Source organism: Mesorhizobium sp. IMUNJ 23033 (assembly GCF_044778005.1).
GTDB lineage: Bacteria > Pseudomonadota > Alphaproteobacteria > Rhizobiales > Rhizobiaceae > Mesorhizobium > Mesorhizobium amorphae_A.
The window spans coordinates 1-57,150 of the sequence record NZ_JBJACT010000033.1 but is presented as its reverse complement, the minus strand read 5'-3'; the positions used below and the strand labels follow the sequence as shown (position 1 = coordinate 57,150).

48 protein-coding genes and 16 pseudogenes (1 of these 64 only partly in view) are annotated in these 57,150 nt (G+C 59.1%); 15 read left to right on the top strand and 49 right to left on the bottom strand.

The features are described 5' to 3' along the window. The 14 genes and pseudogenes from ACFX5Q_RS28660 to ACFX5Q_RS28595 all read right to left on the bottom strand — a co-directional run. Window positions 1-509: the 5' portion of a CoA transferase gene (locus ACFX5Q_RS28660; protein ID WP_404283325.1), read on the bottom strand. It extends 460 nt beyond the left edge of the window; 509 of the gene's 969 nt are visible here — the first part of the coding sequence; it begins with the start codon at window positions 507-509; the stop codon falls past the left edge of the window. 15 nt (window positions 510-524) lie between these two features. After that, window positions 525-1,582, bottom strand: a pseudogene (locus ACFX5Q_RS28655) (methylaspartate ammonia-lyase). Window positions 1,583-1,659: 77 nt separating this feature from the next. After that, window positions 1,660-2,655 carry a succinylglutamate desuccinylase/aspartoacylase family protein gene (locus ACFX5Q_RS28650; protein WP_404283323.1) on the bottom strand — a complete coding sequence of 332 codons (996 nt, stop codon included), beginning with the start codon at window positions 2,653-2,655 and terminating at the stop codon, window positions 1,660-1,662. Window positions 2,656-2,873: 218 nt separating this feature from the next. Continuing rightward, a pseudogene (locus tag ACFX5Q_RS28645) lies at window positions 2,874-3,516 on the bottom strand (transposase). Window positions 3,517-3,642: 126 nt separating this feature from the next. Further along, the gene (locus ACFX5Q_RS28640) at window positions 3,643-5,421 is read right to left on the bottom strand and encodes an ABC transporter permease subunit (protein ID WP_404283321.1); all 1,779 of its coding nucleotides are present in this window, start codon (window positions 5,419-5,421) and stop codon (window positions 3,643-3,645) included. 20 nt (window positions 5,422-5,441) lie between these two features. Then, a pseudogene (locus tag ACFX5Q_RS28635) lies at window positions 5,442-6,439 on the bottom strand (ABC transporter ATP-binding protein). 258 nt (window positions 6,440-6,697) lie between these two features. After that, the gene (locus ACFX5Q_RS28630) at window positions 6,698-7,786 is read right to left on the bottom strand and encodes an ABC transporter substrate-binding protein (RefSeq protein ID WP_404283319.1); all 1,089 of its coding nucleotides are present in this window, start codon (window positions 7,784-7,786) and stop codon (window positions 6,698-6,700) included. A 90-nt stretch (window positions 7,787-7,876) separates the two neighbouring features. Next, entirely contained in the window at window positions 7,877-8,137 is a 261-nt protein-coding gene (locus ACFX5Q_RS28625) for a 3-hydroxyacyl-CoA dehydrogenase NAD-binding domain-containing protein (protein ID WP_404283342.1), read from the bottom strand. After that, a complete protein-coding gene (locus ACFX5Q_RS28620) occupies window positions 8,121-8,285 on the bottom strand; it encodes a 3-hydroxyacyl-CoA dehydrogenase NAD-binding domain-containing protein (protein WP_404283317.1) in 165 nt (54 codons plus the stop codon). The genes ACFX5Q_RS28625 and ACFX5Q_RS28620 overlap by 17 nt, the downstream gene beginning before the upstream one ends. A gap of 3 nt (window positions 8,286-8,288) precedes the next feature. Next, window positions 8,289-8,549, bottom strand: coding sequence for a hypothetical protein (locus ACFX5Q_RS28615; protein WP_404283316.1), 261 nt, complete (start codon window positions 8,547-8,549; stop codon window positions 8,289-8,291). Between the two features lie 210 nt (window positions 8,550-8,759). Next, window positions 8,760-8,984: pseudogene (locus ACFX5Q_RS28610) on the bottom strand (acetate--CoA ligase family protein); the annotation flags it as partial. Window positions 8,985-9,316: 332 nt separating this feature from the next. Beyond that, window positions 9,317-10,222, bottom strand: a complete 906-nt coding sequence (locus ACFX5Q_RS28605; RefSeq protein WP_404283314.1) for a 3-hydroxyacyl-CoA dehydrogenase NAD-binding domain-containing protein — start codon at window positions 10,220-10,222, stop codon at window positions 9,317-9,319. Between the two features lie 84 nt (window positions 10,223-10,306). Then, window positions 10,307-11,017, bottom strand: a complete 711-nt coding sequence (locus ACFX5Q_RS28600; RefSeq protein ID WP_404283312.1) for a hypothetical protein — start codon at window positions 11,015-11,017, stop codon at window positions 10,307-10,309. 55 nt (window positions 11,018-11,072) lie between these two features. Then, complete coding sequence (locus ACFX5Q_RS28595; RefSeq protein WP_404283310.1) at window positions 11,073-11,957, bottom strand: 3-keto-5-aminohexanoate cleavage protein; 885 nt, start codon at window positions 11,955-11,957, stop codon at window positions 11,073-11,075. 580 nt (window positions 11,958-12,537) lie between these two features. Here ACFX5Q_RS28595 and ACFX5Q_RS28590 point away from each other — a divergent pair. From ACFX5Q_RS28590 to ACFX5Q_RS28580, 3 genes are all read left to right on the top strand, one after another. After that, window positions 12,538-12,753, top strand: a complete 216-nt coding sequence (locus ACFX5Q_RS28590; protein WP_404283309.1) for an SDR family NAD(P)-dependent oxidoreductase — start codon at window positions 12,538-12,540, stop codon at window positions 12,751-12,753. After that, a complete protein-coding gene (locus ACFX5Q_RS28585; RefSeq protein WP_404283307.1) occupies window positions 12,710-12,844 on the top strand; it encodes an SDR family oxidoreductase in 135 nt (44 codons plus the stop codon). Before ACFX5Q_RS28590 ends, ACFX5Q_RS28585 begins: the two co-directional genes overlap by 44 nt. Window positions 12,845-13,050: 206 nt before the next feature. Continuing rightward, window positions 13,051-13,521, top strand: a complete 471-nt coding sequence (locus tag ACFX5Q_RS28580; RefSeq protein ID WP_404283306.1) for a thioesterase family protein — start codon at window positions 13,051-13,053, stop codon at window positions 13,519-13,521. 711 nt (window positions 13,522-14,232) lie between these two features. Here ACFX5Q_RS28580 and ACFX5Q_RS28575 read toward each other — a convergent pair. The 3 genes and pseudogenes from ACFX5Q_RS28575 to ACFX5Q_RS28565 all read right to left on the bottom strand — a co-directional run bounded on the left by ACFX5Q_RS28575 (window position 14,233) and on the right by ACFX5Q_RS28565 (window position 17,034). Further along, on the bottom strand, window positions 14,233-14,550 hold the full coding sequence (locus ACFX5Q_RS28575; protein WP_404283305.1) for an ABC transporter permease: 318 nt from the start codon (window positions 14,548-14,550) through the stop codon (window positions 14,233-14,235). Between the two features lie 144 nt (window positions 14,551-14,694). Further along, window positions 14,695-15,768: an ABC transporter substrate-binding protein gene (locus ACFX5Q_RS28570; RefSeq protein ID WP_404283303.1), complete on the bottom strand. Its 1,074-nt coding sequence runs from the start codon at window positions 15,766-15,768 to the stop codon at window positions 14,695-14,697. A 103-nt stretch (window positions 15,769-15,871) separates the two neighbouring features. After that, a pseudogene (locus ACFX5Q_RS28565) lies at window positions 15,872-17,034 on the bottom strand (M20 aminoacylase family protein). An 85-nt stretch (window positions 17,035-17,119) separates the two neighbouring features. Between ACFX5Q_RS28565 and ACFX5Q_RS28560 the strand changes: the two are divergent. Further along, window positions 17,120-17,602: a hypothetical protein gene (locus ACFX5Q_RS28560; RefSeq protein WP_404283302.1), complete on the top strand. Its 483-nt coding sequence runs from the start codon at window positions 17,120-17,122 to the stop codon at window positions 17,600-17,602. A 645-nt stretch (window positions 17,603-18,247) separates the two neighbouring features. Here the strand turns inward: ACFX5Q_RS28560 and ACFX5Q_RS28555 are convergent. The 8 genes from ACFX5Q_RS28555 to ACFX5Q_RS28520 all read right to left on the bottom strand — a co-directional run bounded on the left by ACFX5Q_RS28555 (window position 18,248) and on the right by ACFX5Q_RS28520 (window position 26,920). Then, complete coding sequence (locus tag ACFX5Q_RS28555) at window positions 18,248-19,630, bottom strand: PLP-dependent aminotransferase family protein (protein WP_404283300.1); 1,383 nt, start codon at window positions 19,628-19,630, stop codon at window positions 18,248-18,250. 36 nt (window positions 19,631-19,666) lie between these two features. Continuing rightward, window positions 19,667-21,100, bottom strand: coding sequence for an NAD-dependent succinate-semialdehyde dehydrogenase (locus ACFX5Q_RS28550; protein ID WP_404283299.1), 1,434 nt, complete (start codon window positions 21,098-21,100; stop codon window positions 19,667-19,669). Between the two features lie 254 nt (window positions 21,101-21,354). Continuing rightward, complete coding sequence (locus ACFX5Q_RS28545; RefSeq protein WP_404283297.1) at window positions 21,355-22,254, bottom strand: dihydrodipicolinate synthase family protein; 900 nt, start codon at window positions 22,252-22,254, stop codon at window positions 21,355-21,357. A 6-nt stretch (window positions 22,255-22,260) separates the two neighbouring features. After that, entirely contained in the window at window positions 22,261-23,106 is an 846-nt protein-coding gene (locus ACFX5Q_RS28540; RefSeq protein WP_404283296.1) for an amino acid ABC transporter ATP-binding protein, read from the bottom strand. Continuing rightward, window positions 23,106-23,759: an amino acid ABC transporter permease gene (locus ACFX5Q_RS28535; protein ID WP_404283294.1), complete on the bottom strand. Its 654-nt coding sequence runs from the start codon at window positions 23,757-23,759 to the stop codon at window positions 23,106-23,108. The genes ACFX5Q_RS28540 and ACFX5Q_RS28535 overlap by 1 nt, the downstream gene beginning before the upstream one ends. An 11-nt stretch (window positions 23,760-23,770) precedes the next feature. Then, a complete protein-coding gene (locus tag ACFX5Q_RS28530) occupies window positions 23,771-24,742 on the bottom strand; it encodes a proline racemase family protein (protein ID WP_404283292.1) in 972 nt (323 codons plus the stop codon). A 2-nt stretch (window positions 24,743-24,744) separates the two neighbouring features. Beyond that, window positions 24,745-25,587: a transporter substrate-binding domain-containing protein gene (locus ACFX5Q_RS28525; RefSeq protein WP_404283291.1), complete on the bottom strand. Its 843-nt coding sequence runs from the start codon at window positions 25,585-25,587 to the stop codon at window positions 24,745-24,747. 97 nt (window positions 25,588-25,684) lie between these two features. Then, complete coding sequence (locus ACFX5Q_RS28520) at window positions 25,685-26,920, bottom strand: NAD(P)/FAD-dependent oxidoreductase (RefSeq protein WP_404283290.1); 1,236 nt, start codon at window positions 26,918-26,920, stop codon at window positions 25,685-25,687. A gap of 241 nt (window positions 26,921-27,161) precedes the next feature. Between ACFX5Q_RS28520 and ACFX5Q_RS28515 the strand changes: the two are divergent. The 7 genes and pseudogenes from ACFX5Q_RS28515 to ACFX5Q_RS28485 form a co-directional block, all read left to right on the top strand. After that, window positions 27,162-27,290: pseudogene (locus ACFX5Q_RS28515) on the top strand (transposase); the annotation flags it as partial. 516 nt (window positions 27,291-27,806) lie between these two features. Next, window positions 27,807-29,462, top strand: a complete 1,656-nt coding sequence (locus ACFX5Q_RS28510) for an MFS transporter (protein ID WP_404283288.1) — start codon at window positions 27,807-27,809, stop codon at window positions 29,460-29,462. 148 nt (window positions 29,463-29,610) lie between these two features. Further along, window positions 29,611-29,907, top strand: a complete 297-nt coding sequence (locus tag ACFX5Q_RS28505) for a hypothetical protein (protein WP_404283286.1) — start codon at window positions 29,611-29,613, stop codon at window positions 29,905-29,907. Window positions 29,908-29,940: 33 nt separating this feature from the next. Continuing rightward, window positions 29,941-30,731, top strand: a pseudogene (locus ACFX5Q_RS28500) (IS110 family transposase); the annotation flags it as partial. Between the two features lie 453 nt (window positions 30,732-31,184). Then, a pseudogene (locus ACFX5Q_RS28495) lies at window positions 31,185-31,356 on the top strand (IS30 family transposase); the annotation flags it as partial. A 555-nt stretch (window positions 31,357-31,911) separates the two neighbouring features. Next, window positions 31,912-32,871, top strand: a complete 960-nt coding sequence (locus ACFX5Q_RS28490; RefSeq protein WP_404283284.1) for a hypothetical protein — start codon at window positions 31,912-31,914, stop codon at window positions 32,869-32,871. Window positions 32,872-33,002: 131 nt separating this feature from the next. Further along, window positions 33,003-33,968: an ornithine cyclodeaminase family protein gene (locus tag ACFX5Q_RS28485; RefSeq protein WP_404283282.1), complete on the top strand. Its 966-nt coding sequence runs from the start codon at window positions 33,003-33,005 to the stop codon at window positions 33,966-33,968. Window positions 33,969-34,155: 187 nt separating this feature from the next. Here ACFX5Q_RS28485 and tnpB read toward each other — a convergent pair. The 4 genes and pseudogenes from tnpB to ACFX5Q_RS28465 all read right to left on the bottom strand — a co-directional run. Next, window positions 34,156-34,347: pseudogene (tnpB, locus tag ACFX5Q_RS28480) on the bottom strand (IS66 family insertion sequence element accessory protein TnpB); the annotation flags it as partial. Between the two features lie 245 nt (window positions 34,348-34,592). Then, entirely contained in the window at window positions 34,593-34,688 is a 96-nt protein-coding gene (locus ACFX5Q_RS28475; protein ID WP_404283341.1) for a transposase, read from the bottom strand. Window positions 34,689-35,028: 340 nt separating this feature from the next. Beyond that, window positions 35,029-35,609: pseudogene (locus ACFX5Q_RS28470) on the bottom strand (transposase); the annotation flags it as partial. 197 nt (window positions 35,610-35,806) lie between these two features. Next, window positions 35,807-37,030 carry an ATP-grasp domain-containing protein gene (locus ACFX5Q_RS28465; RefSeq protein ID WP_404283339.1) on the bottom strand — a complete coding sequence of 408 codons (1,224 nt, stop codon included), beginning with the start codon at window positions 37,028-37,030 and terminating at the stop codon, window positions 35,807-35,809. Between the two features lie 368 nt (window positions 37,031-37,398). Here ACFX5Q_RS28465 and ACFX5Q_RS28460 point away from each other — a divergent pair. After that, a pseudogene (locus ACFX5Q_RS28460) lies at window positions 37,399-37,909 on the top strand (transposase); the annotation flags it as partial. Here ACFX5Q_RS28460 and ACFX5Q_RS28455 read toward each other — a convergent pair. After that, a complete protein-coding gene (locus ACFX5Q_RS28455; RefSeq protein WP_404283280.1) occupies window positions 37,870-38,376 on the bottom strand; it encodes an Lrp/AsnC family transcriptional regulator in 507 nt (168 codons plus the stop codon). The pseudogene ACFX5Q_RS28460 and the gene ACFX5Q_RS28455 overlap by 40 nt on opposite strands. Before the next feature lie 637 nt (window positions 38,377-39,013). Between ACFX5Q_RS28455 and ACFX5Q_RS28450 the strand changes: the two are divergent. Continuing rightward, window positions 39,014-39,148, top strand: a pseudogene (locus ACFX5Q_RS28450) (IS256 family transposase); the annotation flags it as partial. 248 nt (window positions 39,149-39,396) lie between these two features. Here the strand turns inward: ACFX5Q_RS28450 and ACFX5Q_RS28445 are convergent. Next, window positions 39,397-40,290, bottom strand: coding sequence for a class I SAM-dependent methyltransferase (locus tag ACFX5Q_RS28445; RefSeq protein ID WP_404283278.1), 894 nt, complete (start codon window positions 40,288-40,290; stop codon window positions 39,397-39,399). A 52-nt stretch (window positions 40,291-40,342) separates the two neighbouring features. On the opposite strand from ACFX5Q_RS28445, the pseudogene ACFX5Q_RS28440 reads away from it, so the two are divergent. Further along, window positions 40,343-40,807, top strand: a pseudogene (locus ACFX5Q_RS28440) (ATP-binding protein); the annotation flags it as partial. 71 nt (window positions 40,808-40,878) lie between these two features. Here ACFX5Q_RS28440 and ACFX5Q_RS28435 read toward each other — a convergent pair. The 17 genes and pseudogenes from ACFX5Q_RS28435 to ACFX5Q_RS28355 form a co-directional block, all read right to left on the bottom strand. Next, the gene (locus ACFX5Q_RS28435; protein ID WP_404283276.1) at window positions 40,879-41,235 is read right to left on the bottom strand and encodes a hypothetical protein; all 357 of its coding nucleotides are present in this window, start codon (window positions 41,233-41,235) and stop codon (window positions 40,879-40,881) included. Window positions 41,236-41,238: 3 nt separating this feature from the next. Continuing rightward, window positions 41,239-41,502 carry a tyrosine-type recombinase/integrase gene (locus tag ACFX5Q_RS28430; RefSeq protein WP_404283274.1) on the bottom strand — a complete coding sequence of 88 codons (264 nt, stop codon included), beginning with the start codon at window positions 41,500-41,502 and terminating at the stop codon, window positions 41,239-41,241. Continuing rightward, window positions 41,499-41,810, bottom strand: a complete 312-nt coding sequence (locus ACFX5Q_RS28425) for a hypothetical protein (RefSeq protein ID WP_404283272.1) — start codon at window positions 41,808-41,810, stop codon at window positions 41,499-41,501. The genes ACFX5Q_RS28430 and ACFX5Q_RS28425 overlap by 4 nt, the downstream gene beginning before the upstream one ends. After that, a complete protein-coding gene (locus tag ACFX5Q_RS28420) occupies window positions 41,807-42,469 on the bottom strand; it encodes a site-specific integrase (protein WP_404283270.1) in 663 nt (220 codons plus the stop codon). The genes ACFX5Q_RS28425 and ACFX5Q_RS28420 overlap by 4 nt, the downstream gene beginning before the upstream one ends. Next, entirely contained in the window at window positions 42,397-43,008 is a 612-nt protein-coding gene (locus ACFX5Q_RS28415; protein WP_404283268.1) for a site-specific integrase, read from the bottom strand. Before ACFX5Q_RS28415 ends, ACFX5Q_RS28420 begins: the two co-directional genes overlap by 73 nt. Window positions 43,009-43,335: 327 nt before the next feature. After that, window positions 43,336-44,121: an SDR family oxidoreductase gene (locus tag ACFX5Q_RS28410; protein WP_404283266.1), complete on the bottom strand. Its 786-nt coding sequence runs from the start codon at window positions 44,119-44,121 to the stop codon at window positions 43,336-43,338. Between the two features lie 13 nt (window positions 44,122-44,134). Continuing rightward, window positions 44,135-44,911, bottom strand: coding sequence for a cyclase family protein (locus ACFX5Q_RS28405; RefSeq protein WP_404283264.1), 777 nt, complete (start codon window positions 44,909-44,911; stop codon window positions 44,135-44,137). Between the two features lie 183 nt (window positions 44,912-45,094). Further along, on the bottom strand, window positions 45,095-46,801 hold the full coding sequence (locus ACFX5Q_RS28400; protein ID WP_404283262.1) for an acetolactate synthase catalytic subunit: 1,707 nt from the start codon (window positions 46,799-46,801) through the stop codon (window positions 45,095-45,097). A gap of 105 nt (window positions 46,802-46,906) precedes the next feature. After that, on the bottom strand, window positions 46,907-47,602 hold the full coding sequence (locus ACFX5Q_RS28395; protein ID WP_404283261.1) for an ABC transporter permease: 696 nt from the start codon (window positions 47,600-47,602) through the stop codon (window positions 46,907-46,909). Continuing rightward, the gene (locus ACFX5Q_RS28390) at window positions 47,599-48,642 is read right to left on the bottom strand and encodes an ABC transporter permease (RefSeq protein ID WP_404283259.1); all 1,044 of its coding nucleotides are present in this window, start codon (window positions 48,640-48,642) and stop codon (window positions 47,599-47,601) included. The genes ACFX5Q_RS28395 and ACFX5Q_RS28390 overlap by 4 nt, the downstream gene beginning before the upstream one ends. Window positions 48,643-49,121: 479 nt before the next feature. Beyond that, window positions 49,122-50,285 carry a M20 aminoacylase family protein gene (locus tag ACFX5Q_RS28385; RefSeq protein WP_404283257.1) on the bottom strand — a complete coding sequence of 388 codons (1,164 nt, stop codon included), beginning with the start codon at window positions 50,283-50,285 and terminating at the stop codon, window positions 49,122-49,124. A gap of 297 nt (window positions 50,286-50,582) precedes the next feature. Continuing rightward, window positions 50,583-51,103 (bottom strand): annotated as a pseudogene (locus tag ACFX5Q_RS28380) (aminotransferase class III-fold pyridoxal phosphate-dependent enzyme); the annotation flags it as partial. Window positions 51,104-51,407: 304 nt separating this feature from the next. Beyond that, window positions 51,408-51,755, bottom strand: a complete 348-nt coding sequence (locus ACFX5Q_RS28375) for a hypothetical protein (protein ID WP_404283255.1) — start codon at window positions 51,753-51,755, stop codon at window positions 51,408-51,410. Then, complete coding sequence (locus tag ACFX5Q_RS28370; RefSeq protein ID WP_404283253.1) at window positions 51,752-52,441, bottom strand: IS5 family transposase; 690 nt, start codon at window positions 52,439-52,441, stop codon at window positions 51,752-51,754. Before ACFX5Q_RS28370 ends, ACFX5Q_RS28375 begins: the two co-directional genes overlap by 4 nt. Window positions 52,442-52,464: 23 nt before the next feature. Next, window positions 52,465-52,707, bottom strand: a complete 243-nt coding sequence (locus tag ACFX5Q_RS28365; RefSeq protein WP_404283252.1) for a transposase — start codon at window positions 52,705-52,707, stop codon at window positions 52,465-52,467. 909 nt (window positions 52,708-53,616) lie between these two features. Continuing rightward, entirely contained in the window at window positions 53,617-54,786 is a 1,170-nt protein-coding gene (locus ACFX5Q_RS28360; RefSeq protein ID WP_404283250.1) for a M24 family metallopeptidase, read from the bottom strand. A 360-nt stretch (window positions 54,787-55,146) separates the two neighbouring features. Next, window positions 55,147-55,494: a hypothetical protein gene (locus tag ACFX5Q_RS28355; RefSeq protein WP_404283338.1), complete on the bottom strand. Its 348-nt coding sequence runs from the start codon at window positions 55,492-55,494 to the stop codon at window positions 55,147-55,149. Window positions 55,495-55,539: 45 nt separating this feature from the next. Here ACFX5Q_RS28355 and ACFX5Q_RS28350 point away from each other — a divergent pair. Next, window positions 55,540-56,109, top strand: a pseudogene (locus tag ACFX5Q_RS28350) (hypothetical protein); the annotation flags it as partial. Between the two features lie 220 nt (window positions 56,110-56,329). On the opposite strand, the pseudogene ACFX5Q_RS28345 reads toward ACFX5Q_RS28350, so the two are convergent. Further along, window positions 56,330-57,150, bottom strand: a pseudogene (locus tag ACFX5Q_RS28345) (hypothetical protein); the annotation flags it as partial.

Below are 57,150 nucleotides of genomic sequence, written 5' to 3'. Positions count from 1 at the left end.
CCTGCGGAGATATCGCAAACCGACACCCCTACACGCGCGGGCCCTTGTTGGTTGCCGGTGATGGCGCACAGGCCTGTTTCGGCCTGGACGATGAGATCATAAGCCTTCAAATGGGAATACGGCCCTTTCTCCCCGAAACCAGAAATGTCGCAGGTGATCAGCCGCGGAATACGTCGACGGAGATCCGCAGACCCGAAACCCAGTTTTTCGATACTGCCCGGCTTCAGATTCTGGATAAAGACGTCAGCACGGGCAATGAGCGTGTCCAGGACGGCGCGGTCTGCCTCCGATCTCAGGTCCAGACAGACCGACTCCTTACCCCGGTTGAGCCAGACGAAGTAAGCGCTCTGTCCCCGCACCAACTTGTCGTAATTGCGGGCAAAGTCCCCTTCGGGCCTTTCGACCTTGATGACACGTGCGCCGGCGTCAGCAAGACGAGACGACGCGTATGGCGCGGCCACGGCCTGCTCCACGGCTACGACAGTGATCCCCTCAAGAGAGTTCTGCATGCGACACCGTGCTTTTCATCCAACGTTTTCGTTTTGAGTCCGACGACGGTTCAGCATCGCCAGCAACCGGTTTTGTTCGTTCCCAACAATTGAGAATGCCTCGTCAACACCCATTCCGGGCTTTGCAAGCATCATGTCGGCCTGGGTTGCTACCGATATGTGGACAGAAGCCTGGGCTGAGAGATCCGTCTCGGTACAGCTCCCTCCGACGTACGCTCCAACTTGGTTCTGCTTACAAATGAGAACGGCACGCGCCGTGTTAGCCATTGAGCCGACATCGGGGGTCTTGATCTGGACGAGATGCGTGGCCTTGGCTTCGGCAAAGAGCCGGATATCCTCGAGCGTGTTGCACCTCTCGTCCACGACAATGCGAGCACTGGAACCCCGGTCATCCAAAATCGATACAATCCGGACGTAGTTATCAATTTGAGCTTGCGTCGAACCAAAATCTGCCGGGGACTCGATGTTGAGCGCGAAATCGGGGACGGTATCTGCAACCTTGCAGATAAAGTCGGCGATGCGTTGCGGGTCCATGCCGATTTCCTGGCCGATCCAGCCATACACATCGAAATGCAGCACCGGATGATACCCTGGGCGGCCGATTTGGCGCGTACGCGTTGCAACCCACTTCACGAACTCCATGAAGGTCTGGCCGTAGACGCCGAATTTCTGCCGGGAGATTGATCAGGCCGTGAGGAAGCACCTCCACGGCTTTCAGGATCATCTTGTCAACATTGATTTCCCGAGCATCACCGCTTTGACAGTAAAGCGGGACCCTGCGCGTCGGCAGCGGCAGGTCAAATTCCGTGCAGATGACCTCGGCCATCGTCTTGCGTTGAAGATGGGCGGCTGCGCGAAGCATCGCCTGACTGACGCCGTACTCAAGCGCGAGAGGTAGTCGCGTATTTTCGAACGGCTCGAAGACCTTCGCACAGGCATCAAAGTAACGAGACGCATCGACGTCGAGAAGCCGCGGTGAAGCCGTCCTGGGTCGCGCCCGACCTAAGCGCAGCTTGATCGTCATAGAAGAATGCGCCGTTACCAGGCGCAAGGAGGACGTCTTTGATCTGCAATTCGGTCACTCGATTCATCGTGACGGGATTAAATTCGTTCCGCTACTGGCACGCGAGGCGCCAGCTGCACCTGATTCTTAGATATTCAGCGGCCGCGCAACGAGCGCTACCACTTTGTTGGCGTCGATATGCGCCCCCGATGCTATGGCCAAGACGATGGACGATCCAGGCGCGCGAATATCAATGGACTCAGCGGACAGCGAATCTATCGAATGCAGGATGCCTATGAGATCTCCCTGCTTCACTTCATCCAGTACCGAGCAGCGAGGTTCGAAGATGCCCGGCATAGGCGATTTCAGCTCATCAGATGGACGCGTTTCGAGCGTTTGGCCGAACTTCTGTTGACGGAAAGTTGAATACTCGGCTTTTCCCTCGACCAGCCCGAGCGCCATGAGCGCGTTGCGCACTCCAGCCTCGTAGATCGCGAGATTGTCAGCGCCGACCGTGCCCCCACCGAATTCAGTGCAAACAAATACCTTACCCTGGTTTTGGGCCGTGATATCAAACATTCCAGCCGTGTCGTTGTGTTGCCAGACCAATGTCAAGGGCAATTTGAACGCTTCCGCCATCCTCACGGTCCTGGCCATGAGATCGGGATCGGCGATGGGGTGCGTCGTGGCCGCCGGTGGAAAATCCCACGTTGGTCCGAAGCTGTGCAGATCAAACACGGTGTCGGCCATTGGCAACAATACGCGCGAAACCGCATCCGCGATTCGTTCGGTCACTGACCCGTCGGCGCGGCCCGGAAAGACGCGATTGAGATTCAACCCGTCGAGCGGAGTATTGCGGCTCCAGGCTTGCACGGCCAATGGATTGAGCACCGGTAGGACGATGATCCTTCCACAGGTTTGCGCGTCCGGCAGCCACTTAATAAGCCGTCGTGCAACAATTGGCCCCTCCAGTTCATTGCCATGATTTCCGCCGGTGACAAGAAGGCGCGGTCCCTCTCCTTTATTGAGACTGAAGACCGGGAGCGAAAGCTCTCCGCTATCGGCACCTCCTGGGACAACAAGATGCCCCCTGCTCACGCCGGGCGTATCAAGATCAAACGTAAGATGTGGTGCTTCGCTCATTGTTCAACCTATTGCGAGTATTCAGGCGACCTGGCGCCGGGTTTACGATAGCTGTTGCGCGGTTGCGTTCCCCGCTCTGGAAGTATGCGCCACGCGGTGTTCAATTCGCCAATATAATGTTCCGGACGGTGCCATCGCGTTTTCAGATAGCGGCGGATGGCGGTATCACCTTAACTTGCGTCCGGGACGCTGGAGGCGTTCTGCCTTGCGGATTGATTTCAGGCCATGGCTCCCGCCACAGCTTTCCACTCCGCGATCGCTTGGATGCGGTGAACGCGGCTTTGGAATGCGGAGCGTTGTGAACGGGGTGGAACGAAGAGATTTCGGATGGCGGAGACAAGCGCTGAAGGCTTCCCGGTGATCGAAAGCCATGCATCGTTCGCTCCCGCTTTCGCAGCGGCACATGTGAATTCTCGGCGCGGTTGTTTGGGCCCTTATGCGATCGACGTTCGGCATGACCTGGCGGCGCGCCGCACCATAGGAGCGCAGCTTATCGGTGATCATCCGCTTCGGAGCGGTGCCCTGCTTCTTCAGAAACCGGGGCAGCAATTGCCTGGCTGCCTTGGTGTTGCGGCGGTTTTGACAACCAGTGTTTTCTGCCGTCGATGGTGATGACCACCTCGTCCAGATGCCACACGTCGCCCGGCTGGGCTTCTTGCGGTGAAGGTGACGCGCATAGTCCGGGCCGAACTTCTTTGCCCAACGGCGGATCGTTTCATAGGAGACGACAATGCCGCGCTTCAGCAGCATTTCCTAGAGAAGACGCAGCCTCAGCGGAAACCGAAAATTGAGCCACACCGCCTGGGCGATGATCTGAGGTGGGAAGCGATGGCGCTTGTAGCTCTGACTGGCGCGGTTCAGGCACGTGCGTCTATCGCGGTAGCCCCTCACAAGCCGTTACCGTGATAGCACCCCTGCTCGACATAAGCCAGGAACACGTTGCCGTTCATGGCGCCGTCGTAGACTCCCACACTGAAGGCTGCGGTCTCAAGCCGCGGGTGCTGGGCGCGCGCGCTGAAGGCTCAGCGTCGATCGCCACCCCGCAACGTAGAGGATCATTAGAATGAACACGGGCAGTAGGATCATTAGCGATGCCACTGCGGCAATTGTCGGGTCGATCTGGTGGCGAATATCCTCCCACATCTTAAGAGGCAGGGTGCGAATCGAGAACCCGCCTATCAGAGATGTAATGACGACCTCATCAAACGAGTGAAGGAACGCGAACATCGCGCCGCCGATAATGCCCGGCCGGATCAGTGGCAGCGTCACCCTCATGAATGTCTGCACCGGATTAGCCCGCATGCTCATGGCCGCCTGCTCCAGTCGCAGGTCAAAATTCGCCAGCGTAGCGGAGACCATCACGACGACATAGCCGATAGCGCCGACGGTATGCGCCAGGACTATGCCGGTCATCGAGCCGAGCAGCCCAAGTTTGACCAGTCCGAGATAGGTCGCGATGCCGACGACAATAACCGGAAATGTAATCGGCGTCAGCATCGCCATGGTCAAGAAGCTGCGCAGCCGCGGATTGGTGCGGCTGAGACCGTAGGCCGCAAGGGTGCCGACGATGGTCGACAGGGTGGCAACCACAATGCCGATCTGGACGCTGATCCAGGCGGCTTCGTACCAGCCCGGATCGCCGAAGAAGGAGCGGTACCACTGCAGTGAAAGGCCCGAGGGTGGGAACTCCAAAAACCTCCCCGCGCTGAATGACATAATGACGACCAGAAATTCCGGAAACAGCAGGTAGAACATGACGAGCGCGAGGAACACCGTGCCGACGATCTTCGACCAACGGCTACGACCGCCGGCCTTGTAGAGCTGGGCCGTCCAGCGCTTCGCCCGGCCGGGAGCGAGAAACTCACCGAGATAGCGTTTCAGCACGCCGAATGAAGGCGACCGACTCAGCCAAGGCTTTCGCGCTGATTGCGCCGTGCGGCCCTGCGTACCAGAAAGATCAAGCCCAACCACGGAGAGCACGAGGATGGCGACTGCCAGGAGGATAAAGGCCGAGGCGGCGACGCGCGCCATGTTAAAGGAGGTCTGGACCTGCGACGCGATGAAGGTCGACAGCATGGCGTCTCCCAACCCCCCAAGGGCGGCCGGCGTGATGTAGAAGCCGAGGCAGATCACAAAAACCAACAGGGAGCCGCTGCGCACGCCCGGCATGCTGAGCGGGAAGAAAACGCGCCAGAAAGCGGTGGACGGCCGCGCCCCCATACTGCGAGCTGCCGCCATCAGTGATTTGTCGATGCCCATCATGACACTGACCAGAGGCAGGATCATCATGGGCAGCATGATGTGCACCATTCCGATATAGACGGCCATCCTGTTGTAGATGAGCGGCAGCGGACTGGAGATAAGTCCGTGGTCGAGCAGCAGATTGTTGATCAGGCCGCGATCGCCAAGGATCACGATCCACGCATATGTCCGCACCAGTCCGCTGGTCAGATAGGGCACAAGGACGAGCACAATCAGCGCCATTCGCAGGTGCTTCGAGCCGGCCACAATCAGATAGGCCGTGGGATAGCCAATAAGGAGGCAGATTGCCGTGGCCACCACACTAATCTCAACAGTCTGGAAGAGAACGCGAACATTCGCCGGCTGGCCGAAAAACGTCAGATAGTTGACGACCGAAAACGCTGGGGCGTTAAGGCTGGTCAGGAATAGCAGGATAATCGGTATGCCGAATACAACGAGCAGGACGGCGAGGGCAGGCCCAGTGAGCGCGATGGGCATTCGGCCCAATGTCTGAAGCGTCTTCATCCGCATTCCCTCTCAGCGCTTCACGCAGTGACAAAGCGAACGTCGCACCGCAGCCACTCGAGGCGTACCTCGTCGCCAGATCGGAAGATCTGCTGTCCCGCGGCGACGTGCTCTCGCACAATCAGCACACTGCGTCCGGCGCGCACATAATATTTCCGCAACGGGCCAGCATAAATCATGTCTTCGACGATGCCGGTGACGAACTGGCGCTGGTCCGCATCGGCGCGCTTCGGAGCCGAGGCAGAAGCGACGTAGATACGCTCCGGCCGGATCATGGGCACAGTACCGGACGGCGGCGTGGTATCGGATTCGACTTTGAACCCGGGATTTTCGAGGATGTTTGCTTCGCCCAAGAAATTCGCCACGAATCGCGTCCTGGGCCGGTCATAGAGGGCTTCCGGCGTGTCTGTCTGCTCGATTTCACCGGCGCGCATGACGACGATGCGGTCCGATAGTGTGAGCGCCTCCTCCTGGTCGTGCGTCACACATATGGTGGTTTTTCCAAACTCCCGATGCAGGCTCTTGAGCTCGCCCTGCATCTGCTCGCGAAGATTGCGGTCAAGCGCGCCGAGTGGCTCGTCAAGAAGGAGAAACGGTGGATCGGCAATCAGGGCTCGGGCAAGCGCCACGCGCTGTTGCTGGCCACCGCTCAGTTGCGATGGCATGCGTCCGCCAAACTCCTTGAGACGCACACGCTCAAGCATGCGACCAACCAGTGTTGCCCTCTCGGCGGCCTTGATGCCGCGCATTTCGAGCGGAAACTCCAAGTTCCGCCGCACTGTGAGGTGCGGAAAGAGCGCGTAACTCTGGATACGATCCCTTGGTCACGCCGGTAAGACGGCACGGAGGCAACTGAGTGCCCAGTGATCAGTATGTCACCCTGGCTGGGCGCCTCGAAACCAGCAAGCAGCATCAGGGTTGTGGTCTTGCCTGACCCACTTGGACCGAGAATGGTCAAGAACTCGCCGCGACGAACCGTAAGTGACAAGTCCTTCACCGCAGTGACCGCGCCGTACATCTTTGTGACACTGCAGAATTCAATCTGCGCAGGAACGGGGTTTTTCTCCAATGCTTGATCCTCGGCAATTGGCAGGGTGGTGCTTTTAACATGCAAGGTAACGAGTGCTGCTCCAATCCAACCGAGATGCGGTCGCTACTTGTACGGCTGTCAAAAAGCGAGTGGCATTGGTCAAGGCGGCTCAATTCAGACTTCAGATGGTGGCAAGCCGACCCACTGGACTGCCACCATCTTTACCTTATACTCTGTCACTTGGGATCACTGAAGAATCCACTCGTTCCAACGCTGGATAATCCGCTCGGAGTTTGAGATGCCGTCTGATCCCACCGCAGCGTACCACTTATGGTTCATTACTATGCTGGATGTCAGGAAATCAGGGTGGCTCGCGAAATTTCGTCCGAGATCTTCTGGTATCAGTTTAAAGGCATTTCGGTTAGCTGGGCCGTAAGGCATGAGCTTTGCAAAAGCAGCCTGCTTGTCAGCCCGGGTGATGAATTCAATGAATTTCTGTGCGTTCTGCAGATTTTTGGCGCCCTTCGGGATGCCCCAGCTTTCCCAGGTCAGCTTTGACTGGTTTCGATTGATCTCAATCGGCACGCCTTGGCTGATCATTAAAACGGCTCGTCCGTCGTAGGACTGCGCCAAGTCGACAACCTTATCGTTCAGCATCTGCCCGAGCTCGGATCCGGTCGTCCACCACTTGCGGATATGTGGCTTGATCTTGTCCAGGCTAGCGAATGCCCGGCCGATATCCATAGGATAGAGGGCGTCAGCAGGCACACCATCCGCCAGTAGAGCTTCCTCCAACGGGGCGTCTCCGGTCCCGCCAGATGGCATCGTCCGAACTCCAGGATACCTGCCGACATCCCAAAACTCTGACCAAGTGGTCGGCCTTGGTTTGCCAACTGGGAACTTCTCGGTGCTGGAGACCATGCAATACGCGTAGACAATCGAGCCGACACTGTATGGAGTCTTGACGAAGTCTAGCATCGCATCCAACTCATCCTTCTTATAGATAGAGTAATCAATCTTTTCGAGGTATCCTCTCACGGGGGCTAGAGCGTCTGTGGCTGGGGCCAAGGGAACCACATCAACCGAAACGCTATTGGTCGACACCATTAGCTCAAGCTTGGACCTGGGAACTTCGTCGGTGATCGAAGTCACCTTTATCCCCGTCTCAGCTTCGAATGGCTTTACGAAGACTTCGATACAGGCCTTTGCGTATTCGCCACCATTGAGCGCGACCGTCAGCTCGCCCGTGGACTGCCCCGTAGCGCGAGCGCTTTCGGAAGACACCGCACCTACAGCCACAGCGGATGCTGCCTGGATGAAACGTCTGCGGTTCATTGAGATTCTCATTGGCTTGTTCTCCCTCGTTATGCCCCGCCACCCGACAGGGATTCGATATTGGCTACTCAGTCGTGCAGCCCAATTGACCTATTTGCGCTTGCTTAGTAGAGCGTCCCTCGGAGTGAGGCTGCCGTCAAATGCAGTTTGTGTATTACCGTCATCTAGAAACAAGATGGACGCTAACCCGCTTCTCTCACCGCATCTGACGTTAGGCGGCGTTTTGGCCCGGCCAGGCGCCGGCATCGCGCCCGGGTCTGTTAGCTTGCCGCCACACATTTCCACCAGTGGGAGCAAGTATACAGGATTGTAAGGGTGGCCGACCAGCACGCGCTCAGGATGCTGCGCCAGTTCTTCCTGAAGCAGCGAAGCAGCGATGGGGCACGCTGGAGGAAGACGACGCGATCAAAGTTTCAGGTGCGGCTGCTCGACTGGCCTCTGCAATCAACCGCAGCTTGAAGTCCGACCGCTCCGGCGCGGACTCCTGGACCAGCTCCACATCTCAAACTGCTTCAATAAGCGAACTTACGAATGTCAACGAGCCCTCAGGGGGCAGCGGGTTGAACGTCAAACCGCGATATGCGTGACGCGCGGCGGCTAGGGTTTCCTGCACGCGCTCGGCAGCGCGGCGATCTGGGTCGTACAGCCACACATTAACGCCGTGTAAAATGTACTTTGCGGCCCATCCCTGCAACAAGGCGGCCACCCAGCAGACCAACCCCCGCGGCAATTTTTCGGAGTTGCTTGATGGCTCCTCAAACATGACGTAGCTTCCTTCACTTGCGCATCAGCAGACAATCATCTCCTCCAATCCGAATGCGCCCCCCAGCGGGTCTTCGGAATGCGAGGTCGGCAAGAAGTTATGCGAAAGGGTCGCGCTCATCGAAGGCACTCTCCCGTTCGGGCAGCTTTTCGCTCTGTCCCCGAATAGAGATATCAGAGGACGCCAGCGTCGCGTCGAGTGGAGATGCTGTCAGCCATTATTGTTTGCCTCGTTGTTGTTTCCAAGCACCAGCAGCGCGCCGGCGATCCACGCGCCTTTGCCTTGCGTGCATATGATCAGCGGATTGATGTCCAGTTCTTCGATCTCGTCGGCATGCTTTCGCACGAAATCAGCGATGGCTTCGATGGCCTCGATTGCCGCCTCGACGTCGGCCTTGGGTCTGCCGCGATAGCCATCGAGCAAGGGATAGAGTTGGCAAAATGGGTTCCGATCAATGAAAGGGCGTACAAATCAGGCTATCACGAGCACGCGGCGAGTTCTTGGTATCCACCGGCTCCGCCAGCAGGCGGGATGATGCGGGTGAAAAACTCGGATGTTAGAAAGCTTCGATACCCACGAGACCGTCAGCGCCCCGGCGGTACGCCGGTCGTCAGTAGGCTGAGGCGGCCGATGACATTGACGGTATCGTGACGCCACACGCAACCAACCCCGACAACCGTGAGCAGGCCACAAACCTCAAGGCCCGGCGAACCAACGCTGCGGCTCGGACAAACGGCCAAAGGGCTCCGGTCAAATCGTTCTGAACCTCAGATATTTTCGACTGCACGTCGCACTGCAATTAACCGCTTCTCCCATGCGTCGTCGGTGAGCCTCTTCGCGCGCGCTGCCAAAAGTTGCGGACGAAGGATGTCGCGCAGTGCATCGGTCAGCGGCGGACCGGGCAGGCGGCTCCAGTCAGTCTGCATCAGTATCGACCACCTTTCTTCATCTATCTCGCCCGGGGCCTCCCGCTGATCTACCCAACCCAATTGTGCCTCACATGGGCCTGAAATGCCATAGCGGAGACCAGGTCCGCCCTTGATGATGTTGTCGATCTCTTCCATCGTGGCCTCGCCGGCCGCGATCATGTGGAACCCCTCCCGCCACATCGCGGCTTGCAGGCGGTTGCCGATAAAACCCGGAATGGCATGCGACATTACAACCGGTTGTTTGCCGATGCTGCGGTAGAATTCGACCGCAGCTTCAAGTCTTTCAGTCGGCATTTCAGGTGTGCCGACAATCTCCATTGCCGGGACCAGGTGCGGAGGGGAAAAAGGATGTGCTACGAGGAGGCGACCCGGATTGGGAATGTCTCTAGCGATATCGGCTGGCAAAAGTCCTGATGTGGAGGAGGCGATAATCGAATCGAGCGGCGCTAGACTGGCAATTTCGCGGACCAGCGCTCGTTTGAGATCTATCTGTTCCGGGGCATTTTCCTGAACGAGCTCTGCCTTGGCAACCGCCTCACCCAAACTGGCGCAAAGTCGAAGGCGCGAACGCACAGTTGGCATTTGAAGCTCTTGCAATTGCGGCTCGTAGCGGTCGAGGGCGGCCAGTAGACGATCCTGCCAACCCGGCGTCCGATTCCATGCGGTCACCTCATGCGCGCCAGTAATGAACAATGCCACCCAGCTCGCGCCTATGGTCCCTGTGCCAATGCATGCGATGCGCATAGATTCCCTCATATCAATGGATCTGGAGAGTGACTTCATCAAATGGGGTACGAGAAACCTGATGAACTTGAAGCGACGACAGCATTAGGCGCGAACGGACTCAAGCGTCATCCGGCATATGGTTGTGATGTCGTAGATAGGCAGCCCTGTCATACGTCGGATTGCCGGCGTTATCGGCGGGAATCCAGTGCACGTGAACAGTAGCGCAGCGATCTCCGGATGTGCGACGCGGAGCCGGGCGACGCAAGCTGCCACATCATTCTCGATGTCGGCGATATCGGTCGGTTGCGGAAGACGCATGGACTCGTTTTCCAACATCTTACCGCCTTCGATGCCGCCGATGACGATCCGATCCCGGTCGGCCTGATCACTGAGGCCAAGCAAATCATCTCGAAACACTCGTGAATTAGCTGTGACAACAGCGAGTTTGGCTTTTGGCGGCAGTTGGCGGAGCAGCGCCGGCACTAAGAGCAGACTGGACATTACTACCGGGACACTTACCGCTGCAGCCACCGCTGCTTGATGCCGAACAGCAGAGCCGCAGTCCGAACTGATTACGACCGCGCCTCGCTCTACCAGCCTCCGAGCTGCTGTCACAAAAGCAGGCTCGAGCGCAGGTTCGCCCTGCATGACAACATCCGCCCAGGCTCCCTCGACGGTTTCCGATATCACGGGAAAGTCGAAAGTAGCTGAACTGAACAGCGAGCCGGACGGCGGCGCCGGCGGCGCCACGCCGGGTGGCAAGCCAGGTTCCAAGCCCAGAATTCCAAGGCAGCTTCCGGTTTGCGACGTCATTGTGGCCTCCAAGGGGTGTTAGTCCGCTATCATCGTTCGCTGCATGGGCGCGCGGTCATCCGCGCTTTTTGACGCCGAGAATTGCCCGTGCTTCGCCAGGTGTGGCGACGCTGGCGCCCATGCGCTCGATGATCCCAACCGCATTGTCTACGAGCTCGGCATTGGATGCCAGCACCCCACGTCGGAGATAAATGTTATCTTCCAAACCTACCCGGACGTGTCCGCCCATAGCCACCAACTGCCCAACCATCGGCATCTCATCTGCACCACAACCAAACCCACCCCAGACTGCCCCGGAAGGCAGAATCTCACGCATCGCCAGCACAACGCTCGGCACAGCGGGAGCACCATACCCTGTGCTGAGGCAAAATTGGAAAAGAGGCGGACCGTCAATTATGTTTTCGGAGATGAGTTTCTTAGCGACTTCGATGTGGCCTAGATCGAAGCATTCAAGCTCGGGCTTGACACCAGCCTCGCGCATAAGTGTCGCCATCTCTCGCAGATCGGACATACGCGCAACAAAAATCGCGCCCCCAAAAGCCATCGTTCCGCAATCCAGGGTGCTAAGCTCTGGCTGAAGTTTGACGGCATGGGAGCAGCGTCCAACTGCGTTCTTAAGTGTGCTGGTCTTCCCTATTTTTAAAGGATCCAAAGAATCAAGTTCAAGTTCACCATCCATTCCACAGGTTAAGTTGATGATGACGTCCGTCGCCGCGTCCCTAAGCTTCTTAACAACCTGTTCATAGAGCTCAATTCGGTTTGATGGAGCCCCCGTGTCAGGCTCACGGACGTGAATGTGCACAATCGCAGCCCCAGCCTTTGCAGCTTCCAGTGCAGCCTCCGCGATTTGCGATGGCGTCTTGGGGATGTTTGGATGCTTCGCAAGAACCGCGGAACTCCCTCCGGTGACAGCACACGTGACAATGACTTTCCACGACATCAGAGCTCCTATTTCGGTATCGTCTTAATTGTTTAGTCTGGCGCCATGCACCCGGTGGCGGCGCCGAGTGGTCATACTACCGAAGGGTAGGAGCGGCGGCCGATCGTTAAATTTGGAGGATTTTTCATGCTCATCACGTGTTCGTCAAATATTGATTGTCGCCGCCGACAATCTCGAAGCCAGATGGCTGTGCGCCATGTATTCCCAAACCGAGTTGTCGAGTTTCCCTGCCAGAAATGATGCACGATTTCGGGAACGTTCGGCCATCGCTCGACGGGGATCGTGAGCTGCTTCTTATCGCTCGGTTGTGCCTAGGGCTTGTCGGCCTTGCCCCCGTTAGGACCTGAGTTAAACCGAGGCGCGTCCGCGCGGCCCTGATAAGTTGCGAACCAGCAACTGTTGGCAATAAATAGCGCCCGATAAGAGACGTTGAACTCCGCATGCACCGGGTGGCGTCTGCGCGGTAGAGTATCTGAATTCAAGATGACTTGAATCTATAAACGACATTTGACTCTCGCGACGCTCGCAGAGACCGTGTGCCGGACCTCTAGAATAGAAATTTAAGAGCAGCACCGAGCTATTGTCTCCGCCGCGGCCCACTAGCAGTACCGCGTATGCTTGCGCCAAGGCCGGGCTGGTTCAACTGACTAGACATTTGGCCAAGGCTTTGGCTCCTCGGGTGAGGGTCAACGGAATTGCACCCGGAGCGGTAAATTCTCCCTGGGAATGCTCATGGGGGTGGACAACGAGGAGTGGGCGCGAACCGCTGTTCCCTTCAGCGTATTGGTCAGCCTGAAGAGTATGCGGAACTCATCACTTATCTTGCGGCAGGCGCGTCCTACATAACCGCCCAGGTTGTACTAGCGGATGGTGGCTATTCCTTTTAAGCTGAAGAATTGCGGGACTTAGTGCGGTCATCCCTGGAAATACATGCGGTCGACCCTTCAATGAGTGATGCGAGTTGCACATGAACCGTCGGAACTCAATTTCCTGCGTGCACAGGTCGAACTAATGAGAGCTGCCGACTGACCTATCTTCAAGTTATCTTGGCGGCACTGAAATCTCCTAAGATCAGACGAGATTGGGCAAATAAATGGATGCGATCCGAAAATTCGCAACAATGGTGACCGACGATCTTATCGACGGATATGGGCACATGAACATGGTGCACTATCTGGGAGCGTTCAGTAGAGCTGCGGATTTACGACTCGGCCCTGCGATACGTCTGGGCCCGGAGGGCTCTGTGATCTCTGGCCCCGTCACCGCCGAAGCGCGGGTCGCTTACAAGAAAGAAGCGATGCGCGGGGACGATTTGCGCCTCACTACTTGGATAGCCGATCTTGATGAAAAGCGAGTCCATGTCGCGCAAACGATGGTGCGCGGAGACGGAACGTTACTGTCGACAGCTGAACAGCTCTTCCTGAATTTCAACCTGCTATCGCGCCGCGTAGAACCGTTCCTGCCGGATGTGATTGCCGAGCTCGGACGCGCTGTCGAGGCGGACAGTGGTAAATTCGATCCGGACATTGTCAGTCGCCGAATGGGCATACCGAGAATGGTATGAATTACCTGGTCATCGTTAGTCTGTGTCGGAGGCACCTTCATGCGTGTCCGTCGGGCGGCGGGTTCGAGGTGTCCACCGGCTCCGTAGGCAGGCGTGATGATGCGAGTGGCGAGTTCGGATCGTGGCGAAAGCTTTCATACCCACGAGACCGTGAGCGCCCAGGCGATACGCAGTAGCGGCCAATCAGGCTGACTAAATCGTGGGCCGAAGATCGATGCGCCGCCAGCGCACCTGGCCTCCAGCGTTCTGAGACAAGCTGCTCCTTCAGCGCAGTCGACCAACGCCGACGCCGACTCGTTCCACGCACAATGTCCATCCGATGAATCGATGAATGGACACGTGGCTATCCTCGCTGCATGCATCGTAATCATGAAATCAATCATGACAACAGCGCTTCACCTCTTCACCTCCTCACAAGGCGGTGCTCACCGGCCTCACCAGGTGCTTACTCAAGAAGATGAGACTCGGCAGCATGGGTGGAACGCAGATTGGGCGTAGCCCGGAACGGAGTTTCTACCGATGCCGGTGTGCCGATTTTGCGTCTGGTGATCGCGGTCGACCGGTACGTTGGGTTCTTCGAAGAACGGAGAGCCACTTTTGTGAGCACCACTTAGCCGGCAAGTCGCGAGTCCAGGAGCGCGCGCTGACTGCCCGGGCTTGATCGCCACCCCACGACATAGAGGACAATTAGCGAGAGCACGGTCATCAGAATTAGGAGCGACGCCACTGCGGCGATTGTCGGATCGATCTTTGATGCCGAATGTTCTCCGACATTTTCAGCGGCAGGGTGCGGAACGAGAAGCCGCTGACCAGCGAAGTTATGACGGCCTCGTCGAAGGACGCGATAAACGCGAACACGGCGCCGCCGACGATGCCCGGCCGGATCAGCGGCAGCGTGACCCTCCTAAAAGTCTGCAACGGCCCTGCTCGCATGCTGATGGCCGCCTGCTCCAGCCCGCGGTCGAAATTGGCCAGCGTTGCCGAAACCATGACGACCACATAGCCAATGGAGCCGGTGCTGTGCGCCAAAGGTCAGACCCGTCTCCGAGCCTATCAACCCGGAACGGCCGCGCGCCCATGCTGCGTGCCGCCGCCATCATCGACTTATCTATGCCCAGGAATGCCGACCGACTGGGTCATCGCCGCCTTCCCGAAGCCTATGGTTCGACAGTCCTACTGAAGAATCCATTCGCTCCAGCGCTGAATGAGTCGGTCAATATTACTCAGGCCATCCGACCCGACTTCGGTGTACCACCGCCCGTCAATGGGAATGCTGGTCTCCATGTATTCAGGAAAGGTAGGAAGCTTACGGGCTACGCTTTCCGGTATAAGCTTAAAGGCGTTACGGTTAGTTGGACCTTCGGGGAACAGTTGGGTAAAGGCCGCCTGGCGGTCGGCGCGGCTTGTGAATTCCACGAACTTCTGCGCGTTCTGCGCATTGGGACTGCCCTTCGGGATTACCCAGAAGTCCCATGCTAGCTTTGCCTGATTCCGACTGATCTCGAGGGGTAAGCCCTGGTCGATCAACAAAAGAGCTCTCCCATCATATGGTTGATAAAGGTCACCAGCCTTATCGTGCATCAGCTGCTGGATTTCAGACCCGTACGACCACCACTTGCGGACATGCGGTTTAATCTTGTCCAGGCTGTGGAAAATGCGGTCAATGTCCATCGGATAGATTGCGTCCGCAGGCACACCATCAGCCAGCAGAGCTTCCTCCCAAGGACCAGCGCCATCCACGCCAGTGCGCAACAGGCGGACGCCAGAATACTTCTCCACGTCCCAGAAATCAGCCCAAGTGGTAGGTTGCGGTGTCCCGGCCGGGTACTTGTTTGTATTGTCGACCAGATTGTAAGAATAAAAAATTGAAGCAATGCCGAACGGTTGTTTGCAGTAGTCGATTAAGCTATCCAACTCGTTCTTATTGTCGATCGAATAATCGACCTCCTCCACGAGGCCTTTCGAAGCTGCAACAAATGAATTCCCTTGACCCAAAATTGTGACGTCGACGGCAACGTTATTTTGGGTCACCATAAGCTCAAGCTGAGCAAAGCTCACTTCATCGGCAATCGGGGTAACCTTGATACCGGTTTCAGCTTGGAACGGTTTCACATAGGCGTCGATATTGGCCTTGCCCCAATCACCGCCGCCAACCACTACCCTCAACTCGCCTGGTGATTGCGCCGTAGCCCGGCCAGGGACGAAAGACAGTGCGCCCGCTGCAACGGCGGACGAAGTCACCTGCATTAAACGTCTCCGATTTATTGAGCGGCTCATTTTATGTTCTCCCTCTTTGCACCCGCCAGTTGACGGGAATGTTTTGTGTCGCAGTCAGTCGTGCGGCGTAGTCTCAAACAGGCAGCACTGTCTCGACGAGGCTTACCCAATAGCCGATGCCATAAGGCAGGGCTTCGTCGTTGAAGTCATACGCCGGGTTGTGCAATGCGGCGGTCGGGCCATTGCCGAGATTAATGTAAGAGCCAGGTCGCGCCTCAAGCATGTACGCGAAATCCTCCGCGCCCATGCTGGGTCGCTTCCTATCGTTTACGGACTGAGATCCAACGAGACCGCATGCCGCCTTTATCGCCACATGAGTTGCTTCGGTGTGGTTTACCATGGAGGGTTCGAGCCGCCGGTGCTTGAACTCAATTTCCGCGCCGTAGCCTTGCGCGATTCCTTCGGCGCATTTCCTGATCTGTCGTTCAGCATAGTCTCTGAGCTCAGATTTGAGCGACCGTACGGTGCCGGATATCTCCACATATTCTGGAATAATGTTGTACGCCGTACCGGCTTCTAATTTGGTGACGGAAACAACGAGCGACTCGAGCGGGTCCGTGCCACGCGAGATCAAAGTCTGCAGGCCGACGATGATTTGTGCGGCGATAACAACGGGATCGATGGTCAGATGCGGGCTGGCCGCATGCCCCCCCTGCCCTTCACCACAATGTCGAACTCATCAAGAGCGGCAGCGGCAGGACCATCGCAAATCGCGAACTTGCCAACTTCCAGGCCCGGCGCGTTGTGCATGCCAAAAACTTGGCAAATTTCGAACCGGTCCATGATGCCTTCCTGGACCATCCTTTGGCCGCCCAGTCCATCTTCTTCCGCCGGCTGAAAGATTAGAGCAACGGAGCCCTTGAAGTTGCGCGTCATCGCCAAGTATTTCGCCGCCCCCAGCAGCATGGCCGTGTGACCGTCATGGCCGCATGCGTGCATCTTGCCTGGGATTTGCGAAGACCAGGGCTTGTTCGAGGCTTCTCGAATCGGCAGGGCGTCCATGTCGGCCCTCAGCCCGATCGTAGGTCCGTCTCCGCCTTCGCCCTGAATCAGTGCGACAATACCGGTTTCAGCAATCCCCGTTTCGATATGATTGATGCCGAATGAAGCCAGCTTCTCGGCCACGAAACCAGCTGTGTTGTGTACTCCATAGCCGAGCTCGGGATTCTGATGGAGGTAGCGGCGCCACTCGCTTGCCTCATCCTGAAGCTCCCGGAAAGTCTCAACACAGTGCATCTGTTGTTCCCAAATAGAAAGCTCTGAGGCGATCCAGCTGTGGCTGTCCAAAAAGAGGGAGAATCGTCCGCGGAAAACGCGTGCAATGTCGGTGGCGATCTCAGGTGCACTGGCAGCAGCTTATCGAAATGTGTCGTGCCGTCGATACGTGCCGATCGACCAAGAGATGGTCTATGCGACGTGTCGGGAGAATGATTGGCTGCTCCTGGGAGTGAAGGTCAGTCTCAACGAGTATGAACTCGATCTTCTGCGCCAGCGTTCGATGTCGACCCGCTACGAGAAGGCCCGCCGCGGCCATGTGGCCAGTCTGGTGCCAACAAAGCACCGCAGCGCCACGATGCGGGCGTTGAATGTCGTGGGTGTCACCCCGGCATTCGTCATGTGCAGCTATAGGCGCGTAGGTTATCGGGGGTGGCGGTGTCCGGAAATCGCTTTAGAAATTTGGCGAATCCTTGATGGGTCGGATATGAGCCGGCTGGGCTTTGTCGCCCATCCCGCGGATGCGCATGTCGTCGATCAACTTGCGCAGCGGGGGTCCTCTCCTCCGACATGGAATCCTTTTGGCTGATGATTGAGAAGACCCCAATCATCAGCCAGGACGCAAACCCACAAACGCAACGCGTTCAGATCATTGTTGCACCGTCACTACGGGCGCCAGTGCCGCGCGAGCGGCTTCATCCGAGGCGCCAATGCTTCTTTCAACGTTGTCACGTGTGCCTTGTGACAAGGGGCGGACCGTGCCCGTCAAGGACCGTGTCCGGTGGGATGACGTTGTACGCGTCACCAGCGTGGATTGATGTGACCGATAGCACGACCGGGTCAATCGGGTCGAGGCTTCTTGAGACAATCGTCGAAACCTACTGACCCCGCACAGACATGGACGCTCTGCCTATCCTCTAAGGCAAGCGGTTTTCGCCCTGCCGGCGGGGAGAACACCGGCAGGGCGGGCGGCGCAGGGTCCGGTCGCTGCCAGGCGCCCGGACAGCGCCGCCAGCACGGAAGTTGTCGAACAATTTCAATTCGATGACTTCGGAGCCGACCGCATTGCGGCCTGAGCCAAAGGGGCAGAGCCTCTCGGACCGCAGCAGAACGAAATCACCTGGCTTAAGCAAGCCCGACCCTTTTCTCTCAAAAGAAAGGTGTCCATCTTCCCAAAAAATGCTGTGCTTGGCGGCGAACAACGCTGGGCTCACCGAAAGCAGAATGAAGACGGTTATGCGACAGAAGCGACTCTTATTGGGTGGCGTCCCAAGATGTCGCGCAGAATCTGAAGCACGGTGGAGAGTTCTCTAGAATCCTTTGGCGCACCAAGGCAGATGCGGATTCCGCCGGGGTCACCCTCACCCACCGCGGAGGCTATGGGTGGTGTCACCAGTATGCTGCGCGCTCGCGCAGCGGCGGTTAATTGATCGGCCGACCACTCATGCGGCAACGGCAACCAGGCGTAGAAGGCTGGGAACTGCAATTTTGGGGCCTTGGGAAAGATGTCGAGGAACACACCGTAACGATCCAGCGCCTGCTGGCGACGCTCACACACCAGTTCGTCCAGCTTGCCGTTCTCGATCAGCCGCACCAGCACCTCGCTTAGCATGGGAGCCACAAACCAGGCCGAGGCGTGCAGGAGGAGCTCGGCCTGAGCGATGTAGGCCGTCGGGACCGTCAATGTGCCGAGTCGGAAGCCTGGCGCGACGCATTTGGAATAGGACGTGACGAAGAAGGTGCGGTCCGGCGCCAGCGAGGCGATCGGCACGGGACGCTCGGTGAAGAAAAAGCTGTACACGTCATCCTCGATGACGATCAGATCGAATTCCTCGGCCAGTTGAGCGATGCGGCGACGCCGGCCAAGGTTCATGGTGCGGGCCGTCGGGCTCTGCAGCGTTGGCATACAATAGAGCACCCGTGCGCCGGACGTGCGGCAGGCCTGTTTCAGCGCCTCTGGATCCATTCCCTCCTCATCCATCTCCACAGGCACCAAGTTGAAATGGCTGGCTGCAGCGATAGCCTTGAAGCCGGAATAGGTGAAGGCATCGACCAAGATGCTGTCGCCGGGCTTTGCCACCAAGCGCAGGGCGATGTCGATGGCGTGCTGTGCGCCGTTGCACAGGAATAGCCGTGCCGGCTCGACGGTGAAGCTGTTGTCAGACAGCGAGGCGGCGATGATTTCGCGGTGCCAATGGATGCCGCCGTGGGGGTGGTAGCCCAGCAACGGTGCAAGATCACGCTCGCGGACCACCTCGCCAAACAGCGCGGACAGGATCTGCGTTTCGCTCCCCTTGGCGGGCACATTCAGCGCTAAATTGATTTGTTCATGTCTTGCCGCCGTCTCGGCGCGGGCGGCGGAACGGCGACGAACGAAAGTGCCCTGCCCGACATGGCCGCTGACGATGCCGCGCTGTTCGGCCTCCTGATAGGCTTTGCTGACGGTGCCGACGGAAAGACTAAGCTCTCGTGCTAGCTCACGGTGCGGCGGTAGGCGGTCGCCATCGGACAGCCGGCCGTCGGCGATGTCCTGCTCCAGAGCATCGACCAAGGCAAGGTAGCGCGGCCCCTCAGAGGCGAGCTGCCGTGGTCGCCAACCCGACAGTGTCTCATCCATGCTCCGCGCCCCTTTTCCTTTCCGTCTCATCCCCTGCTAGACATGAAGATGGCCGACATACTTTCGTACAGTGTAGGACTCTAGACCCTCGATGCCGCCTTCGCGGCCCCAGCCGCTGTCGCCGATTCCGCCGAAGGGGGTTTCTGGGATCGTCACCACCATCTGGTTAATGCCGATAACGCCCACCTCCAGCTTCTCCGCTATGCGGTTGGCAGTCGCGGCGGAGCGGGTGAAGGCATATCCGGCCAGACCGTAAGGCAATGCATTCGCCCGTACGAGCGCCTGTTGTATGTCATCAACAGGTTGTACCAGCGCAAGCGGGCCAAATGGTTCCTCTGTCATGGCCCTTGCCTGGTCGGGAATGTCCGCCAAGATGGTGGGTCTGTACATCAGTCCCGTCCCCTTCAGTCGTTCACCTCCGGCTATTAGCCGGGCCGAATGGGAGAGGGCGTTGGCGATTAGGTCATCCATGGCAGCGATGCGGCGGGTATTTGCGAGGGGACCCACCGTGGTCCCCGCCCGCAGCCCGTCGCCCACTACCTGCTTCTCCACGAAGGCACGCGCGTGTTCAAGGTACTCTTCGTAGATCGGGCGTTCGACGAAAAAGCGCGTCGGCGAAGTGCAGACCTGGCCAGTATTGCGCAGTTTGATGGCCATAGAGAGCTCCGCCGCGCGCTGAATGTCAGCATCTTTCGCGACAATCACGGGCGCGTGGCCACCCAGCTCCATGGTGGCCACTGTCAGGGTCTCTCCTGCTAGTCGAGCGAGGTGACGTCCCACCGGAGACGATCCGGTAAAGGAGATCTTGCGGATCACCGGTGAACGAATGAGGTACGCGGAGACGTCTGCGGGCACACCGAAGACCACGTTCAGCACGCCTTTGGGCAGCCCTGCATCGGTGAGCGCCCGCGCTATTTCTAGCGTGGTGCCAGGCGTTTCCTCAGCCGGCTTTATGATGCAGGTGCACCCAGCGGCAAGAGCAGGAGCGATCTTGCGCGCGGGCGTCACGGCAGGGAAGTTCCACGGCGTGAAGCAAGCGACGGGGCCAACCGGCTCCTGTGTGACCGTCTGGCGCATATCGGGCAAGCGCGCCGGGATGACGCGGCCGTAGCTGCGCCGCCCCTCTTCTGCGAACCAGTCAAAGAACTCTGCCGCGGAGGTGATCTCACCTTTCGCCTCTGCCAGGGTCTTACCTTCCTCCAACGTTAGCACCGTAGCAATGTGGTCTAAACGCTCGCGCATCAGGTCAGCGGCCCGGCGCAAGATCTGCCCACGCTCGTAAGGCGAGGTGCGCTTCCAGCCCTCAAAGGCCCGGTTTGCCGCCGCGAGTGCGCGGTCAAGCTCTGCCGTTCCGGCGTGCGGCAGCCTGCCGAGGGGCTGTTCTGTGGCAGGATTGAGAACGACTTCGCTCCCAGCATTGGTATCCTCGATCCATTCGCCGTCGATGAACAGTGCCAGTTTCGGATACATACTTTAATTCCTTGGATAGAGTAAGGTGCGCTCAGACGGCAGTAGGCGGAAGTCCGATTGGAACGGATCATTTGAGTCGAAGCAGTTCTGAAGCGAGTCGTTGATGTTGGCGCGGCTGCCAACTGTTCGTGCAATTATTTTCGTTGCAGCCGCTGGTTATCTCTACATCTGACAGCCGATGCCTTTACTGGTGGGCTCCAGCATGAAAGCGTCAATCTCTTGGATGATAGAATTAGAACGCATGTTGGCTGTCCTTAGGCGTTGGCCCAACGGGTTAGGCCGGCGTCGGCGATGATCTTGGCGATGGCCGATTTCTGTTCGTCTGCCAACGGCAGCAGCGGCAGGCGCGGACCACCGGCGTCGCGGCCAAGCTGGCTCATGGTCTCTTTGATGGCCGCGTAATAGGCCCCGGACTGGAAGCAACGGTAGAAGGCGAAGACGTCGCGGCCGAGGTCATCCAACGCCTTATCGCCGGTGAGCGCCTTGTCCCAGTAGTCACGGATCAAGGGCCCGGCGATCTGGTGCGCCATGGCGACGACGCCGTGAGCGCCAACGGCGCGGGCCGGAACGATCATGGTCTCGTAGCCGACGAAGACACGAAGCCTGTCGCCAACGCGCTGCACAAGCTCACTCACCTGAGTAATGACGCCGGAGCTATCCTTGATGGCGACCACGGTTGGCAGGGCGGAGAGTTGCTCCACCAGGGCCGGGGTGATGTCGATGCCCGCGCGGCGAGGGCTGTTGTATAGCATCAGTGGCAGCGACGTGTTGCGGGAGATGTGCTCGAAGAAGGCCACGATCTCACGCGGGCTCGGCATGGCGTAGATGGGTGGCAGGATCATGCCGCCCGCGCAGCCCGCCGCCACGGCCGACTGACACGCTTCCAGTACATCCTCGACACGCAGGTCAGCGACACCTGCCAGGACAGGCACGCGGCCGGCCACATGGTCTACCGTCAATTTGTAGAGGCGCGCGCGCTCGGCCTTGGTGAGAGCATAGAATTCCCCGGTGCTGCCAGCCGCTACGACGCCCCGCGCGCCATTGGCAATGGCGTCGTCGATGAGCGCCTTGTACCGGGTCTCATTGATGGAGCCATCGGCTCCGAAGGGGGTTACGAGAACGGGGAAGATGCCTCCCCAGTTTACACTGGCCATGATTTACTATCCTTGAGTTGGAGATGTGGTTGATGGTGCGTCCGCCGCGGCCGCGAGGGGACCGAGAAGGCGGGCTTGTTCCGTGAAGCGCCCAACGAAAGCCGCGAGCCTAGAGTTGGCACCCGACAGCAGGAGTTCGCGCGGAGCGCCGCTGGCGGCGACCACGCCCTGGTCCATGAAGACCACCCGATCGGCCAATTCATAGGCGAAACCGATCTCGTGGGTGACGATGACCATGGTCATGCCTTCAGCGGCGAGCTGGCGGATGGCGGCGAGCACTTCGCCCACCAGTTCCGGGTCCAGCGCCGATGTCGGCTCGTCGAACAGCATGATTGTGGGCTGCATGGCGAGCGCACGGGCGATGGCGATGCGCTGCTGCTGGCCGCCCGACAATTGTGACGGGTATTTGTGCCCGGCGTCGGGAAGGCCCATGCGGGTGAGAAGCTCGCGAGCCCCTGCCTCGGCCTCGGCGCGGGGCGCCCTCTTCACCACCAGCGGGGCTTCGATGATGTTCTCCAGCGCGGTGCGGTGGGGGAATAGGTTGAAATTTTGGAATACCATGCCGGTCTTGATGCGCACCGCGCTGACCTGCGCGCTGGACAGCTTCAGCCGTCCGGTCCTGGTGCGGCGGAAAAGAGGCGCGTCCTCGATGAAGATCTCGCCCTGGTCGGGCTCCATCAACAGGTTCATGCAACGCAGCAGCGAGGTCTTGCCCGAGCCGCTGGCGCCGATCAGGCAGACCACCTCCCCGCGATGGACGTCAAGATCGACGCCGCGTAGTACATGCTGCTTCCCGAAAGACTTCTCGATGCCGCGGACGCTCAGTACTACTTCGGTGGATGTTCCGGTCATCACGCGGCCTCCTTGCGCTCGAACCGGCGCGAAAGAGCGCTGAGGGGGAAAAGGATGAGGATGAAGATGGCGCCGATGACGGTGTAGACCTCCATTGGCCGGTACGTGAAGCTGGCTATGTAGCCCGCCTGATAAAGCAGATCGGGGATGGTCAGCACCGAGAGGAGCGTTGTGTTCTTGAGCTGCATAATAGTCTGGCCCACCAGCGGTGGAACCATGCGGCGCAGTGCCTGCGGCAGGATGATCCGCTTCATGCGCTGAATGTACCCCATGCCCAGCGCAACGGCGGCGTCAGTCTGGCCACGGTCGATAGACTGGATACCGGCGCGCAGGATCTCGGCATAGAAGCCGCTGGCATAAAACCCGAGACCGAGGATACCCGCCGTTTCCTTGCCAATCTGGATCTGCAGAAAGATTGGCAGGGCATAATAGATCCACATGAGCAACACCAGCAGCGGGATGTTGCGGAAGAACTCTACCCAGATTCGGCCGGTCCAGCGCGATAGTCGCCAGGGAGTGAGCTGAAGCAGGGCTACGAATAAACCGATAGTGAGGCCGATGGCGCAGGTATAAAACGTGTATTTCAAAGTGATGAGCAGGCCGTAGGCGAGAATGTCCCAATTGGCGAGGACGATAGACGGGTCGAATTTCATAGCGCTCTCCGTCAGTTGGGAAGGAAACCAGCTGATAGCGGATCGTCTACTTCCAGCACGAGGGTGGAAAATGCGCTGATATGAGCCATGCCCCGCACCTCGGGGATCACGGCGGGCTGGCCATCCTTGCCCTGAGCCACCTCCACGACCTTGGCCGTGAAGGGCACCCCGAGAATGTTTTCGGCGCGGTAAGGCGCGCCGGTAGTCAACTTTCCACGCGCGTGGAGCTGCGCCAGGCGCGCTGAAGTACCAGTACCGCAGGGTGAGCGATCGAACTTATTGCTTGCCAAGATTACCAGATGTCGGGCGCCGCCCTCGATCGCGTTATGGAACAGCACACTGTCAACTTGAGGGTGGCTGCTGGCGGCGTTGAGCGCCTGCTTGATGGCTATGCCCGCGCGGCACCAGCGGCTGGCGTGATTGATGTCGAAGGGGAGATCCACTTGGCTCGCGTCAACTAAGGCGTATGTGATGCCACCATAGGCGATGTCGCAGGTCACTGTGCCGAGATCCTCGGCTTCAACGGTCACGTCCGCGGAGGCGAGATAGGAGGGCACGTTGCGCAGCACCACTGAGGTCAACTGACCTGCCTCGAACGTGCCGGTCACATGAATGATGCCTGCCGGGGTCTCGATGGACATGCCGGTTAGTTCAAAGCCTGCAGGGAGCGCACCCGTAGCGGCCAGGCTGGCGATGTAGCCAATCGTGGCATGACCGCACATGTCGGCGTACATATACGAGAAGATGAAAAACAGCCCCTGATCTGCCTCGCGGGACAGCACGGGTACCGCCGCCGCCATGGCAGCATGCCCGCGCGGTTCGTGAAGCAGCAGCCCCCTCAACCCATCATGGACGGCACGGAAATCGTCCCGCTGTTCGCGCACACTGTGGCCGCGTAACGGAGGGATGCCTGCGGTAACCGTTCGGGTGGGGTGCCCTGCGGTATGACTGTCGATTACGGTGAAGAGACGACTGGTGCGCATGGTCAGCAGTACTTTCCAGACTGAGGAACCACCTTCATGTCAATGCCGCGCTCGAGCATGTAGCGGGTGATGCGCGAGCATGCGAGACCTAGAGAGTTCTGCTGGGACATCCAGTTCGCCAGAAAGTTGGCAAACCCAGCATTGCCTGGCTCACGACGGATGCCGATGGTGGAGGGGTTGCGCAGCACCGGCATGGGTACCACGGCCTTGCCGATGCCCTTGGCGTCGAGGAAGGCGGCGTCCTGGTCGGCGACTATCATGGCGTCGACCTTGCCCGACTGAAGCTCCAGGATGCCTTGGTCGCGCGACGGGACGACAACCATGGTGGCATTCGGGATGACCGACTCGGCGATCACTTGCATGGTACCCCCCTTCTGCACGGCGATGCGAGCTTCCTTTGTGTCCATCTCGCGCCAAGTCTTCGGCTCGAAGCCCGGACGGGCAACGAGCGCCCAAATGCCCTCGACGATGGCGCCTGGCACATAATCGACGACGAGGCCGCGGCGGGGGTTGGGGTTCAGCGCCACCGCGAGGTCAATCTTTCCGGCCTGGAAGTCCGCGGCGAGGTTGCCCCAGGTGGTCTCATAATACTCGATCTGAACGCCCAGCAGACCGGCGATATCCTTGCCCCAGTCCACGAAGAAGCCGCTCCATTCGCCGGTGCGCGGGTCCTTGATGTAGCCCGGCTCCTCCGCGACCATAACTGGAAAATGCAACTTGCCACTGGCTTTGATGCGGTCGAGCACCAGGGAGGGGTCTTCGGCTCGAGCCGGCATGGAGGCCGGTCCGAGTAGGGTGGCCACACTCAGGGCGGCCGCGACAATTCCTCTTATCCAGCGTTTCAATGAAGTCTCCTCCGTTTTATTGGATTATGTCAATTTGTGAATGCACTATATCATTTCTAAGAGGCGGCGCAAGATTAAACCTGGTGCTCGGCTCACGTCACCGCACACGATAAGGAGCACAAGAGAGGCTGGGGGCGTGTCCAGCGACGAGGTCGCAGACAATGGCCGCCGTCATGGGGGCGCCGCTGATGCCCATGTGGCCATGGCCAGTGGCGAACAGGATGGCTGCATGCTTAGGATGGGGACCGATGATCGGCAGGCTATCAGGCGTCGATGGTCTTACGCCCATCCAGTCGGTCACATGGCTGATGGGTATGTCTGGAAGCATCGCGCGCGCGCACGCCTGCAGCTTGTTGCTCTGCTTCGGATTGCGTGGCGCATCGGGTGCATCGAACTCCGCGATACCCACGATGCGCAGCCCTTCCTCCAGAGGCGTGGCGACAAAGGCCGAAGCGGCGTCGGTCACGGGGCGGCTGATGACTCTGGAAATGCCGGGCATAGTGACGTGATAGCCACGCTCGCTGGCCAGCGAAAGAGAAATTCCCAGGGAGCGCGCGAGGTCGCGACTGGCGATACCGGCTGCAATGACCACGATGTCGCAGCGGTGGCGTCCCGTGTTTGTCTGGAGCGTCACCCCGTCGAGGCCGGGCTCGATGGCCAAAACCCGAGCCGTGCGAATAGCAACGCCCAATGCGGCGGCCCGCCCCATCAGGCTCTCCACTAAAGCTAGCGGTGAGGTCACGTGACCGCCGCCAGGAAAGAAAATCCCGCGCTGGTAGTCGCGGGCTAAGCCGGGCTCCAACCCGCGCAACTCCTCGGCATTGAGCCTCTCGAAGGCCACGCCATGCGCGGCCCGCAACCCGTCCACAACCCCGTCGAGTGCGCCGGGTGATACGCCGCGCCAGACGTGCAGGGCACCGTTCGGCCGGAACACCCGTTTCCACTCGATGTCGCCGAGCATATCGCGATAAAGCTCCGCACAGGGGGCGTGGAGTGCGTGCAACGCCGCATAGGCTGACTCCCAGGCATCCCGGCGGCCGGTTCGCAGGAAGCGCACGAGCCATGGGAATGTGCGCGGTAGCTCACGCGGTGCGAGGCGCACCGGGCCTTCGGTGTCGGCGAGCCAGCGCAGCGCACGCCACAGCACACCGGGATGAGCCATTGGGAAAGACGATCCCGCAGTGTATTGGGCGCCATTGCCCCAAGAGCAGCCATGGCCGATGCGACCCTCCTCAATCACAGTGACGAGGTGCCCTTCCCGCGCCAGCATGAGAGCGCAGCTCACGCCAATTACGCCCCCTCCAATGACGGCTACGGTACGTTGTTCAGCCATGGTATCACCTCTTTGTAGCTGCCCTTAAGTTCAGCATCATTGCGAATACACGGGGTGCAGGCGATCTTCCCGTCCCGTCCTTCCCCCCCAAAGATTGCTATAGGTCAATGCTAGGCACATATCACGTATTGACCTATTACAGACATAAGTTCTTGCAGGGTTCAACGGTATTTTCGTTGTTTCCAGAATCCCCGATGACACGGCACTGTCGGTACCGGATTTATCCCGCAAGTAGGGAATCATCAGCGACGTGACCTTCTACGCCTGGCGCAAGAAGGACGGCGAAATGGAGGTGCCGGAAACCAAGCGGCTGAAGGCACTGGGGGATGAGAACGCTCGTTTGAAGAAGCTTCTGGCGGGGTCGATGATGACGTGTCGACGCTGCGCTTGGCTTCCGCCCCTGAGCCAGACATCTCGGGAGTTCCGGCCCAGAGCAATCCAAAGACCGGGCGCACTTACGTTGAGCGCGCAGCGTTGCGATCGGTGAGCATTTTCCGGACGCCAGAAGCGTGTCACCCCAACGCCAGATCGGGCCGCGTAAGCCTGGACGAACCCCGTTCCGCTCAAGGTGAAGCTCGAAGCCGATCGACAGCGCATCAAGCGATCAATCCGGCAGGACGTGGACGCCGCATGGGTCGGGTGCGTGGCCGCCTTACGGCAGGAAGCTTGCAGTCATCTCGGTGCTAGATGACGACAATATGAAAACTGCATTTGACGCAAGCTGCTACACAATTGATCCTTGATTGAATGAAGTTGCCAACCTGCAGCAAGCTGCGTACCTGCGGCGTTTCGAACTCTGGTCCGGCAATCAGCGCGAGGATGCATGCTTCGACCTCCGCGCAAGCGAGCCTGTGCGAACCATTAGACGGAGGCGAACGCTGCGAGAATGAACGGGGCGAAGAGCGCAGACGAGGATACAGGTTCGCCAGCGACATTTGCGCCGCTCAGGAAACCCACCTTTCGTTCGATCTGGCTCGCCACGCAGGTTTCCAGCCTGGGCTGGTTGATGCAGACCGTTGCCATCAGCTGGCTGATGGCGACGATCTCGACTTCCGATCTTATGGTCGCGCTGGTACCGGCGTCTTCGACGCTGCCCGCCTTCATTCTATCTGTCTTCGTAGGGGCCATCGCCGACAATTTCAACCGCCGCAAGGTCATGTTCGCCGGCCGGTGCATTATGGTCATAGCATCTGCGATGCTGACCGCGTCTGTGGCGCTGGGCTTTGTCGACCCTTGGATGATCCTCGGCTTCAGCTTCTTGATCGCATGCGGCGGTGCTCTCAACGATCCCGCCTGGCAAGCTTCGGTTGGCGATATCGTGGACCGACGCGATGTTCCCGCTGCCGTCACCCTCCTCTCCGTCGGCTTCAACACTGTGCGGACAGTCGGCCCGGCGCTCGGCGGCATCCTGGTTGCCTCGTTCGGGCTTGTGACGGCTCTCGCCGTGACCACACTCACATACCTGGTACCTCTGGGGACCATATGGCGCTGCAAATGGAAGGTTCGCTCTTCGCCGCTGCCGCGCGAGCCGATGAGCACAGCGATCTATGACGGGCTGCGCTTCACGGCGATGTCTTCGGAAATCAAAACGGCGATCGCTCGCGGAACTCTCTTTGGCTTGGCGGGCATCGCCATACTAGCGCTGCTGCCCCTGGTCGTCCGGGATCAGCTGGGAGGAGGACCGCTCGCCTATGGCGCCCTCACGGCCGGCTTTGGGACAGGCGCTGTCTTCGCAGGCGTCTCCAATGGCGTGTTCAGAAGGCGTTTGTCTCAAGAACGGCTGATGACGCTCGCCTGCATCGCCTGCGCGGCGTGCTCCCTCTCCCTTGCACTGACCTCTTCAATTGCGGTGGCGGCAATTGCGCTCGCCTTGGGCGGCGCGGGGTGGGTCACCGCCTGGTCCGGGGTTGGCGTTAGCGTGCAGTTGGCAAGCCCGCGCTGGGTCGTGGGGCGCACCATCTCGATCTATTATGCATTGATAGATGGCGGCATCGCGGCCGGCAGTTGGGTGTGGGGCATGGTGGCCCAGAACCATTCCCTGGCCTGGGCGCTGGCGGGTTCTGCTGGTGCTCTGTTGCTCGTCGCTGCGGCCGGCGTCCTGTTTCCTCTTCGAGAGCGCCACGAATCCGAGCCCGATCCTTTGGAGCAATTCAACGCCCCAGCAGTCGCCCTCAATCTCAAGCCAAGAAGCGGTCCCATCGTTGTCAAAGTCGAATATCTGGTACTCGCGGAAAACGTCGATGCTTTCTTGGACCTCATGCGCGAGCGGCGGCATGTACACAGCCGCGTCGGTGCTCGACACTGGACTCTCCAGCGCAACCTTCAGAAGCCTGTGCAGTGGACAGAGACATTCCGCACGCCGACCTGGACCGACTACCTTCGCCTCAACCATCGCCTCACGACTGAGGATAGGCAACTGGACGAAAGGGTCCTCCTCCTGCACGAGGGAAAGCTTCCACCTCAAGTGACGCTTTTGATCGAGCGAACGACAGGCCAAGTCCGCAAGCCCGTGCCATCAACGCCCTTTTTTCCTCATCGTTGACCTCTTTACAAACAGTGAGGGGCCCGCAACCCCTCGCCGTGTCAGCGCGGGCAGGAGGAGCATAACTGACCACGCTGGCCCACAGCCACGACTTCATCGCTCACCAGCCCAGTGGCAACGCGCCAAGAGTTTTCGAGGATGGAGAAGGATGAACGGCGAAACGCACCTGAACGCGACTGTGGGGTCGTTCAACGGGGCGTCCCCAATGGAGCCGAGAAGCAGCGATCCGCTTCAAAGCACGGGGCGAATACATCCGCGCTCAGCACGAAGGCAATATCGTGCCTATCAAGAAGGGCCTCAAGTCGTCACCATTGCCCATGCGCTACGCCGAGATTGCACAGAATCGCAATCCAAGCCGCTGAGCAGGGATGTCGACGTGGACGTGTATGTCTACGACGCCGCACTTGCCGCGTATAAGGGCCATATGCGCCTCGTCGACCCGTAATGCGCCGAACGACCTACAGGGGTCACCGTCAGGATTGAGACGCGTTACGTCAAAGCGTTCCTGAAGGCGCAGCCGAACAAGACCGATCACAAGGATGCCCGCGGCATCGTGCAGATCATGCGGATTAACCGGCACCGGCCCGTCGATGTCAAAACCCTGACGAGCCAGAAACGACGGGCGCTTCTGACGGCGCGCAAGCTGCTGCAGGGAAAGGCTATTGCCATTGAAAAACGAAAATTCGCGGACTTTTGCGCAATTGAGTTGAAGGTCGATAAGGTTGGAGCGGTCAAATTCGAGGAGCGGATTCGCGAGCTGGTGGATGGCATGGCTGATCTTCAGGAGTTCATGGAGCCGGTGCTGCCGGCGAGGCACAAACTGCGTGAGGATTTCTCCCGGTTGCACGAGAAGGTTCTGGACATCTCGCGCAACGATGAGATGTGCCGGCTGTTGATGATCCCCGGTGTCGGTCCCGTCGTCTCGCTGTCGTTCCGCAGCGGTTCAAGAACTCGAAGGCTGTCGGACCACCAATACTGGGGCTGACGCCGAAGCTCAAACAGTCGGGCGAAAGCAAGCGCGTTGAATGCATATCGCTAGTGCGGTGGCGATGATGCGAACGCTGCTTTTACGAAGCAGCCCAGATCCTACTGACCAATGTGGGAAAATGGTCATGGCTGAAGGCCTGGGCGATGAACATCGCCAAACGGCGCGGCATGCGAAAGGCCATTGTCGCGCTCGCCCGCAGGCTGGCGGTCATCATGCATCGCATGATGACTGACGGTACCGAATTCTATCGGAGGAAGGACGATTGGCCAGCCGCCATCTGATCTCAATCGGATAACGGCGCGGCCCAAAAGGAGATGACGGAATCCGCAATCCCCGGAGGAGCAGGTGTCCTTCGCGGGTAGAGTAAGTTCGTAAGTGGCTAGTTCGGTCGTCGAATGACGATCAGGAGTTCTGCTTCATCATTCTGACCCCATGGTGGGAGGCCCAAAGGGCCGATCCCGGAGAGAAGCAAGACCCTGCGAAAGACATCAAAAGCCAGGAGACGCGGAAAGCTCGAAAGCTTGACCTTGACCAGCCGAATAGAGAAGCCACTTCGCCCTTGCTCATTTCGATGATGGCGACGATCGTGTTATCCTGTTCGAGAGCGGTCAGGGACCGGCTTGCGTCAAAGACTGCGACATGGGGCGCCTCCTTCTAAAGAGTTGGTTCGAACAGCGCCGAAAGATGCCACCCTCGCCGCTCGCCCCATAGCACCTCCTCAGCGGGGCACGATCGTCAGTTACGAAACGATCTATAAATTCGCCTATTCCGCAGACGGCCAAACCATCAAACTGTGGTGGCACCTGCCGGAGCGTCGTACGAGACGGAGACGGCGGCATGTACGACGGCGTTTCGGTCGGTGCTTCAGCCCCGAACTCAACATTCTTCACCGTCCGGACTCCGCATTGGAGTGCGACCGGCGCGGTCGGATGGCGCGCGAGTTTCGCTTTCCCGCTGAGGATCCGGTCCGCCATTCCTGGGAAAAAAGGCGAGAAACCGACAAAACTGTCTGGTTTGTTGAGTCCACGACGCGGTGGTGTTCGGCCCGGCGTCCTGCCACGAGCTCATCTAAACCGTTGAGTGACAAGTTATTTCTGAGCTCTTCTGCGCAGTTGGCACGGTTTTTGCCATTCCCTCGTTGCAGGGTGCAGGAACTGCCGCCGATATGGCATCGCTCCAGAGAAGAAAGGAAATGAACATGCCAGGTCGGCGTCAGGTCGCATTCTATGGGAGCTATCGGCAAATCCACCACCTCCCAAAAAACGCTCGCCGCCCTGTCGATCTCGGGCAGATCCTCATCGTCCCGGTGACCCAATGCCGACTGCACCCGCCTGATCCTGAACTCGAAAGCACAGGAGAGAATCTGCATCTCGGGCAAAGCAAGGTTCGGTGCAAGCCCTCGAACTCGAGTGCGTTCCGCGTCAACTGCCGCTTGAGCTCAATCAACTTGAGGAAGGAACGATGAGCAAGCTTCTTGGCCTTTATAGTGATCACCAGATGACCTCGCCTCTCGCAGTGGCGCAGCATTCGGCGCAGATTAAACCACTTGCGACCGACCTTGCGAGAAGTGGAGTTCTACTCGTCACAACCTGCGCACGAGTCGAGGTCTATGGTGAAGAAACCGTACTCAGAAATGTCGATAGCACGATATTTTCTGGTTTTTCATATGTACGCATTGAAGGTGCGGCCGCAATTGCTCAACGTCTCGCCGAGATTGCATCCAGCGCTCATTCCCAGATCCTCGGTGAGAGTTACATCAGCGATCAGCTCGCAAAGGCTATCGAATTTCTTAGTCCCAACCTCCCGATTTTCCAGATCGCACGGTTGGCAATAGAAACGGGTCGTGCCGCGCGCGAGCGACAGCGTTTCATCGCATCGTTCAACTACGATCAGATCGTCCGAGACATCATAGCTGATCGATTTCCGTCTGGAGAGGTACCCGACCGCCTTTACATCATCGGGGCGGGTATGCTGGGTCGCGGGCTAATCAGGAGTGGTGTCGGAGAGCGATTCCGTTCCACGGTAGTTGTAACGCGGAATCCTAAGAACCTTCGCAAACGTCTCCGCCCTTCGAATGACATTCGAGTCGCGTTCAAGCGCCCGGCAGAGATCGGGTATCCACACGAACCGCGCTCCATCGTTGTTATCGCAACCGCGGATGTCAATGATGAATACGAAGCCACTCTGCAGGACACCCTTCTGCGGTTGGAGCCGCGCACCATAGTGGATCTGTCATCAATTCCAGTACTTTCGGGAGAAGCAGTCAGAAATCTCAATTATGTTAGCATGTATAACGAAGAATTTCTTCGATTCATCGAACAAAATAATAAGCGCTTGGCTCCGAAACTGCCGCTCTTGTTTTCCGACATAGAGGAAACACTCCGAACGGCGCAGATCTCCTTTCCCGCGAGGGCAACCTAGCCTTACAGCAGTACACACCAGTTCGCGAGAGACCATTTGAAAGCGCGTAGCCTCGTTCGGGGCTACCGACATTCCAAACCGAAGGGCCGGACTGTTGCAGCGCCGGTCTCAGCACCAGGAGACGAGGTAATATGACAACCCCTATTGTCAGATGGCTAAGTCGAAACGACGTTACTCAGACGAAGTTGCCATTCGCCTCAGCATTAGATGTTATCGAAGCGACGCTTCGTGACCACGGCAATGGTGCATTCGAGAACCCGCCCAAGATCGGGGTCCACCCGAGGCACAACGCATTCATTCACGCAATGGCTGGCTGGCTTCCCAAGCAACGCCGAGTCGGTCTTAAGTGGGTTGCCGGTTACTCCAGCAATCACAAAGTTGGCTTGCCAAACATCACAGGGCTTTTGGTGTTAAACGATCCGGACACGGGTCTACCAGTCTGCGTGATGGATGCTACTTACCTGACCGCAGTTCGCGCGGCGGCAGTGTCGGCTGTTACCAGCAAGTATTTGTCGCCGCCACGCGTGGACAGGATTGCGGTAATCGGTGCTGGTCTTCAGGGCCTCTACCATGTAAAAATGTTGTCGTTGATTCACCCCGCTGCCGAATTCCAAATCGTGGATATCAATGAGAATGCCGTTAGCCGGTTGGTTGAACAGACGTGTTCCAAAGCAACAGTCGTTCATGTGAAAGAGGCTGAGACCGCGATCCGCACCGCTGACCTCGTAGTAACCGCAACAAGCCGATTGGAAGACGTTGCATTCCGGTTCGGATGGGTCAAGGAGGGCAGCTTGGTTCTGCCCGTCCATGTCCGAGGATGGTCAGAGGATATAACGACGGCTTCGGATGTATTGTTGACTGACGACGTTGAACAATTCAAGAACTACATCATGGCTACAGGCTCTCCTTATCGGGATATTTCCCGAGTTCTTGGATCTGTCAGCGATGTCATCGCAGGACGGGTCGCCGGCAGAGTTCGCAACGCTGATCGCATTGCAGTTTTCAATGTCGGCCTCGCAATCTATGATGTCGCTATAGGTTCTGCTATACTAGACATCGCAGAGCAGCACGGCTTAGGAGCGATCGTATCCTACTAACTTGTGACCGTGGTCAAATCGATGCACTATCCGACCCATGCCCTGCAAAAATTCCCCACGTTGATGGACAGCACGGGTGTCAAATGGTATTCGAAACTGACCCTCGATTGGAGTGCGCCCCTTGGGGTGGACAGTTGGGCATGAAGGATTACCAGCCTATACTAGTCGGGTTTTCGAAAAGAGAACCAACGCCGGTGCCATCCCAGAAGATTAGCTTGATCCGGTCTGTCCGCTTCGCCCGGAAGACGTAGACGACCCCGCTGAACGGATCGGCCCCCATCGTCTCGCGCACCAGCGCAGCCAGCCCCTCCGCACCTTTGCGGAAGTCCACCGGCTTCGTCGCCACCATGACCTTGACCGCGTCCGTCGGCCCGATCATGACGTCGCCTTCAGCGCGCGGATCACTGCGGTCACGGTCTTCGCATCCGCACCCCGACCGACCCGCATGGTGATGCCGTGTATCTCCAGCTCGATCACACCGGCGTCTCGAGCGACTTTCTGCTTCCGCCGCCGCCTTGCCGCCGGTTCAGGCCTCGGCGCTGCAATCACCGCCGGAACAAACAACGATCCCGGTGCCGGCGCTTCCGCCAACGGCTCACGAACGGCCCGACGCCAGGCGAACAGCTACTGCGAGGATAAAGCGTATCGCCGCGCCACCGCGCTCACGGTCGCGCCGGCTTCGTAACTTTCCGCCACGATCCGCGCCTTCTCCTCCGGCAGCTATTCGCGCCGCCGACCGGAGCCCGTGAACACCTCGAACCGGCGCGCGGACTCGCGGACTCGTGATCGCTGGATTTAAGCGTAAGCTCTGAAATCGTCACGTGTCGAAGCCCGCAAAGGCTCCCATGGCGGGGTCCAGTGGCGCCGTCGAAGATTTCGATGTTGATCATTTGCCCTTGACGACAGGCGGGGCATTGCCTGAGCGAATGACCGGTGAGGTCCTCGTAGCGGTCGCGGCAATCCTTTGCGGGTCGGTTGTCCGATGGCTCGGGAACCGGCAGGTCGCGGCAGTGAGCAAGTTTTTGCGCGCGGTAGCGATTGCCGCGGAAGCCCTAGTCTAGTAGCGAATGCGGTGGAAGCCCTCGGGCAGGACGTGCAACAAGAAGCGGCGAATGAACTCGTCGGACGCAACGGTCATGACCTTCTGCCGGATTGTCGTGCCGATAGTCCTTCCAGTGGAAGGCGACTTTGCCGTCCTGGATGGCGACCAGGCGATTGTTGGAGATGGCGACGCGGTGGGTGTAGCGGCCGACGTAATCGAGGACCTGTTCGGGTCCGGCGAAGGGCGGCTTGGCATAGACGACCCACTCGGCCTTTCGTAGCGGCGTCAAATAACGCCGGAAGGCGCTCGCTCAGGTCCTGCAAGCCAGAGAAGAACTTTAACTGGCCTGCGGCGAAGGCTTTCTCAAGATGCTCCAGGAACAATCGTCGGAACAGGCGCGAGAGAACCCGGACGGGCAAGAAGAAGCCGGGCCTGCAGGCGATCCACCGATGGCCGTCGCGAGAGAGGCATCCGCCGGTGACGATGCAATGCAGATGCGGATGATGAAGCAGGTTCTGGCCGGCGAAGAAGCCGATCTCGGCTCCCAGGTGCTTGGGATCGGCCGAGATGGTGCGCAGGGTCTCGGCGATGGCGCGGAAGAATCGGCTGGCCAGGCCCGATCACGCCAACGATTACGGACGAGTTTGCGACACGCAGTTCGTAGAACTTCCTCCGTACGTGGCTCCAACATCCCGCCAGCGTCATGCCGTCGCCTCGCAGACGGTGGCGCAGATCACCCCTTACTTGGGGGGCAGATTGCGCTGGTGCGGAGAGGTGAGGGGTTTGCTGATTTTTCCTATTCGGTCGGAAATGGTGTAATCGACCAACTGATTAAGTCTACCGCACGCTGAAGTATCGCCTGGGTCTGAGCAAGGCTGGGTGAAGCGGCGATGACATATCCCATTGAGTCTCGGTAATCGCCTTTCCTGACGATCGGTGTCTTGGGTTTAACATAAATTTTGACCTCGGCGACACCTGATACGGCAGTCGCCCGACTGTCACCATCAATCCAATCAAGGATGCCGTCGCGATCAGGAAGTAGGCACCGCCAGGCCGAAATGTGCGAGTGCCTTCCGCGCAAATCCCATTCCTCGCCCATGACAAGCTTGATGTGCTCGGCGATGAGGTCCACACCGTAAGCCAGCTGAACCGGTTGAGGACCGCCACTAATGCGCGGATTGACTTCAATCACCACTGGTCCACGCTTCGTCCACCGGAACTCAATGCAGGTTGGCCCCCAACCAAGCCCGACAGCTCGCAAGCAGCTCAGCGAAACATCGACGATGCGCTTATACTCGTCATCAGTTAGGGGGGCCGGGAAGGTGCCCTCACGGAAGACGAAATGCGGTGGAGGGTCGAAGGCACCCGCCTCAATTCCAATGACCTCATATCCCATTATATGAACGATATAAAAAGGACCCTGTGCGAATTCTTCGACCAGTATCCTCGGCGAAGACACCCATGTGTGCTTCCCGCCGAACAGATAGGCCGTATGTTCGGCTACCTCGTCGACGTCACGGCACAATCGGACACCGCTGCTGCCGCTGCCTGCGGCTGGCTTAACAATGACCGGCAGGCCGATCTCCGCGGCAGAGCTTTCCACCTCCGTTGCATTCGCTGCCAAGCGATAAGCAGGTACTGGAACGCCCGCTTTCGCGAGGAGTTGACGTTGAGCAAATTTATCGCAGCATCGTTCAACCGATGCGGGGTTCGGTCCCGGTAAATCGAAATGCCGGCAGAGCTTGCCAACTGTCGCATAGAGCGACTCGTCGAGGTCCGTGAAACCAGTAATCCCAGCAATGTTATACGTCGCACGTAGCCGAGAACATTCGCGAATCAGCGCATCGAGATTGTCTGTATCGACATGGATTGCCTCAATGTCTTCCGCCGCAAGATAGTCGTACTGAGTTGGATCAGCCGACAGGGTAATTGGATAAAGGCCAAGACGCTGGGCCGCTTGGACGTATCGCAGACCAATACTCCTATGGCCTTCAACCAGGATGAGCGCTCTTCTTGCCATCGGCTGTTGACCCTCCGTTGCATGCTGTGTGGCGGTCTGAGCGTGATCCAGCATCAGCCTTTTCAGCCGTGCCTGACCTCAGACCGTGCGGTAAAGGTACCACTGTCGGCGATTTGCGCTCGCAAAGGTTCTGTAAATTTGTTTGAAGGATCTGTTGCAACGTCTTGGTCGCCGACGGTGCGGCACGGAGCCTCTCGAGAGTTCGCAGGGTTGCGACGTTTCAAGGGACGCTAGTTTAGCCCGCCTTATGCACGACGGAGCGTCTGAGAGGTTCGCGGATATGGCGGATATAGCCTAACCGGTTGATTGGCGTAGGATTCGGTTGTCTAAGCCAGCCCTGCCACCGCATCTCGCGAGCCACACCCGCCATGACCGACGATACGTTGCTGCCGCTCTCATTTCCAGCCGTTGGGCGCAAGAAGATCACAGCTGCGTTTGGTGGCGGACGCATCACCTCGGATGGTGGCGGGCCGAATTCTGCGCGCGCCCGCATCTTTGCGATCGCATGCGGCTACGGGGATGCCAACGATCTCGCCCTTCGACAAGCTCAGGCGACTGCGCACCGACCCGGCCTTCAAGCTCGCCTGCGGGCGGCTGCCCGACAGCGGGATTGATCTGTGCTTGCAGCCGACCTGCTCGCGCCTAGAGAACCTGCCCGACCCACGCACCGTCATCCGGCTCGGCTGGGTGCTGGTCGATCTGTGGCTGTCGAGCCATGCCGCGCCGCCCAAAAGCGTGACGCTCGACATCGACGACACGGTTGATGTCTCTCACGGCCATTAGCAGTTCTCGCTCTTCAACGCCCATTACGACGAGCGCTGCTTCCTGCCGATCCACGTCTATGACGCCGCGACCGGACGTCCGGCATCGGAGGTAGTTGCTTCTATCGGCAAGCTGAAGCCGCTCTTGACCCGGTCCACGACGACATAAGTTTTGAAGTCTTTGATGTCAAAGTTGCCGCCGTAGAAGAAGTGACGCGTGAACTCGTCGTAATCCTCCATGCTCTTGACGGTAATGATCAACACGAAGTCTGCTTCGCCGGTGACATAGTAGCAGCTCATGATCTCACGTGCGGCCCGTATCGCCTGTTTGAAGCGACCGATGGTCGCGGCGCGCCCTCGCTCCAGACTTACCGACACAACCATCGAGTTCGGGCGGCCAACGGCCTTGGGCGATACGATTGAGACGTCGCCCACGATAACGCCGGAAGTGCGCAGCCGCTTGAGACGCCGCTGAACGGCGGTTGGCGAAAGGTTGGCTAACGCACTGAGCTGGTCTGACGTTAGCCGATTGTTACTCTGCAGCGCCGTTAATATGCGCGCGTCAACGCGATCGATTTTCATCATAATAACTCCTGCTTATCTCCTGCCAAGACATAGCGAGTGCGACTAGACTATTGAGTCCTACAATGAACTTTTCATACTTCGATAATCCCCAGGTTTACTGATTTTATAGCAGCGACCGTTCTGCTGGTGGTCTCCAACTTCCGCATCACGTTCTCCTCACAGCCAAGGGATGTTACCGCGGAAAACTCCACTTTCGAACGATCCAGTTTTCAGGGATCAGAGCACCTTTTTACGATGGCGGGCTGGCGGCGCCATCGAGCGCTTTGAAAAGCATTGTCGGTGGGGGAGGACACCGGCAGGGCACGCCGCGCGAAAGTCGCGGCCGCGTGGCGACCGAACAGCTGCGGCAGTCAATTCTAGGGCAGCGAGCCTCTTTGCCGTCGAGTTAGAGTCGGAACCCATATCAGCGCATTGTGCTTGTCCCTCATGGGAATTGGCCACTCACCTGCTTTGCCCGGCGAATGGTCTCGATGCGGATCGCCAAAGCGGCCTTGCGGTGAGAGATGCCGTCGGTTCCGGACCGCGGGCACGGTCGATCGCCGGTCCGAGCGCACGCTCGGATTGACGCGGTCGAAAGCGACTCGTCTCCTTCAACGGCCAGACGCATGAAGAAGCGATTGCTGGTGCGGTCCCGAGTAACGATGCAGCCATGAAGCTGCGATATCTGGTGCTGAACAACGCGGCCGAGGAATGGAAACGACCGCCGCGCAAACGGTTCGAGGCCAAGACCCAGTTCGCCGTCGTCTTCGGCGAGAGGTTTGTCAGCCAATGACGAAATCGGCCTCGCGCACAGAATTCCTAACAGTCCCCCCGACCCGACGCCGTGCAGCGACGTAGGTCCGAAGCTCGGCCATTACAAGACCGAAAGAGCCATTCCTCTCGACGCAGCGGCGTCAGGCGGGCACTGTTGTGGATGTTCATTCGGACCCTCCGGTGAATAATGGAGCCTGATAACTCCTCTCTCCTCAATTCTGTCCGAATGGACAACCTATCGGAAGCTCACAGCTAGGGCCGTTGGTATTATTTGTATGCGACAACCACGAGGCGCGAGCTATCGGATGTAAACGCTCCACCTTCTTGCCCATAAGCTTCAACATTCTCGAACCCCGCGCTTCGCAACATGCGAACATATTCAGAAAACCCATACTGTCTGAAAGACAGGTGCGTTCGTCTAACGCATCCATCGCGGACGATAATCCTTTCGAGGTTCGAGCGATCGCTTAGCACATCGTTGCTAAATATATCGATTCGTACATCGTCATTACGCTGCGCAACGTAACAGATAGGCGACTTGTGGCTCAGGAAATCGATGCGATTGGGGTGGTCGATTAGCAGGCGCCCGCCCTTTCGAAGTGAAGAAGCGGCTTCACGAAGAACTCTCTCATTATCTGCGTCATCGAAATAGCCAAAGGTCGTGTACCACAGAAAAGCTGCGTCGAACCGATCTCGCCAGGGAAGTGAGCGCATGTCGCCCAGAACATACTCGACATTTACTCCGCGTTCAGAAGCATCTGCTTCGGCTTTTTTTAGCAAGATCGGCGAGATATCAAGTCCGGCTACCTGCGCTCCTTTTTCCGCCAATCGGTTGGTAATCCGCCCATAGCCGCACCCAAGTTCAAGAACTGAGCTGCCTTGCGTAAGAGAAAGAAGCTTCCAAATTACCCCCACTTGTCGATCACTTGCATTCGGCGGATTGATCACATCTCCAAAATAAATATAGTCTTCGCTAAAGTATACCTCAAGCTCTGATAAGGTAACTGTATCTCTAGCCTCGTAGTTCATGTTTGTTTTCCTTATATTTTTCTGATATTTTTGATCTGACCTTAAACCCGATTTTTGCATAGAAGTTTGAGTATTAAAAGAAAACATTTGTGAATTTTTCATGCAGTCTTTAAATATTTTTGCAACAGTCATTTACCTTATACCGCGTTCGAAATTGTATCGCGGGCCGGCATGGGTGACCATCGCGCTTGCCGTCGAGGCCGTGAAGGCTGGAAAGAGCGTCTATTTCTGCACGCTCGCCGAACTCATCGCTGCGCTGACAAGGGCCGAACGCGAAGGCCAGCTGCAGGAAACCCGCTTCTTCTGCCGGCCTGCTCTGCTCGTTGTCGACGAGATCGGCTACCTGCCCGTCCTCCACGGTGGCGGCAATCTGTTCTTCCAACTCGTCAACGCCCGCTATGAGAAGGGCGCAATGATTCTCACCTCAAACCGCAGCTTTGCCGAATGGGGCGAGGTCTTCGGCACCCTGTCGTCGCAACCGCCCTTTCTCGATCGCCTGCTTCACCATGCGGTCGTCGTCCAGATCGAAGGATCGAGCTATCGGCTCCGCCAGCACGCCGAGCCCATGCCCGAACACCTGCGATCAAAAGCACCATCGCGGCCGCGCGGCAGGCCACCGAAAAATGGACACCCCTCCGCGACAGCCTGAGCGGCGTGTGATCGTCTCGGCATAGTTTGTTTCCTGCCTCCGCTTTCAACAGCGGAGGAGAGGATATGATTTCAGAAGAGTATTTGGGCAGGAGCCGGCTGTTTCAGCGCCTGGAGAGCGGCCCCCACGGACAACTCGTCGAGGCCGAGATAGGCTGACAGCAAGGGCAACTTGGCGTGTATATCGACGCCTTCCTGTGCCCACATCGTGAGGCGGTGGACCGCGAAGGCATGACGGAACTCGTAGGGTCGGGCGCCAACCCGTCCTTGTGCGGATTTGATACCCGGGCGACGAAGAATCCGGCGGATAGCATCGGATGCGGAAGCGGTCGTAAGCGACGAGCCGTTGCGGCGAACGAACAGGGCTTCCCGATCCGCGCAGTGCTGGTCGATGAGTATCTGACGCCGATCGTCGATGTAGCGCCGCAACTCTCAGACAAGGTCATCCTGCATGGGCACGATGCGCGTGCGCCGCTTGCTGTCGTGGGTCGTCAAAGTGCCGCGTTCGAGATCGACATCGGTCATCTTGAGGCGTGCGGCTTCTCCGAGCTGCAGGCCAGTGCAGTAAAGCACAAGAATAAGCCTGCGCAGCATTGAGGCCCATATGAAGTGCCCCTGATGCACCGAGGCGGCAGCAAGGATTCGGCGGATCTCTTCCTGGCTGAAAATATAGGGGAAGAAGATCGGTTCCTTCATCGGCGCCCAGCCATGCCCGGGCACATAGCTGGTCGGATCGCGTCGCCGACGGAACAGGCAGAGCTGCCGAATGACGCCGAACTCGTTGGCAAGCGTGACAGCCTTGCGGCCGCGGCGCCGCCCACCCAGCGCTGGATAGCCTCCGCCAGAGGGATGGGGTCTTCTTCGCCCCAATGCTGCCGGACAAAGCGGAGGAAACGGTCGATCTCGAAGGCGCCACGCTTATAAGGATGGCCCATGGCGCGTTTGAACTGCAGAAAGCTCTCCGCGTCGCGCTCCAACTCGGAAAGGGTGACGATGGTGGTCATGCCGGCACCGGCAACGCGACCTCACGCAACGTCTCCGTTGCGATCCGCACATAGGCGGAGAGCGACTCCGGATCGCGATGCCCAAGAAGCTCGGATACCACACGAGGCGGCGTGCCGAGATCGATCTGGCGTGCCGCGTGGGAATGGGGCAGAACGTGGCTACCGAGGAACGTGCCCGAAATCCCGGCGGCCCTCGCATGCTTTGCGATGATGTGGCGTATCGCGCTTGAAGCGGCGAAGGGGCCGAACGGCACCTTCATCTGCACGAACAGATGACGGGTCGGCGTGCCGCTGGGCCGTCCATCGCGCAGATAATGCGCCACCGCCTTGGCCACGGCCGGCAGGAGCGGCAGGGTGAAGGCTGTCCCCGTCTTTGGCCGCACTGTGCCGGCTTCCCAATCGATGTCGTCGAACTGCAAGCGGATAGCCTCACCCGCTCCAAGGCCGTAATTGCTCATCATCAACAGGAGCGCGTAATCGCGCAGACCCATTGGTGTCGACCGATCCACCGCCTTCAGCAGCCGCTGCACATCCTCCCAGGCGAGCGCCCGCCGTGGTCGCTCAAGGCGCGGCTGCACCGGCGCGATCACGGTTTCGCTGAGATCGACGGGAATGCGCCGCTCCAATGCAGAAAACGCAGGAAACAGCGAATACTGCACGCAACATCGCTGACGTGCGATCGGGAATATCGTTGAGCGTAAGAGACGAGAAAAGCGTCGACATCAGTCAAGGCTATCGACAGCCAGCCTTCACCGGCCTGTATCAGGTGACCCTGAAATTTGCCGATGTGCTGCAACTTCTTGTGCACGGTCACCTGCGGGTTGCCCCGATGCCGGAGCAGGTAGTCGGCGTACTCGGCAAGCAAAGGCGTTGCCGGCGGCTTTGCTGGCCGCGGCGACCGCCAATCGGGAGGCGCCAACCCCATACTATGATAGACCCGGTTGAGCGACTGCAGAGCACTCCGGAAAAGGCCCAGCGACCGCGGATCGAGATCCTGCCGCCGCGCATACCAGCCTATGAAGCGATTTGTGCGTTCGAGGGTGAGCTCTTCGCGCTCGATCAGCCCGCGTTCGGCGCAATAGGAGCGAAACGACCTGATCCTGTGCATGTAGACCAGCGCCGCGCCAGGGCTCAGGCTGCGGTGGGCGCGCCAGACGCGGTAGATATCCTCGGTGGTGGGCGTGGGTTCGGTCTGCATGGGGATCCTATCACCTTGGCCGAACCAGCGTAGCTTGCCGCGATAATGCGGTCACCGCCAAAGACTCCAGATAAAACTTCGCCCTGGATAATGAGCCCAGCACCCTGCAAACTGGATCGTTTCATTGCTGCCGGTTTTGGACCGAAGCAACGAGCGCGCCGGTGAAGGGATTCGTCACGTCAAAGCGACGTTCGCTCGAAATCCATTCGCCGGCGACATAGGCGCGTTCGATCAGAAATCCGCCAGTCGCTCCGGCACCACGGTAGGTATACCCAAACCCAGAGCTCCAAACCTTCAAGTCTTGTAAGTATTCTGCCGCCAGGCGGATCAGATCATGAACGAGCCGCCGTTAACGTCGAGCGTCACACCCGTGAGGAAGGCAGCGTCTTTCGATGCCAGGTAGGCGACCGCAGCGGCGATGTCTTCACCGGTGCCCAGTCGGCCGACAGGAATGCGGGCGACGTAAGCCTGGTTAAGCTCGGCACCAGCCGCGGCAGCCATCGGCGTTTCGATGCGGCCCGGCGCAATGGAATTCACCGTGATGTTCATTGAGCCAACTTCAACGGCAAGGGTGCGGGCAAGGGCCATCATGCCGGCCTTGGACGCGGCATAGTGGGCTCCTGCAATCTCGGTTTTCGTTCGGCCGGCCACCGATGCGATGTTGATGATCCGGCCCCATTTCGCCGCCCGCATGTGGGGAAGGCAGGCCCGGCAGCAAAGGAAGGCGCCTGTCAGGTTAACTTCGAGAACCTGACGCCACTCCGCGGCGAGCATCTCCTCAACTGTCGCCTTCCGTCCGCCGTGTTTCGGAGAGATTCCCGCATTGTTAACCAGGATATCGACCCGCCCGAAGCGGGCCGCTGCGGCCTCGACCATTCGCGTGACATCAGCGTCTTTGGAGACATCCACGCGCACCGCCAGGGCCCGCCCAGAACAGTTCGAAGACAGGGTCGAAACGCTGGCGTTCAGGTCACTCTCGGAGAGGTCCGCCAGCACCACCTCGGCGCCCGCGTTGAGAAGCCGCGTGGCGATCGCAAGTCCGATGCCCCGCGCCGCGCCTGTCACCAGAGCCACCTTGCCGGCGAATGCGGTTGCCTGCGAAGTCTGGTCCACGATCTACTTCCTTCTACACTATGGCGACGGGTGTCAGCGGCGAGCCGAACGAGCCGGGCAGGCGCAGAGGCGGGGTGGTCAGGAAAAACCGGCTACCGTTATGAGCCCGCAGCCAGGCAGCCAATTCCGATAGATACCAGAGCTCGCCGAGGGGAAGGCCAAGCTTGAAAAGGCACTGGTGGTGCAGGGGCAGACCGACGCAGTGGTCGCAGCCGTCTGGTGCGCGATTCGGATAGGCCGCCACCGCGAAGTTGTCAGCAGCCAGCGGCGATACCGCAGTCGTCGCTCCACCGGAGCAGCCTGTCGTCCCCCCGCCCAGTACGGCGAGGGCATTGTGCAGGACACGCGGATCCGGGCTGCCGTCCATTTCGACAACAAGTTGGGCGAATCCGGTGTGTATGCACCGCATGTCGCCCGCCTCGACTTCAACGGACTGACTCAACATAGCACGCAACAGAGCATCGTAGCCGACCAGCGTCCGGTCCCCTCCATAGATCCTGCCTAGGTCGAGGAGCACGCCCCTACCTTGGACGCTGGTCTCGGCGAACTTCTCGATGCCTAATCGGCGCGCGCGGGCTCCGCCTTCGGCACCGGGTCCTAGAACATCCGCGCCGCCCTTGAAGCCATTGTAATAGACGATATCAGCGATGCCGTCGCCGTCAGCCTCGAAATGCTGCCCGATGTGGCTAAGGGCATCCCACTGCGTGGAATAGTGCGTGAACAGTGGCGCGCTTTCATCGCAGGACGCATCGATGTATTGGGTATTCTCCATATGTAACGGATAGTTCACCGCTGGCAGTCCCTGCTTGCGTGTCGGCAGAAAGCCCGGCCGTCCTTCTCGGCGGCCGCTTTCAGGCGGATGTCATCCGTCATCAGGTTGAGACGCCAGACTGATCGTCGGCACCGAATAGGCTCCCAGTTTGCGCCTTCCGGCTTATTGTTCCTTCGGCTGCCCATGTAACGCCATTCCGCTTCAGTGATCCAGGGTCCCGGCAAACAGCGAAATCGGGGGATGCGCAGCGGGATCCGTCATCACCTCGATCAGTGTCGGCCGCTCGGCCGCGAAGGCCTGCTTGAGGACTTCCTGCAGATTCGCTGCGTCCTCAACTCTTATCCCTTCGCAGCCACAGGCGCGCGCAATCGCTACGTGATCAACCGCTGCGAAATGGCAGGCTGTGGTGTGGGCCCCAAACTTCACGGTTTCGGCGTCCTTCTGGAAGCCAAGGATGCCGTTGTTCAGAAGGACTATCGTCACCGGAATTCCCATGCGGACCATGGTTTCCAATTCGGCCCAGGAATGCGCAAAGCCACCGTCCCCGACAAGCGCCACAACAGGTGCCGAAGGCCGCGCGATTTTTGCGCCCATGGCGAGCGGAAGGCCCCACCCGAGCCCGGCTAGCCCACGGGGTGTGAGGAAGCGCATCCCTTCCCCTGGCGCTCGCAAATGACCCACGACCCACATCGATGAGTAGCTCGCATCAGCCGTGATGATCATCTCCGGCCGGATCAGATTCTGCAGTTCCGCCATCACACGTTCCGGCCTGATCCCTCCGGTTCCCTGCTTTAGTAGGGGTGCCCTGACCGTCTCGAACTGGCGCCACGCGTCGGCAATCCGATCGGCCAGACCGGGGCGCGCCTGTGATCTTGCCTTAAGATCCTGGGTCTTGAGGGCCTGCGTGAGTGCTTTGAGGGTTTCTGCCGCATCCCCGACGAGGCGGACTGCCTCGTAGTTGCGCCCGATCTCCTGCGGATCGAGGTCGATCTGAATGATCTTCGTGCCCGGGCGAACGAGGCGCCAGCTGTCCGTGCCATTTTGATTGTTTCGTGTTCCAACCTGCAGGATGAGGTCGGCATCCTCGACCAGGCCCCGCGTGAACCGGCCAAGCGACGTGGGCCCGACGAGGGATCCGAGAACGCCGCATGACAGAGGGTGGAATTCATTGACGGCACCCTTGCCCATGTTCGTCGTGAATACAGGGAGCGAGGCAAATTCCTGAAGGTCCGCCAGAGCAGATGGCGCGCCGGTGGAAACGGCGCCGCCACCTGCCATGACTACCGGGCACCGGGCTTTTGCGATTAGAAAAGCCGCTTTGGCAATGCCGGCATCCGCCGGCCGGGTACGGTCGAGCGGCCAGGCGCTGAGGCATGCCTCGCGCCTGTGGGCGGCAGGCTGGGCTGTCTCGCGCAGTAGGTCAGCCGGCAGTAAAAGGACGGCAGGCCCCGGCCGGCCACTCGCCGCAGCCACGAACGCCGCGTCCACGTAATCGTCAACTCGATCCGCGGTGCCGATCCGGCGCGTCCACTTGGCGCAGGATGCAAAAAGCACCAGGTGATCGAGTTCCTGAAAGGCATTCTTATCCACCTGCGGTCGCTCTACCTCCTGAACGAGAGCTACCACGGGGATGCTGGCCTTTAGGGCCTCGGCCAGCGGTGCAACGAGCAGTGCCGCTGCTGGACCGTTCTGGGCGGCGACCACCGCGACCTGTCCCGAGGCCCTCGCGAAACCGTCGGCCATCGCACCACCCATATTCTCCTGGCGGTAGGCGATTTGACGGATTCCGATTTCCTCCGCAGCGAGTATCACGGCGGAAGGAAGGCTCTGACCGAATATGAACTTCACGCCGTGGCGCGATAGCGCACGGGCGATTGTTTCGGCAACGGTAGGTTCGGTGTCTGTCATGGTGTTTCTTCCGATAGAGTTCTGAAAGGTCAGGAGCACAGTGACCGCGGCCCAAATCGCATGTCATACCCTGAGGTTGACACGCCGGCGGTGCCTAGGTGCCCCTTACGAGTAGTGCGGCTTGAGACCGGGGCGAGCGTGGGGGCTGCTTGCATTTTGCATCTTGATCGCCACCAGATGAAGTACAGGGCAACGAGCCAGAGAACCGGCAGAAGCATGAGCAGCGACGCCACCGCGGCGACGGATAGACCGCTGACCAGCAAGGATATGACCACTTCGTCGAATGAATGGAGGAAGGCAAACACCGCCCAGCCGAGAATACCCGGCCGGATCAAAGGCAGAGTCACCCGTATGAATGTCCGGAAGGACCCGGCCCGCATACTCTTGGGCTTGCTCAAGGCTAGTGTCGAACTTTGCCAGCGTTGCCGCGACGACAACCACGACATAGCTCATGGCGCCAATACTGTGCGTCAGGACGATGCCCGTCTTCGTTCCGACCAGGCCGAAGGACACCAGATCAAGGTAGGCTGCGATGCCGACCACGATCACCAGAAAGGTGATCGGTGCCAGGAGGATCAACTTGAGCACGTTGCGCGAGATTGGCGTGCTGCGGCAGAGCCCATAGACGGCCAGCGTACCGAATATGATCGAGATTACTGTAACCGAGATTGCAATTTCCAAACTGCTCAGAGCGGCCTTGTTCCACGACGGATCGCCGAAAAACGAACGATACCATTGCAAGGAAAAGCCGGATGGGGGGAATTCCAACTGCGTTCCCGCGCTGAATGACACGATGATCACCACCACTCCCGGGAAGAGAAGAAAGAGTTGGGTGAGTATGACAAACGTGATCCCCAGGTACCTCCAGACACGGGTCGCGTCGCCAGCGCGGTAAAGATGCGTCTTCCAGCGCGCGCCCGCCCGACCGGGCCGAGCTCAGTGAGGTGTCGCGCTAAGGCCACTGCCTCGGGAAAACGACTTCGCCGGACCGGCGCAGCATTGCCCTGGGGGCCGGCCGGATTGAGTCTGAGGACGGCGTGCACCGTCATCGCGATCGCGATCGCGATCGCGAGGAGAATTGATGACGCGGCCCCTATCCGGCCGAGATTGAAGGAGCTTTGCACCTCAGCCGCAATAAAGGTCGAAAGCATGGCGTCACGCAGGCCACCAAGGGCTGCGGGCGCAATAGATAATTGGAGGCTCAAGATCAAGACGAGCAACTCGCCACTGCGCAAGCCGGGCAGGTTGAGCGGGGAAAACACGCGCCAGAAGGCTGAGAACGGATGCGCACCCATGCTGAGCGCCGATGCCACCAGCGACTTGTCGATACCGAGCATCACGCTCGCCAGCGGCAGAATCATGATCGGCAACATGATGTGGACCATGCCGATGTATATGGCCATGCGGTTGTAAATCAGGGGCAGAGGGCTCGTGATGATACCCGAGTAGAGCAGCAGATTGTTGATGAGGCCGTGGTCACCCAGGACTATGACCCAGGCGCAGGTGCGGGCCAGGGCGCTCGTGAGATATGGGATCAGGACGAGTATGACGAGGGCGGTGCGGAACTGCTTCGAAGCGACAGTGATCAGATAGGCGGTCGGGTAGCCGATGAGAGCGCAAATGACTGTGGCTACGACGCTTATCTCGATGGTCTGGATGAGAGCGCGAACATTCGCAGGGCGCATAAAGAACGTCTCGTAGTTGGCAAGGTAGAACGCCGGCGCATTGATGCTTTTCAAGAAGAGCTGGACGATCGGTATAGCAAAGACGAACAGCAGGAGGCAGTGCGCGGGAATAGTTGGCCCGACCGATGCCCGCGTAAGCTTTTGTAAGGTCAACATCTGCGCGTTCCCTGAAGTCATGGCGTGACAAAGCGGACGTCCGACCGCAGCCAATCGAGCCGAATGTCGTCGCTAGGCCGAAAGGCCGAAAGATCGGCCACCCCGCCATGACGTGTTCGCGTACGACGAGGACGTTGCCACCCACACCCACGTCTCATCTTCGCTGCGGCCCGGCATAGATCATATCGGTCACGGTTCCGGCGACATACTGGCGCTGGCCAGCGTCAACACTCTTCGGATGGAAGGAAGTGCACCGGCAGCCAAGGCGGTTGATGCTACCCGCATGAAACGCCTGCGGTTAATAGCGAAGCTCATTGGTCATTCCCTGATGAATATGCGGTTTACGCCGAACCAACGGACGGCCGAAATCGAGACTTTCCCCAAAGCGGTCTCCGATGTTGTGCCGGCGCCGGCCGCTCCTGTCTTCCGGGTTACATCTCTCGCTCTTCAGCCCGGTTTACGAGCCGCAACCCGACAAGTCAGGCCGCCAGGATCGTCTCGACAAGGGTTACCCAATAGCCCACGCCATACGGGATGGCCTCGTCGTTGAAATCGTAAGCGGGATTATGCAAGCCCGGCGTCGAGCCGTTGCCCAAGAGGATGATCGCGCCCGGCCGCGCTTCCAGCATGTAGGCGAAGTCTTCGGATCCCATTGAAGGGTTGACGTTGTCGTTTGCGGCGTCATTGCCCACGAGGCTGCGCGCCGCCGTGATCGCGAGATGTGTTCCGGCCTTGTGGTTGAATGTGAGGGGTTCGAGCCGCCGATACCTGAACGTAATTTGTGCGCCGAGCCCGCGGGCCACGCCCTCGGCGCACAACCTAATCTGCTGCTCCGCAAAATCGCGCACGGCAGAGGTCAGGCTCCTGACAGTGCCACCCATTTCGACATGGTCCGCGATGACGTTGTAGGCTTGGCTTGCCGTGAACTTCGTGACAGAAACGACGAGGGCGTCAGTAAGGGCGGTGTTGCGGGATACCACCGTCTGCAGGGCAACGATGATCTGTGCGGCGGCGACTACGGGGTCGACGGTCCTGTGGGGCGAAGCCGCATGACCGCCCCTCCCCTTGACGATGATGTCAAACTCGTCAAGCGCCGCCATCATACCGCCGTCCCGGATGGCGAACTGACCAATGTCCGTACCGGGCGAGTTGTGCATGCCATAGACCTGGGAGATGTTGAAGCGCTCCATGAGCCCTTCCTGGACCATCTTCTGAGCACCTCGGCCATCTTCCTCTGCAGGCTGGAAGATCAAAGCAACTGAGCCTTTGAAGTTGCGCGTTGAGGCGAGGTGCTTCGCAGCCCCAAGCAGCATCGCGTTGTGGCCGTCATGGCCGCACGCGTGCATCTTGCCGGATATCCGCGAGGACCAGGCCTTGTTCGACGTTTCGATTATCGGTAGGGCATCCATATCGGCGCGCAGCCCAATCGTCGGCCCCTCCCCGCCCTCACCCTGGATCAGGGCAACCACGCCGGTCTCGGCGATGCCTGTCTCGATGTGGTTGATACCGAAGGTAGCCAGCTTCTCCGCAACGAACTTCGCCGTATTGTAGACCTCGTATCCTAGCTCCGGATTCTGATGCAGGTAGCGGCGCCATTGCGTGGCTTCGTCCTGGAGACGTCGGAAAGTGTCGACGCTGTGCATCTGTTAGTTCCCAGCTTTTTGGCGGCAAACGCCTGATGCAAGCGAGCATCATTCCCCGGGACACTTTCGTCAAATGCCGTTTGTATATCGTCGGCATCTAATAGCGAGATGGATTTAGGCTCGCTTTCAGCACAAGGACGGACCCGGCGTGTGCCGGATCGTCTCCATGTGGGAATACGGAACACCCGCCAGTTTCCTCAGCAGATCAGGCAAGTGGCTCGCAACGATATATACGGAAGGTGCGGTGGCCGCCGCTGGGCGCATCGGAGGCGCGTGGAGGCACGGAACTGACCCCTGGATGTCCGTGACCGGGGCCTGAGCGATGGCAACGATCTCATCGACCTCCTGCTTCGTGGTCACGAGCTGCGGCGAAAGGCTAGGATTGCCCTGCGACATGGCGCGTAATTAGGCTGCGGTCGCGTGCCGCCTTGGAAACGCGTACCCGACCTTGAGCTTGCATCGAAACCGGGCCTTCCTTTCACGGTCCGCGCCCAATTCGATCGCGCCCAACTGACCGACGCGGCGAGCCTCCCCTTCGATGGGCCTTGCGTGAGGGTGGGGCTTCAGCTGGGCCTAGAAATAGCCTCCGACCTCTCGCGCGTTGCGCGGCAAATCCTCCTTGTCGACAAGAATCGAATACCGCATTCGCGGCGGCAGCGCCTATCAGGTGGTCCGAGCCGTGGGAGAAAAACCCCACCCGGTCGGCGTCTGCCTCAAGGACGTCGTAAACCTTGCTGCCGACGACCGCGGCCGAGAGCGTAAGTGGGCTGACGTCAGTGCTTTTGCTCAGGAATCAGATCCGGCTCGATCCCGTAGTGTTACAAACCGTAATCGAACCGACCGGCGAACCCGTCGATTGTGCGTGAACGGATGGACGGCGCGCCTGTCCTTCTCAACGATTTTCCTTGATTGTTGATTGGCATGCTTTCTGCTTTTCAAGCAGGCAAGTCCACGATGTGGATATGCTATATCTAATCGTGATGTCGGATGGTTCATTTCCTCAGAAGTTTTCCATAGCCGGCAAATCGGCTGCCGATCGCATGCGAGACGGAGCGCGTCCCACAGTATCGCCTGATGGGCCGTGATGACGGGTTCGATCTCTCGATCTCCTCAATGATCTCTCTAGCAGGCTGTTGAAGAAGGATCACGTTTGGCTTTGAGGATGGCTTCGTCGCCGTTGTGATAGGCGAATGTGATCTCGATCGAGCCGTCGTCGAGCAGTTCGGCGGAGCCGTCGCCGGTGACTTGGTCCATCTCGTCGCAGCCGCCCCACGCGAAGAAGATCATCGAGGTACTGTAGCGGAGATCGAGGCCGGCTTGCAGGGCACCAAAGGCGATTTCGCCGTGGTTGTCGGCTCCGATGGTGATCATGGCGGGGCCACTGAGGTTCAGATAGCCGCGATCCCACAGATCGGCCTCTACAATGCGCCAGCGGCCGATCAGTTGGCAGTCTGCGGGCGGCGCAGTCATGCCGGCGCCGCCATGAGCTTCGGCAGCCGCACCAGATTGTAAGCGGCGGCAGCGAAGGTGAAGGCCCATCCGACACGGTCGCGGCCGCGGAACCTGGTCTTGTGCTGGCCGGCCACGACCTTGATCCAACCGAACGCCTCTTCGATGCGCTTCCTGATGCGCTGGCTGATAACATAGCCGCTATGCCGGGTGGTGCGCCCGTCGATCGCGGAACTGCGGCCGCTCATATTCTGCGCCACGTGCGGCGTCACCCTCATCGAGCGCAGCTCATTGGCGAAGTCTTCCGCGTCGTAGGCCTTGTCCGCGCCGAGCGTGATCGCCTGTGGCCGGTCGGCGCGAGGCTCGATCATGTGCAGTGCCGCTACCCGTTCGGCATGCCCGTAAGCCAGCGTCAGGCAGGCGTCGACCAGCAGGCCATGGCGGTTCTCCATCAAGCCATGACCCATGAAGCACAACTTGGTCTCCTTGCCTTTGCCTGCGATAGAGCCGGGCATCCGGATCGCTAGTCGAGGCATGTGTGTCGTTCGAGCGCTTATGGCCATGGAAGTCCGCTTCCGCGTTTCGCCCGCCCCCTCAGCCGGCGGCTCGCCCGAGCCGTCCTTCGGTTTGACGCTCTTCATCGACGCCCACGCCTCGATCAGTGTGCCATCGACCGAGAAGTGGTCGGTGGACAGAAGCTTCTTCACCTTGGGCTGCGCCAGCACCGCGCCTAAGAACTTCGCCGCGATGTCACCTTCAGCAACCGGTCGCGGTTCTTCGAGAACACCGAATGGTTCCAGGCCGTGTCATCGACGCCGATACCGACAAACCAGCGGAACAGAAGGTCGTATTCCAGCCTCTCCATCAAGAGCCGCTCCGAGCGGATCGAGTAGAACGCCTGCAGCAGCATCGCTCGCAGCAGCTTTTCCGGCGGGATCGAAGGCCGCCCCATCGGCGAATACAGCGCCGCCAAGTCCTGCTCCAACGCCGCCAGCGCCTCGTTCACAATCGCCCGAATGCGCCGTAACGGATGATCGCGCCGCACCCGAGCCTCGAGATCAACATAACTGAACAATTCGCCAGACCGTTCGGCACGCCGCGCATGCATCCGTCTCCGAATCCCTTCGGGGCCAGTGAATCACCGCTGCGGTCCGGTGGCGAGTGCCTTTTTCAACAGCCTGCTAGGCCTCAAACCGGTGCAAAGGAATAAAAGGGCCTGCGAGCAGCGTCATTAACGCCGATCGCAGCATCAATGATCGCCTGTCGGGGTGACTAGGGCAATGTTATGGTCGTGGTCGATGTTGAACGAGTCGCAGGCGACCGGGGTTGTCCCTCCGGAGATAATGTAGTCGACCATGACCCGGGGTAACTTCATCAGGATATGGTCTGAGAAGCGAGATCCGATCGACGTCTATTCTAGCGTCGGAAGGCCCGTATCTCCGGTCATTGGGTACGTCAAGGTTGCTGATGGGGCCACCCGATGCAATTCCTGCTTGAGCTTCTCCTGGGAAATGATCGAAGACCCCGGAGGTGCATGCATAGGCGAAAACGCGGATAATGTCCGGTGGGTCGAACAATGCCGCGGCCCTCGCTATGCCGGCTACATGCCTGCTGCAGGTTTCCGACGGTGACCGGGTTGCGGTTTCGATGCGCGTGGCGGGATATGCTGACACCCGGCAGCATCATCCGGAGTTCGAACTCGGTCAGGTATCCGTGGAGAGTGTGATCAGACCGATCCTAGCCCGATCCTCACCGTGGACTCCGCGCCCATACTCCTCTCTCCGCCCATTGATGGGGACAACGGTCGTAGGGCGACCCAGGAAGATGTCCGCCCGCTTGTTCACCGATTTCTGGAGAACAGCGACCGGACACGATTGCCCGTTCAGATTTCGAAGATCTTCCGCGGCGTATTTGTGAGGACCTCAGCGCCAGTGCCGGTTACCCGAAATGTCTCGCTGATCACGTAACCGAAGTCGTCCTCAATCCAGTTGCCCAGCATCAAATGAAAGGTCATGTTCGGCTTCAGTTCAGTCGTGTCGCCGTCCCTGAGGCTTGCGCTCGGTTCGAGCCACCCAATGCCGTGCGCGTAGCCGCAGCGCGTTTCCTTATCGAAACCGTGTTTGCGGAGCGTCGTGTAGAACGCGTTGGCCACCTCGCTGCAGGTTGATCCCGGCCGGACTGCGGCGAGTGCCGCCTCAAGGCCTTCGACCTGGGCCTCATGAATGCGACGCAGGCGTTTGGAAGGGGCGCCGATCGAGAAAGTACGCATGAGGCCCGCGGAATATCCATGGCGGGTGCCGCCGAGTTCGAGATTGATCTGGGACCCGTCGCGGAACACGTCCCCCGTCCACGGAATGTGACAGGTACCTATCCGAGGCGAGGCGCATAGATAGAAGGACTTCAGGGCCGTTCCCGGCTTGCCATTCGCCCCCCGAATTAGCGCCGCCGCAATCTCTGCCGCCGCGTCGGCTTCCGCTACACCGGCACGTATGACTTCGCTGGCGCGCTTCATCGCTGCGTCGGAGATGGCGGCTGCTTCCCGCATGACCTCGATTTCGAGCTCGGATTTGACTAGGCGGAGCCAGGTGACAAGCTTGGTGCAATCTACAATGCAAGCCTCGGGCAGCCGTGACTTGAACTTTTCCAATGTCGCTGCAGGCAGGCTCGAAATCTCGATACCCAGCCCTCCTTTCGCAAGACCAGCTTCATTCAGGAAGTCGATGACGGCATCGTATCCGTCCTTGGCTAGATTGCCAATGAGCGCTTCAGGGTAACCGATGATCTTGCCCTGTTCCATGAAACATTCGTGCATGGCGGCCGGCGCATCGCAGCGACGAAGGATGAATGTCGGCTCCTCAGCCGCCCCGTCAACCACAAGCGCCTGAGGAACGTATCCGGACGGCGTGGTATAGCCTGAAAGATAAGTAATATTGGAAGCATCCAAAACGAGGAGTACGCCCACGTCGCGTCCCTCCATTTCAGCCTTCACGGCGGACAGCCGAAGCAGGTATTCAGTGCGTGGAAATGCCTGTACCCCCTTTGGGATCGTCATGAGTCTACTCCATTCATTTTGAAATGTGCATTCGCGCAACAAGGACACAGCCGCCGCCAAGACTCGCCAGCACCAAACCGATCGCTGAAGCTTAGTCGGCCTGTGCTTGCTTCTCGAGTAGCGGCCTGAGAAGTCAGACGATTGAACGCCCGGCGGCCATGGTCAAATGCAGTTTGTATATCGGCGCCATCTGGCTGCAAGATGACTCGGAGAGTCCCTGTTCAGGCGGTGGCGGCCGCCCGATGAAGCGAAGCCTCTTTAGCTCGCGCAGGGCCCCTTTTTGAGCGCCGGTAGCTGAATACGGAACACAGCCTCTTCTGCTCGTTGCCAACGATGGAAATTTCCTCGTCGACGCCCATCTCAGGCTTGGCCAGCATGACGTCGGCCTGAAGTAGCCACCGCAGCGTTCACCGGGGCCCTGGCCGAAAGGTCAGTCTCGATACAGCTTCCGCCGAGGTAAGCCGATGCCGTGTTTCTTGCACCCAGCACCGCTGTCGCTGACTCCGCGACAGATCCCAAATCGGGCATTTTGATCTGGATAAGATGTGCCGCCTTGGCCGACGCAAACTGCCTGATGTCGTCAAGGGTGTTGCACTGTTCATCTACTACGATACGCGCATTCGAGCCCCGTGTGTCGAGGATCGCGCTGCGCTTCAGTCGAGCCGTAGTCCGCGGGACATTCAATGTGGATCTTGCAACCGGGCACATCGTCGCCAACGCAACATATGAAATCCGCAACTTTTTCGGCCCTCTATGCCAATGCCAAGACCAATCCAGCCTTACAAGTCGAAGTGCAGCACGGGATGGTATCCGGGTTCGCCGATTTCGCCGATGCGGCGGGTGACCGATCTGACGAAGTCACGAAACCTTTCTCAGGCGTGCCTACGCCAAAGGCTACTCCGCGGCGCTCAAGTTGTTGTCGCTCAAAGGGTTGACCGTCACTGCCGACGCCTTGCACTGCCATCGCCGCATGACCAAGACCGTCCGCGACGGCGGCGGCCACTACGTGATCGCCATCAAAGGCAACCAGTCGAAACTGATCAACGAAGCCAATGCCGCACTCGACAAGGCGCGGCTGGCAAAGCAACCAAGTTCCGTCAGACCCAAGAGGATGCGCATGGTCGTCACGAGGTACGGCGTGCCTTCGTCATTCCCTTCGCGCAGGTAGCAGGCAAGAATGCACTCGTCGACCTTTGCGCCGTCGGCCGTGTCGAAAGCTGGCGCACCGTCGAGGGCAAGACCACAGACAAGGTTAGCTGCTATGCCCTGTCGCGCAAAATGCCGGCACTAGACCTGCTCGCCACCGTACGACGCCATTGGAGCGTCGAAAATGACCTGCACTGGCAACTCGACGTCCTGCTCGGCGAAGACCAGACCAAGTCGGCCCTCGAAATCGTCGCCACTCACGATCGTGTCGCAGCAGCAAGCAAGAGGATTCCGGCCCAGCAAATATCAACCGGTCGGGATTCTCCACGGATGGCAAAGTATAGCTATCGCTCCGCATCTCTTTCGTGCTCTCAATCGCACCAATGTTCGGCAACGATCACTCTTTGGCTGGGGATATCTGCGCTGGTGCGGAGAGACGAGGGACCGCTGATTGTTCCTGTTCAGTCGGAAATGGTGCGATCGACCAATCGATTAGGTCGATGGCTCGCTGAAGTTTCGACTTTGTCCGAGAACGGTTGGATGAAACGGCGATAACATATCCCATAGAGTCTCGGTAATTGCCTTTCCTGACGATCGGCGTCTTGGGCTCAACATAGAATTTGACTTCGGCGACACCTGGTACAGCAGCCGCCCGACTGTCGCCATCGATCCACTCGAGGATGCCATCGCGATCAGGAAGTAACGACCGCCAGGCCGCGACGTGCGAATGGCTTCTGCGCAGGTTACATTCGCGACCGATGACAAGCTTGATGTGCTCGGTGACGAGGTCGACTCCGTAAGCCAGATGAACCGGTTGAGGACCGCCACCAAGGCGCGGGTTAACCTCAATGACGATTGGGCCACTTTCCGTCCATCGGAATTGGATACACGTTGGGCCCCAGGCAAGGCCGAGAGCTCGCAAGCAGCTCAGCGAAACATCGGCGATACGTTTATACTCGTCATCAGTGAGCGGGGCCGGGAAGGTGCCTTCACTGCAGACGAAATGTGGTGGGGGGCCGTAGTCAGCGGCCTCTATCCCAATGACTTCATTTCCCATTATATAAGCGCCGTAGTCTGGGCCATTTGCAAACTCTTCGACCAGTATCCTCGGCGAGGACCGCCATGTGTGCTTCTCGCTCAACAGATAGGTGGTATGTTCGGCTACCTCTTCGACGGTGCTGCATAATCGGACACCGATGCTGCCACTGCCTACTGCTG

What these genes read in the sequence shown, in the direction of transcription:
- ACFX5Q_RS28650 (WP_404283323.1), bottom strand. Translation starts at nt 2,655, where the DNA reads ATGAGCGAAGCACCACATCTTACGTTTGATCTTGATACGCCCGGCGTG.
- ACFX5Q_RS28640 (WP_404283321.1), bottom strand. Translation starts at nt 5,421, where the DNA reads ATGAAGACGCTTCAGACATTGGGCCGAATGCCCATCGCGCTCACTGGG.
- ACFX5Q_RS28630 (WP_404283319.1), bottom strand. Translation starts at nt 7,786, where the DNA reads ATGAACCGCAGACGTTTCATCCAGGCAGCATCCGCTGTGGCTGTAGGT.
- ACFX5Q_RS28615 (WP_404283316.1), bottom strand. Translation starts at nt 8,549, where the DNA reads ATGTTTGAGGAGCCATCAAGCAACTCCGAAAAATTGCCGCGGGGGTTG.
- ACFX5Q_RS28605 (WP_404283314.1), bottom strand. Translation starts at nt 10,222, where the DNA reads ATGCGCATCGCATGCATTGGCACAGGGACCATAGGCGCGAGCTGGGTG.
- ACFX5Q_RS28600 (WP_404283312.1), bottom strand. Translation starts at nt 11,017, where the DNA reads ATGACGTCGCAAACCGGAAGCTGCCTTGGAATTCTGGGCTTGGAACCT.
- ACFX5Q_RS28595 (WP_404283310.1), bottom strand. Translation starts at nt 11,957, where the DNA reads ATGTCGTGGAAAGTCATTGTCACGTGTGCTGTCACCGGAGGGAGTTCC.
- ACFX5Q_RS28580 (WP_404283306.1), top strand. Translation starts at nt 13,051, where the DNA reads ATGGATGCGATCCGAAAATTCGCAACAATGGTGACCGACGATCTTATC.
- ACFX5Q_RS28570 (WP_404283303.1), bottom strand. Translation starts at nt 15,768, where the DNA reads ATGCAGGTGACTTCGTCCGCCGTTGCAGCGGGCGCACTGTCTTTCGTC.
- ACFX5Q_RS28560 (WP_404283302.1), top strand. Translation starts at nt 17,120, where the DNA reads ATGTCGGTGGCGATCTCAGGTGCACTGGCAGCAGCTTATCGAAATGTG.
- ACFX5Q_RS28555 (WP_404283300.1), bottom strand. Translation starts at nt 19,630, where the DNA reads ATGGATGAGACACTGTCGGGTTGGCGACCACGGCAGCTCGCCTCTGAG.
- ACFX5Q_RS28550 (WP_404283299.1), bottom strand. Translation starts at nt 21,100, where the DNA reads ATGTATCCGAAACTGGCACTGTTCATCGACGGCGAATGGATCGAGGAT.
- ACFX5Q_RS28545 (WP_404283297.1), bottom strand. Translation starts at nt 22,254, where the DNA reads ATGGCCAGTGTAAACTGGGGAGGCATCTTCCCCGTTCTCGTAACCCCC.
- ACFX5Q_RS28540 (WP_404283296.1), bottom strand. Translation starts at nt 23,106, where the DNA reads ATGACCGGAACATCCACCGAAGTAGTACTGAGCGTCCGCGGCATCGAG.
- ACFX5Q_RS28535 (WP_404283294.1), bottom strand. Translation starts at nt 23,759, where the DNA reads ATGAAATTCGACCCGTCTATCGTCCTCGCCAATTGGGACATTCTCGCC.
- ACFX5Q_RS28530 (WP_404283292.1), bottom strand. Translation starts at nt 24,742, where the DNA reads ATGCGCACCAGTCGTCTCTTCACCGTAATCGACAGTCATACCGCAGGG.
- ACFX5Q_RS28520 (WP_404283290.1), bottom strand. Translation starts at nt 26,920, where the DNA reads ATGGCTGAACAACGTACCGTAGCCGTCATTGGAGGGGGCGTAATTGGC.
- ACFX5Q_RS28510 (WP_404283288.1), top strand. Translation starts at nt 27,807, where the DNA reads ATGAACGGGGCGAAGAGCGCAGACGAGGATACAGGTTCGCCAGCGACA.
- ACFX5Q_RS28505 (WP_404283286.1), top strand. Translation starts at nt 29,611, where the DNA reads ATGAACGGCGAAACGCACCTGAACGCGACTGTGGGGTCGTTCAACGGG.
- ACFX5Q_RS28490 (WP_404283284.1), top strand. Translation starts at nt 31,912, where the DNA reads ATGAGCAAGCTTCTTGGCCTTTATAGTGATCACCAGATGACCTCGCCT.
- ACFX5Q_RS28485 (WP_404283282.1), top strand. Translation starts at nt 33,003, where the DNA reads ATGACAACCCCTATTGTCAGATGGCTAAGTCGAAACGACGTTACTCAG.
- ACFX5Q_RS28465 (WP_404283339.1), bottom strand. Translation starts at nt 37,030, where the DNA reads ATGGCAAGAAGAGCGCTCATCCTGGTTGAAGGCCATAGGAGTATTGGT.
- ACFX5Q_RS28455 (WP_404283280.1), bottom strand. Translation starts at nt 38,376, where the DNA reads ATGATGAAAATCGATCGCGTTGACGCGCGCATATTAACGGCGCTGCAG.
- ACFX5Q_RS28445 (WP_404283278.1), bottom strand. Translation starts at nt 40,290, where the DNA reads ATGACTGTTGCAAAAATATTTAAAGACTGCATGAAAAATTCACAAATG.
- ACFX5Q_RS28430 (WP_404283274.1), bottom strand. Translation starts at nt 41,502, where the DNA reads ATGAAGGAACCGATCTTCTTCCCCTATATTTTCAGCCAGGAAGAGATC.
- ACFX5Q_RS28425 (WP_404283272.1), bottom strand. Translation starts at nt 41,810, where the DNA reads ATGACCACCATCGTCACCCTTTCCGAGTTGGAGCGCGACGCGGAGAGC.
- ACFX5Q_RS28415 (WP_404283268.1), bottom strand. Translation starts at nt 43,008, where the DNA reads ATGCAGACCGAACCCACGCCCACCACCGAGGATATCTACCGCGTCTGG.
- ACFX5Q_RS28400 (WP_404283262.1), bottom strand. Translation starts at nt 46,801, where the DNA reads ATGACAGACACCGAACCTACCGTTGCCGAAACAATCGCCCGTGCGCTA.
- ACFX5Q_RS28390 (WP_404283259.1), bottom strand. Translation starts at nt 48,642, where the DNA reads ATGTTGACCTTACAAAAGCTTACGCGGGCATCGGTCGGGCCAACTATT.
- ACFX5Q_RS28385 (WP_404283257.1), bottom strand. Translation starts at nt 50,285, where the DNA reads ATGCACAGCGTCGACACTTTCCGACGTCTCCAGGACGAAGCCACGCAA.
- ACFX5Q_RS28375 (WP_404283255.1), bottom strand. Translation starts at nt 51,755, where the DNA reads ATGACTGCGCCGCCCGCAGACTGCCAACTGATCGGCCGCTGGCGCATT.
- ACFX5Q_RS28360 (WP_404283250.1), bottom strand. Translation starts at nt 54,786, where the DNA reads ATGACGATCCCAAAGGGGGTACAGGCATTTCCACGCACTGAATACCTG.
- ACFX5Q_RS28355 (WP_404283338.1), bottom strand. Translation starts at nt 55,494, where the DNA reads ATGTGCCCGGTTGCAAGATCCACATTGAATGTCCCGCGGACTACGGCT.